The organism is Humibacter ginsengisoli (genome assembly GCF_054780095.1).
In genome coordinates this window covers 230,279-285,090 of sequence record NZ_BAAGWZ010000003.1, presented here as the reverse complement: position 1 = coordinate 285,090, position 54,812 = coordinate 230,279, and the positions used below count along the sequence as shown (strand labels likewise).

Here is a 54,812-nt window from a genome sequence, read left to right as displayed (position 1 = left end):
ACCCGGACCGCCTTGTCACCCGGGAGGCGATCCTCACCGAGGTGTGGGGACCGCACCACACCTCGGACTCCGGCTATCTCCGCCTGTACCTGGCCCAGCTGCGCAAGAAGCTGGAGCCCGAGCCGTCTCGCCCGCGTTTCCTGATCACCGAGGCGGGGATGGGCTATCGGTTCGTGCCGGCCGGTCAGCAGGAGTAGACGCCGAACCGATCCGGGTCCAGACTCGTACCCTGGAAGCACCGAGACCCGATCGGAGGTGCACGATGGCCGAAGGTGACGGCAGCGGGCGCGCCGATGCCCGGCCGCGGACGATCGCGCGGGGTGTCGCGAAGGCTTCTATGACGCTCGACGAGGCGCTGCGCATCGAGCAGCAGCTCGAACGCGGGTCGCTCGACCTCTCGCTTCCCGGCACGAGCGACATCGTCGCCGAGGCGCACCGGGTGCGGCTGAAGGCCGAGCTGTGGGGAGCGGATCGCACCGACGACCGACGTCGTCAGGCCAAGGGAACGGTCCTCGTGGTCTGCGCCTTCGTCGTGATCACGATCGTCGGCCTGGTCGCCTGCCTCGCGGTCGCCGTCTGATACCGGGGGTGTGCGAGCGCGCGATCACCTCAGATCGCCGAGGCGTGCGGAGCCGATTCCCGAACTCAGCTTCGCATCGTTTCGATCCAGCACGGCTAACAGGGCTGTGATTCCCACCAGCTGGTACATCCCGACAGTGATGGCCACCCCCAGCGGTAGGAAGATCGCCGCTCCCGGGTTGTCGCCGTTCGCCGTGCGCACGATGACGAGCACGATGTGCACGATCGGCAGCACCACACCGCGCATGACCAGGCGGATGTCTTCGCCCATTCCCGGTAGACATGCCTGTAACGATCCGTCGACACGAGCCGCCCGCTAAGGGACCGGCTTCAGCTGTCCACCAACGGTCAATTGATCGACCTCTGGTTCCCTCTCGATCGATCTTGTATCATCACGATGACACAACATGGGAGAGATGATGATCGCGATCCTGATGTTCGGTGAAGAGATTGCTGTGCTCGCGATCGCGCTCGTTACGGTGGGGATCGCTGCGCATCAGAGTCGTCGAGGAATTCGGAGAGGACGCACCTCAGCAATCGCGATAGCGACGTCTGTCTTCGCCATTGCAGGTGTGGTGACCTTCTACGGACTTCAGCTCTCGAATCCTCCGATGCAACCGGTCGGCTGGCACTACGCAGTCGCCCTCGCTTCGGCAGCCGTAGCGCTCGCGCTCCTCGCAGTGACTACTAGATCGGCGAGGCCGGTAACGGCAGGAGCGATTCTCAATTTCGCGGCCGTGGATCTCACTCCCCGCCGGGCCTGGTCATACGGCAAGAGATGGTGGATGGCCACCTGGCTGGTTCTAGCTCTGCTACTCCTTGCGACTGTTGTAGTTGCCGGTCTGGCCGCGGCTCGCGATGACTCCGGACGGTCGGCTGTAATCACGATCGTGACGGGCACAATGACGGCGAGTACCGATTTTCCTGGCTGGTTCTACGGCGTGCCGGTGCTTATCGCCTTCGCCCTGGTCATCGCATCCACCCTCTTCGCAATGTCTCGGGTGACCGGCCTTCTGGCGCGATCCACTGACACCGGATATGCCCTCGCCTCACGGCAGGTAACGGTGCGTCGCATCATGAGTCTCAGCACCGGGTCAATCGCATTCAGCCTCGGATCACTGTGGCTGTTCATCGCTCGCTCGAGTTCCCTCGCCACCCAATTCCCGACGGCGGAAGGGAGAGTCGACGTCGTGACGTCGTTTGCTGCCCTGCAGATCCCGCTCAGCGGCCTCGGGTTGATTCTCTGCGGTGTGGGCGTCGGTATGATGGCGGCGTCTGGGATATCGAAGACGCCGCGGGCCGAGAACGAAGACGCCCGGCTCGAGCAGCGCCGGCGCACCAATGTCCATTGATCTCACAGGGGCAGCGCCGCCGTCCGACCAGATCTACCAGCACCTGCGCGGGCAAATCCTGTCCGGCCGACTCGTACCCGGTGAACGTCTCGCGACGGTGAGACAGCTTGCCCGTGACCTCGGAGTGGCGCCGGGAACGGTGGCGCGCGCCTACAAACAACTTGAAGTAGACCAGCTCATCATCACGAAATCCGCTGCCGGCACGCGCGTCAGCGAGCGCGCAACAGCGATTCCTGCCGACGTGCTTTACGCGGCGCGTGCGCTCCACGAGCGCGCGACACAAGCCGGGCTCACCTACGACCAAACCACTGCAGCGCTCCGCACACTCTGGAACGCGCCGGAGTAGCCGGTCTACACCAAGGCTCAGGATTCGACGTTCAGGGCAAGGCCTTGGATCGAGTACCGGCGTTCGAGGTCAGCAGTTGCGCGGCCCCATGCACTGCCCGCGACGCGTGTCTGATGAGCCTTGAAGGCGCTCTCACTGTCGAACCGTTCCTCGACCTGCCAGACCAATGGATCGTCTGTTGGCGTGACCGCGAACGATAGGCATCCGGGCTCCATCCGCGTCATGGATACGTGCTCGGGAAGGAGCTCTGCGACCTGCCGCGCTTGGATGGCATCCGCACAGATGAGTTGACCGCTCAAGCGCACATCATTCACCGGCCGATTCTAGGTCAGCGCGCCGGGGGAGCGGTCGCTGCTCCTTCGGGGGCAGGATGAGGCCCGAGATCGTCGTTAGGTTTCTGGTATGTCTGCTGACGCGTTCGACACGGTCTGGATCAATGGCAGCGTGGGCGCGGGTAAGTCGACCACCGCCGCCCAGCTTGGTGAGGAACTGAAGCGGCGCGGAGTACCCGGCGCCGTTATCGATGTCGACGAACTGCGTCGGTCGTGGCCGTCCCCCGACGGTGATCCCTTCGGCACGGAGGTCGCGCTCGTAAACCTTGAAGCCGTGGCCGGCAACTACCGGATGCGCGGAGCTCAGTTAGTCGTGATCGCCGGCGTGATCGAGAGTCGTGAGGAGCTGACTCGTAGCGCCGATGTGGTGGGAACCCGCCGCATGCTGCACGTTCGGCTCACGATCGAACGTGACTGTGCCATCGACAGGTTGCGTACTCGGCATGATCACGACGCGTCCGGGCTGGAGTGGCACGAGCGCCGTCATCCGGAACTGGCGCAGATCCTTGATCGTGCCGGCTTCGAGAACGATGTCGTTTTCGACACTTCGACAACGACGGCCGCGGAGGTCGCTCGGAAGATCGCCGACGTGCTGTTGCCCGCCGGCCGAGAATAGACGCTCCCGCAAGAGGATGCGCGTGCGGGCAGGCGCACGCGCATCTTTTGCCGATGGCCTCCGGCGGATGTGAAGCATTCGTTGAGTGCGGTGTCATCACGGGGCCGACGCTGGCAACGGCACTCGTTACTGAGGGAGTGAGCGCCAGCCGACTCAACGCCGCCTACCGACGCGATGGCGGACCCGTCCCCTGGTAGAGACGACATCGCCCCGTACGACGGAGCACTTTGCCCAGGTGCACTCCCACAGCGCCGGCGTCGTGTCGGCGACCGGCTCAGAGCGCCCCTAACTGGTCGAATGCGGCGTCTGCCTCGGCGCCGAGCTGGTCGGGACTCGTCGCCCGGCGGCGGGCTATCTGGTAGCAGGCCAGCGCAATGTGGCCTGCGAACACTGCCGTCGGCTCACTCGTGCCACGACCTACGAGAAGTTCAGCAAATCGATCGGCGATCAGCTGCGTTTTCAGGGCATCGTGTGCGCGTAGTTCAAGGTGCTTCTCGACCAGCTCGTAGTGCAGCGCATAACCGTCGATGTTGTCGCTTGCGTAAGCACAAAGCGCGACGACGATAGCCCGCAGTTGCGCGACTGCCTCCGCGGCGGTGCGGGCTGGCGCCACGGCCTCGGCCGCCGCGAATTGGGTGATCCGCTCGAGAATGTCCTCTTCGTGTGCGAACACCACCTCGGCCTTGTCTCCGAAATACCGGAAGAACGTGGTGCGTCCCACGTCGGCGTGGGCCGCGATGTCGGTCACGGAGACACTGTCGTAGCCGTTCGCGGCGAAGAGCTCGTCCGCGGCTTGGATGATGCGCTGGCGGACGAGACGTCGCTTGCGCTCCCTGAGGGACTCGCCATTGGGCATGGTTTGCGACACGGTCCGAGACTACACGAAAACGGTACGCGGAACCATTCGGAACTGCGTATGTTACGGTACTGAGTACCAATTGAGCGGATGCCTGCCGCCTGCACAGTAGAGGAACCGTCATGACCGAGTCGCTCGCGATCACCCGCGTCACCCACAGCTGCCACCTGATCGAGATCGGAGAACTGACGGTGCTCACAGACCCGTGGTTCTCGCAGAAGACCTTCTACCACCCCGGCGAGCCCATCGCTTTTCAACCGGAGGAGCTGCCACACCTCGATGCTGTCGTGATCAGCCACGAGCATTACGACCATTGCGACCTCGACGCGTTCAAGCGATACCCGGACAAGGGCGTACCGATGATCGTCGCCGGCCCGGTTGTCGAGAAGGCGCGGAAGGCAGGCTTCACGAACGTCACTCCACTCGAGGCGTGGGAGAACACGAACGTCGGTGACCTGACTTTCCATGCAGCGCCGGGTGAGCACGGGGTCTACGAAGTCACATATGTGATCGCAGGCGGCGGCCGCAGCGTCTACTTCGCCGGCGACACCCTCTTCACGCCGGAACTGCGCACCTTGCCCGACCGTTTCGGTCCCCTCGACGTCACCCTGCTCCCGGTCAACGGTCTCCACATACGGATGGCGGAAAACAAGCAGGTCGTCATGAACGCCGAAGAAGCCGCCGAGCTCACGTCCGTTCTGCGCCCCAAGATGGCAATCCCGCAGCACTACGCGTTCACGGCCGGCCCCATCGGCGATCGCCTCATCCTCAAGAGCGACAAAGACCCGGCGCTCTACGTCGATGCCGCCCGTCGTCTGGTCCCGGACGTTCCCGTAACAGTGATCAAGCCGGGAGAACGCCTGGTTGTTCCGGAGTGAAGTAGTGGCGAGATAGGCGCACTCGCGTCTTCTGTCGACGGCCCGCGCCGAGGTGAAGCATCCGTTGAGCGCGGTGTCATCATGAGAGACGATGCGAAATGAACGGCTGATCCCCAGGCGCACTCCCGAATCGCGCGCCGTGGTCGAGAGGGTCCAGCTTGTCATGGACCTGACCTCGCGTCTGAACGTGCTGCGTCACAACGACATCGAGGGGCGCACGGCTGTTCTCAGCGAGATCCTCGGCCGGCCCGTACCCGAGACGCTCACTGTCTACCCGCCGTTCTACTGCGACTACGGACTGGGCCTCGAGTTCGGCGATCACGTGTTCGTGAACCAGAACTGCGCGTTCTACGACCTCGGCGGAATCACCATCGGCGACCGCTCCATGATCGGCCCGGGCGTCACGCTCAGCACCGCGGGGCACCCTGTTGAGCCGGGGGAGCGGTTCGATGGCATCACCGTCGCGCCCATCGTGATCGAATCCAACGTCTGGATCGGGGCGAACGTGACCGTGACCCCCGGGGTGCGCATCGGTTCCGGGTCGGTCATCGCAGCGGGCGCCGTCATTGCGAAAGACGTCCCAGCCAACTGCGTCGTCAGCAGCAACGGATACGTCAAGCGCCGAGACCTCACACCGTCGCCTTAGCCGACGTCCGCAGCGCTAGCCGGACGCGAGCGCATCTCCAGCGAAAGCGAGTTGGGCGGGAGCGAGGCGACGCCAGAACCCGGGGTCGTGGCCGCCGGCCTCGAAACCGCCCGCGGGATGCGCGGAAAAGCCGGCGACATAGTCGCGGACGTTCGGATAGAAGCCGTCGCCCGTACCACAATCAATGCGGACGGCAACGCCCGCCAAGTCGGACTGGCGGCCGAAGACGGTGTTGCGCGCGAAGTCCGCGGCGTCGTCGAAGGCGCCCTTGGCCGCCTGGGAGAACGTGTGCCACAGTGCGGGGCTCTCAACCGCGACGGCGGCGACTCGCGAGTTTCCGAGTACGCCGCCCAAGCGGAGCGCTCCGTAGCCTCCCATCGACCAGCCCATGAACGCGATGCGATCAGCGGGTCTGGTGCGCAGGCCCCGCGCCGCAAGCTGAGGAAGCAACTCGTCGACGACCATGGCACCGGCATCCGTTCCGTCTTCCCGCGGATGCCAGTAGCCGTTTCCTCCGGCGACCGACGCGAGCGCGAACGGCTTGCGGGACTGCACAGCTTGCGCAAGATAGGCGTCGAAACGCATCGAGGTAGAGAACGCGGCCCGTTGGTCGTCGCCATATCCGTGCAGAACGACAGCGACGGGCAGTTCAGCTCCGGGCTTCGTGCCCGGCGGGTAGGCGATCTCGTATCCGACCCGCCGACCGCCCATGTGCGCAGACACGAACGACCCGGCGACCACCGGACCCGCCGTAATACTCGGCACCACACCGTCCGGGCCGTCAAGGCCGAGTGCGCGGTACATGGTGGAGCGACCAGGTAGCAGATTCTCATTCACGGCGATGCCGGCGCCGGTGAGCACAGCCGCCGCGGCAATGCCGATTCCCGTTCCGAGCGCGACGCGGCGGGTAACAGGGCGCGCGGTCATGGCCACATTGTGACAGCGTTCGGCCGCCCGCCGGCTCGGACATACCCACGTGGTCCGCGGATGCCGCGCCCCATATCGTGGACCCGTGGCTCAGAACGATGTACCCGGCGTGCTTGCGTCGGTGCGCGATGACTTTCCGCGCTGGTATCAGGACGTACTGGAGAAAGCGCAGCTCGCCGACAACGGGCCGGTGCGTGGCACCATGGTCATCCGACCGTACGCGTACGCCATCTGGGAGCGGATGCAGGCCGATGTGGATGCCCGCATCAAGGCGACCGGCGCCGAGAACGTCTACCTACCGCTGTTCATCCCGCAGTCGTATCTAGAGCGCGAGGCCGAGCACGTCGAGGGTTTCAGCCCCGAACTCGCCGTCGTCACTCACGCCGGCGGCAAGGAGCTGACGGAACCGGTCGTCGTGCGGCCCACGAGCGAGACGGTGTTCGGCGAGCTCATGTCCAAGTGGGTTCAATCGCATCGCGACCTGCCGATGCTGCTGAACCAGTGGTCGAACGTCGTGCGGTGGGAACTGCGTCCGCGCCTGTTCCTGCGCACCACCGAGTTCCTGTGGCAGGAGGGGCACACGGCGCACGCGACTGCGGAGGACGCTGCCGCGTACGCGCGGCGCATCCATCTCGGCGTGTACCGTGACTTCCTCCAGAACACCCTCGCGATCCCCGTGCTGGTCGGCGTGAAGAGCCCGAGGGAGCGCTTCGCCGGAGCGATTAACACGATGACCTGCGAGGCGATGATGGGCGACGGCAAGGCGCTCCAGATGGCGACGAGCCACGAACTGGGCCAGAACTTCGCGCGGGCCTTCGACATCCGGTACACGGATGCTTCCGGCCACGTTCAGACATGCTGGACGACCTCATGGGGTTCCAGCACGCGCATGATGGGCGGTCTGATCATGTCGTACGGTGACCAGGCCGGCCTCCGTGTTCCGCCGAGCATCGCGCCCATCCAGGCCGTGGTGGTCGCGGTGAAAGACGATGAGCGCACGGTGACCGCAGCGTCCGCCGTCGCCGACGAACTGGCGGATGCCGGCGTGCGCGTGCGCCTGGATGCCCGCAGCACGCCGGGTTTCGGCCGCCGGGTCGTCGAGTGGGAACTCAAGGGCGTTCCGGTGCGCATCGAGATCGGCCCGCGCGATGTGGACGCACAACAGGCGACGATCGCTCGTCGGGATACGCGCGGCAAGAGTACGTGTCCGCTCGATCGCCTGAGCTCCTCCGTTCCTGCGCTGCTCGGCGCCATGCAGGCGGAGCTGTTCGAACAGGCGGCGAACCGACTCGCCGACAACACCGTTGACGTCCGCACCGTCTCGGATGCCATCGCCGCCGCCGCGACCGGGTTCGCACGGATTCCATACTCCGTGCTCGGCGAGGCCGGCGAAGACGAATTGGCCGACAACGCGATCACCGTGCGCTGCCTGCAGACCGAGCAAGGCGGCCTTCCGGAAGCCCACACCGACGAGAACCTCTTCGCCGTCGTGGCAAGGAGTTACTGAGTAGCCCGAGTCATCGACCCGTACCGGTCAGCCTCCTGCGAACTCCTCGACCGCCCGCCGCCCGGCATCCGCGGTGCGCTGCAGAAAGCCGGCGATGAGTTCGAGCTCGGCGGGGGAGTATTCGGCGCACACGGCATCCATCTGCGCGTTCATGCCCTCGTAGTGGCTGAAGACCTCACCGATCGCGTCCGGTCGAACGGAGACCACGACGCCTCGGCGGTCGCTCGCGTCGCGTTCGCGGCTGATCCACCCGCCCCTCTCGAGCCGGTCGATCACGCCCGTCATGGTCGCCGGATGCACACCGGCACGGCGTGCCAGGGCGCTCGGGCTCGTGGCCCCGTGCTGGGCGAGGTAGTCGAGGCAGTCCAGGTCGATGTCGCGCAGCTCGACGCGGGATGAGACGTGGTGCGAGAGCAGCGCGATCTGATTGTTCACCTCGCGGAAGCGTCTCTTCAGCTCGGCGGTGAGCCGCCGGTGCTCGCGTGCGTCGCTCGAACCTCTAGGCATTCTCGTCTCCATACAGTATGGTTCTCATATTATCTGAATCACCGGTCTAAGGAGAATCTAGTGAAGATAGTGGTGTTCGGCGCGAATGGTCCGACGGGTCGCCTCGTCACACGCCTCGCCCTGGAACGAGGTGTCTCGGTGGTCGCGGCGACGCGCTCGCCGCGGGCGTTCCCGTTCGCTCACGAGAACCTCGTCGTCGAGCATGCAGATGTCTTCGACAGCGCTTCGGTGAGCCGCGCAGTGGGTGGAGCGGATGCCGTGCTGTCGGCGCTCGGGGTTCCGTACAGCCGGCGGGAGATTACGACATACTCCGCAGGCACGGCCGCCATGCTCGACGCGATGGCGCAACACAAGGTGCAGCGGCTTGTCTGCGTGAGCTCCAGCGCCGTCGATCCCGAGGCGGGCCCGCACGGCGGCTTCCTCTTCGAGCGCGTGCTGCAGCCGTTCGTCGCCGGCGTTCTCGGCAAGACGCTCTACGACGACATGAAACGCATGGAGGCGATGCTGAGCGAGAGCGACGTCGGCTGGACGGTCATGCGGCCATCCGGTCTCTTCGACTCCGAGGCCGTCAGCGACTATCGCGTCGCCGAGCGCTACCTTCCACAGAAGTTCACGGCTCGTATCGACCTCGCGGATGCGATGCTGCGTCAACTCGACGACCACCGGTTCGAGTGCGCCACCGCCGCGGTCGGCACGGTGAGCGGAACGCCGTCTGTGGCTCAGCTCATGATGCGTGAGGCCTTCAAGAGACCGCCGAGGCAAGCACCGCTCGGCTCTTGACCGACCACTCCTGCGCGCCTAACATACAACCAAATGGTTGTAGATAAGCGGATGTCCGACATCCTCACCGAAGACGACATCGACCGGATCTTCCACGCGCTCGCCGACGCCACCCGGCGTGACATCGTGGCGCGCACGCTGGGAGGCGATCGATCCATCTCGGGTCTGGCGCAGAGCTACCTGATGAGTTTCGCCGCCGTGCAGAAGCACGTGAGCGTGCTCGAGCGGGCGGGTCTGGTGACGAAGGAGCGCCGGGGGAGGGAGCAGCTGGTGCGCGCGGTGCCGGAGACGATCAGGCGTGCGAACGAGCTGCTCGCCCGCTACGAGGCGCTGTGGCGCGAGAGGGCGGCGGCGATCGAGAACATCCTCACCGAAGAGATGACGAAGGGACACGACAGATGACCGTGATCAGCACCGTGAGGGATGCCGAGCACCTCACGCTCACGTTCGTGGCGGAGTTCGCTGCGCCGCCGGAGCGCGTCTGGCAGGTGTGGGAAGACGCCCGCCAGCTGGAGCGCTGGTGGGGTCCGCCGACCTGGCCGGCGACGTTCGACGAACACGACCTGAGCGTCGGCAGCAGAAGCGCCTATTACATGACGGGGCCGGAGGGTGACAAGGCGCACGGCTGGTGGGAGATCGTCGCCGTCGATCCGCCGCGCGGTCTCGCGTTCGACGAGGGGTTGTCCGATGACGACGGCAAGCCGACCGCCGACCTGCCCGCACGTGTCGAGGTGACGCTCGAACCGGTCTCGCTCGACGGAGACGCAGAGGGCACTCGCATGACCACCGTCAACCGATTCGTCAGCGTGGAGCAGTTGGAGCAGATGATGCAGATGGGTATGGAGGAGGGCATGCGCCTGGCCATGGGCCAGATCGATGCGATCTTGATTTCGGAAGGGGTGAAGCGATGAGCAGCGTCGCGGCCATCCAGCCGTGCCTGTGGTTCAACGACCAGGCGCGGGAGGCGATGGAGTACTACGTGAGCGTCTTCCCGGACTCGCGCATCGTCTCGATCGACGAGTATCCCGACGAGAAGCTCGATGAGCACTTCTCCGGGATGTCCGGCAAGGTGCTGAACGGACGCTTCACCCTGAACGGTGTGGACTTCGTCTGCCTCGACGGCGGTCCGATGTTCACCTTCAATGAGGCGATCTCGTTCGTCGTCACCTGCGCCGATCAGGCGGAGATCGACCGGTACTGGTCCAAGCTGTCGCACGTGCCGGAGTCCGAGCAGTGCGGGTGGTGCAAGGACCGGTTCGGCGTGAGCTGGCAGATCATCCCGCAGAACATGGGCGAACTGACTCGACGCCCGGAACAGGTTCAGGCGATGATGCGGCAGAAGAAGATCGTGATCGACGCGCTCGCGAACGCCTGACCGTTCCGAGGAGGCTAGTGAGCGATAGCGGCGGCGTCGATGGTGCGGTCCACGACGCCGGAAGCGACGGCCCTCAGCTGCAGGTTCCGTGAGCGCGCGTATCTGCGCAGCGCCGTGAAGGCGTCGTCCATGCTCAGGTCGGCCGACTGCGCGAGCACACCCTTGGCCTGCTCGATCAGGATCCTGCTGTCCAGCGCGTGCTGCAACTGAGCGACGACCAGGTTCGACTGGCTGGCGATGCGCTCGTGCACGATGCCGATGGTCGCCACATCGGCGAGCGCTTGCGCCACGTCGGCGTCGCGGTGCGGGAACGCGCCGAGGCGGGTGCGGAACAGGTTCATGGTGCCGATCACCTCGCTGCGCAGCCGCATCGGCGTGGCGTGGAGCGACAGGAAGCCGTGTTGCAGCGCGATCGAGGCGAATTCGGGCCACGAGGCGGCAGCGGCCTCGATGTCGGGCACATCGATGGCACGACCGGTCCGGAACGAGTCGAGGCAGGGGCCGGTACCCGCGCTCAACTGCATGAGTTCGACGAGTTCGACGCTCTCGCTCGTCGAGGCCACCAGATGCAGTCCCGAGCCGGGCTCGGCGAGGAGCAATCCGCCAGCTTGCACGCCGAGGATCTCGGTGCACTCGGTGACCAGGGTGTGCAACAGCTCCACAACGTCGTAGTCGGCGGTCAGCGTGTCCGCGACGGCGACGAACGCCGCGCTCAGCTTCGACTCTCGTGAGGCATCCGCCATGTTCTGCTCCCCTGAATGGTCTCGCATCTCAAGTATCGATCTCGCGGTCGGGGAGCGAGCCGAAATCGAGCCGCCCCCCGACCACATCGAGCGCGACATCGTGCACCGAACGCCCCGCGGCGAACGCGTGCGCACGCAAGCGGGCGAAGGCATCGGTGGCCGGAACGTCGAGTTGCACGATTATCATCCCAATGGCCTGATGCACCTCCCGGCGCAGGGCAGGTGCGCCGCCGGGTTCCGCCTGCTCCGACTCGCGGGCGGAGCGGATTGCGAGCCCGGCGGCCGCCATCGTCGCGGCCTCTGCCAGCACTTGCGCGGTCTCGACCGAGGGCCGATCCAGCTCACCCGGTCGCATCCGGTAGAGGTCGACCGTGCCGATGACGACCGCTCCGAGCCGGAGCGGGAACGAGAAGACGGCACGGGCGCCGGCGCGCACGGCGGCGGGCGTGAACACCGGCCACGCATCGCCGTCCGAGGAGTCGAGATCGGCAGCGAGTACCGCGCGGTTCTCGGCGATCGCCTGCCAGTGCGGGCCTTCGGCCAGGTCGAACTGCAGTTCTTCAAGCCGTGTGGCGAGGGAATCGCTGGCCGCGATCGTCGTCTGGCGTCCTGCCGTCCCCATCACCGAGATCGACGCACCGTCGACCGGAAGCGAAGACAGGAACGGTGCGCAGATCGTTGCGCCGACATCGTCTGCTCGCTGCCCGGGGTCGCCGAGTCCGCGGGATCCGCTCCCGTCATGGAGACGACCATCGTTCACGTGCGCTCGCAGACTTCTGGCGCTTATGCGCTGAGTTCACCGTACGCCCGATCCGAAAGCGGGCACGACGCGTACGCTGGAGACAGGTTGTCCCAGACCCTGGCCGCCTGACGATCGAAGATGTCGCGGATGCCGCGGCGCAGGCCAGGAGGATGTCATGACAACCGCCAATCTGCCCCAGGGTGCCGGTGCGCTGCGTTCCACCGTTCCGCGTCCGGAACGGCCCAACGACTACACCCAGCTGGCTGCGGAGATCCGCGGGTCGGGTCTTCTGCGCCGCAGGTATGGGTACTACTGGACGAAGCTGATCGCGGTTCCGTTGGCCTACGCAGGCTGCTTCGTGCTCTTTCTCTGGGTGGGGAACTCGTGGTGGCAACTGGCCGTCGCCGCGGTGGTCGCGTTCGTGTTCACGCAGACCGCGTTCCTGGGGCATGACGCCGCCCACCGGCAGATCTTCCGCTCGGGCCGCTGGAACGACTGGATCAGTCTCATCCTGGGCGGCCTCTTCATCGGCATGAGCTACGGCTGGTGGCAGCACAAGCACACGAGGCACCACGCGAATCCGAATCGCGAGGGCTACGACCCCGACATCGAACTGCCGGTCATCTCCTTCACCCCGGAGCAGGCGAGCCGCCGCCGGCCGTGGCCGCTTCCGTGGGTGCTCTCACACCAGGGTACGTTCTTCTTCCCGATCCTCTTCCTCGAAGGCATCTCGCTGCACGCCTCGAGCGTGCGCCGCGTCTTCGGGCGGGAGCCTGTCGCCAGGAGACCGGTGGAGATCGTGTTCCTGATGGTGAGGCTGCTCGGATATCTGGGCATCCTCTTCCTCATGCTGCCGCCAGGCAAGGCGGGAGCGTTCCTGGGCCTCCAGCTGGGCCTCTTCGGGTTCTACATGGGCATGTCGTTCGCGCCGAATCACAAGGGGATGCCCCTTGTGCCGAAGGATATGCGGCTGGACTTCCTGCGCAGGCAGGTGATGATGAGCCGGAACATCCGGGGAAGCTGGATGCTCGACTTCGCGATGGGCGGTCTCAACTACCAGATCGAACACCATCTGTTCCCGTCGATGCCGAGGCCGCATCTGCGCCGCGCCGCGCCGATGGTGCGCGACTACTGCGTCGCACGTGATGTGCCATACATCGAGACCGGCCTGCTTCAGTCCTACGGCATCGTGTTCCGGTACATCAACCGGGTCGGCCTGGGCGAGAAGGATCCCTTCGCGTGCCCGATGCTGGAGCGGAGACAGAGCATCTGACGGATTGCGCACGCCACACGCGTTGACCGCCGATCACGCGATTCACCGTGCCATGCGCGTCCGAGGCACGAGCTGCGGAAAGGCGGCCAGGACCATCTCGGCGAGCTCGCGGGGCGGGCTGGTGAGGGGATCAGCGGCCGGCAGGCCCGTCTCGTGCTCGAGAGCGGCGATTGCGGGCCGGATCTCCTCGGGGCGCATGTCTTCGTGGTTCATCGTGACGCCGATCACCCTGGTGCCCGCGAACGACTCGATGAGCGAGATCTCGCTCGCTGCGCTCGGCACCGGCATCATCGGGAAGTCTCCGAGCGCCTTCCGCTTCGGGGCGTGCTGCACGATGACCGCCTCGGCACGACTTCCGCGCAAAATGTGCGCGCTGGTCATGTACGCGGGATGGCTGAGGGCTCCCTGCCCTTCGACCACGATCACGTCGGGATCCTCGCCGAGCCACGCGGCCACCACTTGATCCTCCACCTCGCCTGAGCAGAACTGAGGCACGATGGCGTCGAGCGCGACCCCGTACTTTCCGCCCTGCATGATCGAGGTCTGGCCCGTGCCGACCATGACGGCTTTGACGCCCCGGTCGTTCAGCGCCTTCACGAGGAGGGTCGACGTGGTGCGTTTGCCGACCGCGCCGTCCGTGCCGAGCACCGCGATGCGCGGGCATGTGACGTCGAAGATGCGTCCGGAGAACAGGTGGAGGTCCTGCTTCTCCTTCGGCTTGCGCACGTCCGTGATCGTCACCTGGTGCAGCAGAGCCGCTGCCGCGAACTCGGCGTCATCGTTCAAGAATTCGTGCAGCCCGTTGACGATGTGCATGCCGTTCGCGATGCCGTCGAGCAGTACGGTGCGGTGCGCCCGGGTGAGCAGGCCGTCCGCTGGTGCGATACCCAAGATCAGATAGTCGGGCACGCTCCCGGCCCGTCTGATCGCATCGCGCAAGGAGGCGACGATCCGGATGCCGTTGGGTGCGCCGTCGAGCTGGCTTCCGGCATCCGCTCCCTCCAGCGTGCTGTCGATCACGCTCAGAATGCGATAGCGCTCGGAGAACCGCACAAGCCCGTTCGCGGTCTTGCCGTCCTGCGCCCCGAATTCGCCCTCGCAGTAGACGACGGCGGTGGCGCCGGACGGAAGGGCGGGTTCAGCGGCAGCGGTTGCCTGGGGAACCGCGACGCTTGACAGCGGCGCGGAGAAACGGGTGATCTGCGACATGGCGCTCCTCTGATTGACTCAGAGGAGGTGTCTGTCCTGCCTCGCGTGGCGGCCGTGATCTTCCCTGACGCCGGCAGTTGCCGGCTCGCAACGGTACCAGCCGCTCCTTCGCCGCACCTGAACGGTGCCTCACATACGCCGGGAAGTCTTCACGTTCGGTCGGCGGGCGCGAGTGGTTGACTCATCGTGTGAACCCCTGGCGAGTGGATCGGGGAGTCACTCCCGTCGCGACGGCGGAGTGGGAGGGGCGCGTCTCGGCCGCGCGCGTGATCCGACTGGTCGTTGTCGTCGCCCTTGCAGCCCTGCTCGTCGTCTTCGTGGTAATGCCTCAATGGCGGGACGCCGTGCATGCCATCGGCGTCGTTTCGAACGTTTCCGCCCCGCTGCTGCTCGTCGGGCTCGGCCTCGAGCTTCTCTCGCTCTGCGCCTATGCCCGCCTGACCTCGACCGCACTCGACCCATCCTCGCGACCTCGTTTCTGGCGCGTCGCCCGCATCGACGTCGCAGGCGTGGGCATCAGCAACTCGATGCCAGGTGGTGGGCCCGCATCGCTTGCTCTGCGCTTTCACTTGCTCACCCGTTCAGGTACGCCAGGCAGCGCGGCTGTGGGAGGCATCACCGCGGAAGTGGTGCTCTCGAACCTCGCGCTCGGAGCTCTGTTCGGGACGGGCCTGCTCAGTTCGGTCGCAGCCCTGCCGTCCGCTCCGTACTATCGGCTCGCCGGTGCATTCATGGTCGGCGTCTTCGGCACCGCAGTCGGCGGGCTCGCCTTCGCCCTGGCTCGTCCGGCGATCACACTGCGCGCGGTGCACCGGGTGGCGAAACGGCTACCCGGGGATCGTGCCGGATACGTGACACGTGCGTTCGCGCAGACCATCCGCGCCGTTCGCGCACTGGCAGGGAATCCACGTCGCTTCGCCGCCGCCGTCTTCTGGGCTGCGACGAACTGGGCGCTCGACGTCGCCTCACTGTGGGTCATGTTCGCGGCGTTCGGCACCATCGCTCCGCTTGCGCCGCTGGTGCTGGTCTACGCGTTGGCCGCCATCCTCGCGCTTCTGCCCATCACGCCTGGCGGCGTCGGGATCGTCGAAGGGGTGATGGTGCCTGCGTTCGCGGCGATGGGAACGCCACATGGAGTCGCGGTACTGGGCGTCACGGCCTGGCGACTGGTGCAGTACTGGATGCCGATGCCGCTTGGTGCGTTCGCCGGCGCCAGCCTGATGACCCACCGGGCCGATGGTCAGGGGGTGCTGCGCAGCAGGCGGAACTGGCGTGGGCTGCTTCGGGGCATCCGCACCTCGCCGCTGACACGAAAACCGAGCCGTTCGTAGAACGCGAGGTTGCCGCTCGTCGTCTCCAGGTAGGCGAGCATGCGTTCCGCATCGACCCGGTCGAGGCCCGTGACCATCAGCGCGGTGCCGACGCCTTGTCTCTGCACGACAGGATCGACGGCGAGCAGCTGCAAATACCAGTGCGGCTGTGCGGGGTAGGCGGCGAACACCCGTCTTCCCATCGTGACCATGCGCGGAATGCTCGGGCCCAGCGCCCACCCCGCCGCCAGGGCGAACGGCACAGCGTGCCGGCCGATCAGCCGCCTGCCGGGTGGTCGCCACACCGCGGCGCCGACCACCGCGCCTTCGCTCACGGCCGCATCGGTGGCGCCGAACGGCACTCCCTCGTGTTGCACGATTGCCCTGTACACACCGGCCAGCCGGCGGGGCCGGGATTCGGCGCGCGGAACCGCCCAGCGCATGACCGGATCGGCGTCGAACGCTCTAGCCATCATGGCGGCGATCTGAGGGATGTTCTCTTCGGTCGCCGCGCGAACGACGGTGTCCACGAATTCAGCGTAGGCACGCGGCCGGGCTGCAGACACGACGAGGCCGTGGGGGATTCCCACGGCCTCGTCGTTCAGACAAGTCCTAGGCGGCCACAGGCATCCGCCGCTCGGCCGTCACGTGCAACTCATCGCCTGACGCGTCCACACGCACGGACCCGCCGTCGTCGACGGAGCCGTTCACGAGCAGGTCGGCGATGCGATCGTCCACCTCGCGCTGGATGACCCGGCGCAGCGGCCGCGCGCCGAACTCCGGCTCGTAGCCGTGCTCGGCGATCCACTCGACGGCGGCATCCGTCACCGTCAGCGAGATCTCGCGCGTGCCCAGCCGCGACTGGGTGGCGGTCAGGAGCAGGTGCACGATGTCGCGCAGCTGCTGCTTGTCGAGCTTGCGGAACAGCACGATCTCATCGATGCGGTTGATGAACTCCGGCCGGATGTTCTCACGGAGCTTGCCCATCACCCGGTCGCGCAGAGCCTTCTCGTCACCGAATCCGTCGGCGCCCGGTGCCACGAAGCCCAGCGCACCGCTCTTGGAGGCCAGGAACTCGCTGCCCAGGTTCGAGGTCATGATGACCACCGTGTTGCGGAAGTCGACCGTGCGGCCCTGACCGTCGGTGAGCCGCCCGTCGTCCAGAACCTGCAGCAGCAGGTTGAAGATGTCCGGGTGCGCCTTCTCGATCTCGTCGAACAGCAGCACCGAGTACGGGTTGCGGCGCACGCGCTCGGTGAGCTGCCCTGCCTCGTCGTAGCCGACGTAGCCGGGAGGGGCGCCGATCAGCCGAGCGGCAGTGTGCCGTTCGCCGAACTCGCTCATGTCGAAGCGGATCATGGAGCGCTCCGAGCCGAACAACGACGCCGCAAGGGCCTTCGCCAGCTCGGTCTTTCCCACGCCGGTCGGCCCGAGGAAAAGGAAGCTGCCGACCGGCCGGTGCTCGTCGCCCATGCCCGTGCGGCTGCGGCGCACCGACTTCGCGACCGCGGTCACCGCGTCGTCCTGTCCGATCACACGCTCGTGCAGCTCGCTCTCCAGCTTGGCCAGACGCTCGCGGTCGGCCTCGCCGATCCGGGCGACCGGGATGCCGGTCGCGCGTGAGATCACCGCGGCGATCTGCGCCTCGTCGATGACGGCATCCGCCCCGATACGTGCACCAGCAGCGGATGCCTCCGCCAGCCTGGACTCGACGCCCGCGATCTCATCGCGCAGCCTCGACGCCTCCTCGTAGTGCTCCGCCGAGACCGCTGCGTTCTTCTCCGCCTCCAGGTCGGCCAACCGCTGCATCAGATCGGATGCGTCTGCCTGCTTGCCGAGCCGCAGCCGCAGTCGCGCGCCGGCCTGGTCGATCAGGTCGATCGCCTTGTCGGGCAGGTAGCGGTCGGAGACGTAGCGGGCGCTGAGCTCGACGGCCGCGCGGATCGCCTCGTCGGTGTACTCGACTCCGTGGTGCTCCTCGTACGCGTGACGCAGGCCGGAGAGGATCGCGACAGAGTCCTCGATCGACGGCTCGGCGACGGTCACCGGCTGGAAGCGGCGCTCCAGTGCCGGGTCCTTCTCGATCTGCCGGTACTCCTTGAGCGTCGTCGCGCCCACCAGGTGCAGCTCGCCCTTCGCGAGACGCGGCTTCAGGATGTTGCCGGCATCCATTCCGCCGTCGCCGCCGGCGCCCGCACCCATCACCGTGTGGACCTCGTCGATGAAGACGATGAGCTCGCCCTTACGTTGCGAGATCTCGTCCATGAGCTTCGTCAGGCGCTCCTCGAAGTCGCCGCGGTAACGTGTCCCGGCCAGCATGCCGGGCAGATCGAGGGAGATCACGCGCTTGTCGCGCAGCTGCTCCGGAACGACGCCGTCGACGATCGCCTGAGCGAGCCCCTCGACGATCGCGGTCTTGCCCACACCGGCCTCGCCGACCAGCACCGGGTTGTTCTTGGTGCGTCGGGAGAGGATCTCCACGGTCTGCTCGATCTCGTCGACCCGGCCGATCACCGGGTCGAGCCTGCCTTCGCGGGCTTCGAGCGTGAGATCGGTGCCGAACCGGTCGAGCATGGGCGTCTCGGATGCCTGCCCCTCGGCATCCGCATCACCTCCAGCGCCCACGGTCGCGGCCTCGCGCATGGCACCCGCGAGCGCCTCGGGCGTCACGCCTGCCGACTGCAGCACCTGGCCGGCGGGGGAGTCCTGCGCGATCACGAGTGCGTAGAAGAGGTGCTCGGGATCGATGTAGGTGGAGCCGGATGCGCGCGCCACCTGGTACGCGTGGAACAGCGTGCGCTGCGCCGGCGGCGTCAGGGCAGGCGCGTCCGTCGTCGCCTCGCCGGTCTGCGGCAGGCGCTGGTCCGCGGCGCGCACGATACGCGTGGGGTCGACGCCGATGCGACGCATCGCGTCGGCGGCCGGGTCCTCGTCGGCCATCACGCGAAGAATGTGCAGCGCGTCCAGCTCGTTGTGCCCGTGCTCGAGCGCGAACCGCCCAGCACGCTGCAGCACCTCTTGGGTGCGTCGGCTGAGGAAGCGGCTGATGTCGATCGAGCGGGCCGCGCGAGCGCGCTCGCCCGCGAGATAACGCGCGAGGAAGTCGTCGAACGAGTTGCCCTCGCCGTTCGCCTCGGCGCCACCGGGGATGAAGTTCTCAGGCACTGAATCTCCTGTAGTTTCCGGGTTGTCTTCCGTTGAACGACCCGAACTTGAGCCGGGTGTTATCAACTTCAACATCTATCACGCAGGGATATTCCCGGTGCAACTCCTGGAATCGCGCGCATACGGCGAAGGGCGCCGACAGTGGCCGGCGCCCTTCGTTCCGATGCGTTTACGGCAGCTTCGCGATGAGGTTCAGCACGCGTGTGGTCTGTGACGCACTGAAGTTGTCGTCACTGATCAGGGCGATGCCCGCGAGATGGAACGGTCCGGTCGTGAACGTCACCGCCATGCCCTCGAAGTTGTCGAGCAGCGGATTCGCCTGCGCCTCCTTGGCGCTCGCTCCCAGCGTCGGACACTGCACGACGTCGGCGACGAGCGTCTTGTGCAGCGCCAAGGAGCCGGACGCCGCAGAACCAGCCGGCAGAGAGAGATTCGAGACGCCGCTCACGTCGTGGGCCTTCCGCAGCCCAGTCACCGCGTACAGCTTCACCGAGTTTCCGATGGCCGGCGACCAGGCCGCCTCCTCCACGACGAGCGAGTCGTTGCCATACGCGGCCACCTCGGGGATGCGCATGCCCGGCTCCGCCCGGTATTCCACCTGCTTCGACAGGGCCCAGGTGCCGTGCCTGGCCTGTGTGTACACGAGCAGATGGTGCGCGGTGGCGTCGCCGTCGGTCGAGACGTCGCCCGACAGCGCGCCCTCCATGGCTGCCACGATCGTCTTACCGTCCGGCGTGATCGTGAGGCCTTCCAACGTGGCGTTCGCGGTCGCCTGGCCGGCGGCGGTCGTGCCGGTCACGGCGAAGCGATCGGGCACGGGGAGCGACGCCTTCTGGATGCCGTCCCTTCCGAACACGCGGATCGACGGCTCCGTCTCGCTGCTGACGACGAAGTCCCCGTTCGGCAGCACGGCGAGTCCCTCGTTGTCGCTGTCCGTTCCGTTGTATGGCGTGCCGTCCGGCCGTCTCAGCACGAGCGGGTCCCGCGTGATCCGGGGGTGCGTCACTCCGGAGAGGAACCAGATGCGCGCCGGGTCGGATCCGTGATTGTCGACGGCGGCGACGTAGCCGCCGCTGCGCGGGTCGCGCGCGAGCGATGACAGACCGCCCACCTGCACGCCGTTGTAGGTGACCTTGTCGAGGGCATCCGAGTAGTCGGTGGCGACCGCCGAGGGCTCGCAGCGGCGGGACTCGAGGCCTGGCAGCGCCCATGGGCGCGCGCCGGCGGTCAGCGCCACCTCCTGCGGGTCATGGTCGCTGACCTGGTTCGCGAACTCCGAGTTGACGTGCACGACCTGGTAGTCCGGCTTGCCGACGCCCGCGGTGACGAGGATGTGGTCGAGCACCTGCGAGATCCCGTCGTACACGTAGGTGTACTGCTGGTCCTTCGGCAGGGTGGTGATGAGATCCCGCAGGATCGGGGTGCCGGATGCCGCGCCGGTGAGCGTCTGCAGTGCGGGGCTGAACTGGTAGTCGTTCAGGTCCCCCGCGACGACCACCTTCGCCTTCTTGTCGGCCTTCAACAGCGATGCCACGAAGTCGTGCACCTGGATAGCCTGCTTCTGCCGCTGCACAGCGGATGACTGCTGGGGGTATTGGTAGCGCCCGTCGGCGTTCTGGTCGCCGAGCTTCGAGTCGAAGTGGTTGCCGATCACGAAGACGTTCTCGCCGCGGAACAGGAACTCGCCGACCAGGGGCTTGCGGCTGTCCTTCCACGCGTCGTCGGCCGGGTCTATGCGGCCGGGGGAGAGCGTGAGGTCCGGCTTGCCGTGAACCTTCACGACCGACGTAGCCGTTGTCGAGCGGTCGACGTTCGCCCCGCCACGGTCGACGAAGGCGACGCGGGTCGGGTCGAACAGGAACGCGACTCGGATATTGCCGCCGGGCTGTCCGCCGTCCTCGTCGTTCACCGGGTCGATCTCGCGCCAGTCGTACAGCGGGCCGCCTGCCGAGTGGATGGCCTGGGTCAACCTGGTCAGCGTCTGGTCGGCGGCCACGGTTCCGGAGTCCGTCGCGCCGTCGTTGTCCTGCACCTCCTCGAGCGCCACGATGTCTGGCGAGGCCAGGTTGGTGACCACTCCCGCCGCAAGGCGGCTGTACTTGCCGGCCGAGTCGCCTGGCGCGAGGTTCTCGACGTTGTAGGTGGCGACCGAGAGCCGATCATCCGATGCCCTCTTCGCCACGACCGGCTGCAGTCCACCGGACTTCACCTGCCCGAGCTCGGTTGCCGCGATGAGGTACCCGCCGTACAGCGAGTAGTCGATCGGCCCGACGGTAGCGCCGGCGAAGACGTCGCCGACGGTGACGTTCGGGTTCGACCCGTCGGCCGGCACCACCTCGAGGCGGCCCGACGGCGTCTCGTTCTCGCCGGGCAGGTAGGTGCCACCGCGGTAGGTGACGTTCTGGTCCGGCTTCGTGGTGATGTACTGCTCGCCGTACTTGTCGCTGGGGCCGACCACGCGTGCGTCATCCACCTGCACTCGCATCCCCTCGACCGACTCGTAGAAGTCGAGTGCAGAGCGGGTCGGCGTGATCGGGGTCGTCTCGATGTTGCCGCCGCCGAGGTTCGGCGCATAGGCATCCGGCACCGTCGTCGGGCTCAGCACCACGGGTGCGGGCAGGGGGTTGCCGTGCGAGACGGTGTAGACCTGCGGGTTCTGCAGCTCGGTGATCGAGAGGTTCGATGTCGTCGACGGCGAGTCCCCGCCGGCCAGCGGGTAGTAATCCTTCACGGTCGCCGAGACGAGCACCGAGTCTCCCGGCGCCGCAGAGGGCGCGGAGCCCGTATACACGAAGACGCCCTCGCTCGTCGCGGAGTTCGTGTCGGCGTCAGGGTCCTGCATCCAGAAGCCGCGGCTGGAACCGGATGCCCGCACTCCCGTCACAATGCCGGGCACGTTCGTCACCTTCTGGCCGTTCAAGGGGGAGACGAAGCTCGAGCCCTGGATGTCGTGGATGCGCGTCGTTCCCGGTGTCGGCGGGGTCGAGCCGCCGTCGTCGCCGGACGTGTCTGCAGCGCCGGGCGTCGGCGCCGCAGCGGAGAAGTCTGTTGCGTTGTTGTCGGTGTCCGCCGCGCTCGTGCGCTGCTCCGACGCGGTGTTCGAGGCACCGGCGGCCGGTGACCCCTCCGCGATCGCCGCTGTCCCGAAGCCGAGCAGGTCGACGGATGCCGTACCGCACGATGCGCTGTCGGCGCACGTCAGCGGCGTGCTGCCCGACACCAACGCCACGGTGCCGTCGGTGGCCGACATGGCGATCGAGCCCGCGACATCCTGCTGCGGCAGCGGCGTGGTGCCGCCGTTGCCCTTCGCCTCGGCGACCACGTAGAACGCACCGGGAGCGATGCTGCCGCTCAAGTCGGTGACCTGCCAGGTGCCGGTCGCAGACTTCGAGTGGTACTGAACGGACCATCCGGTGAGGTCGACCGCAGCCGACCCGCGGTTCGTCAGCTCGATGAAGTCGTTCGTGTAGGTCGAGCCCGCGTTGCCGCCGCCGCCGTACACCTCGTTGATCACGATGCCGGTCGACGGCGCCGCCTGCGCCGCGGTCGCCGTCAACGTGCCCGCGAGCATCCCGAGTGCCGCCGCCGCGACCGCGGCGCCTCTTCCCACGCGCGTGAGCTTGCCGTTCTGTATGACTTGGCTGCGCATACCCGATTCCCCTTCGACGCCTGCCACCCGATCAGGTGCCAGTGAACCCTGTGTGAAGTCACAGCGAAAGGTCGTCGACGTGGTTCGCTCATCCGTGCACGCCGCCGCACTCGCTACGGTGAAGTCACCGTCACGAAGGAGCACGAATGAGCGCAGCAGCCCGTCGTCCGGCAGGGGTGACCCTGATCGCCGTCCTCGCCTGGATCGAAGGCGCGCTCAACATCGTGGCAGGCGTGCTGCTGCTGGTGTTCCAGCACGAGCCGACCGTGCGCAGCGCGTGGTCGAGCAGCGCGTCGCTGATCACCTCGGCCATACTGTCGATCTTGTTCGGCGTGGTGGTCGTGCTCATCGCCGGGGGACTGCTGCGCGGTTCCGGTGGCGCCCGAATCATCGTCACGATCGTGCAGCTGCTCGCCATCGCCGCCGATGCCTTCACCGCCTGGGCGTTCCCCGGTCAGTTCGCGTGGGCCGCGATCAGTGCACTGATCTCGCTGATCATCATCATCCTGCTCTGGACGGGACGGGCGTCCGACTTCTTCCGTTCCCACTGAGACGGCGCGACGCCTGCCGTGCGTGTGCTTGACCCTGCCCCTGGGGTCAGCGTTTAGCGTGAATCGGGACGACAGGAGGCCCCATGAGGATCGGTGAGGTCGCTCGCCGCGCCGGCGTGAGCGTGAAGACCGTGCGGCACTACGAGTCGCTCGGGCTGATCGGCTCTTCCCGGCTGCCGAACGGCTACCGGGACTACGCGGATGATGCGCCGCGGCTGGTCCAAGAGGCGCACGAGCTCGGAACCGCGGGCCTGCGTCTCGAGCAGACCAGACCTTTTCTCGACTGCCTGGCCGGGGGCAGCGCGAACTCCGACGACTGCCTCGCAACGCGTCCCGCCTACCGCGCAGCCATCGACGACCTGACCCGGCGGATCGACGAGCTCCAGCGACGCCGGGAAGCGCTCGAGACGTTGCTCTCCGCCGCGGAGGAACGAGGGCGGGCGGAACTGGAGAATCCGGGTTGCGCACTCATGGGCACACCAGAGGCAGTCGTTTCTGAAGAGAGGAAAACTTCATGATCATCGCCGATGAGCGGACGTTCGCGTCTGCGCTCGAGCACGCGGAGACACCGGTGCTCGTCTACTTCTGGGCCACCTGGTGCGGTCCGTGCCGGGTGCTGGGCCCGTTGCTCGAGAGCATCGAGTCCGACCACCCCGAGGCGTTCACCATCGTCAAGGTGAACGCCGACGACAGCCCTCGCCTCGCGGCGCAGTACGGCGTCATGGCCGTGCCGAGCCTCAAGCTGCTCGTGGATGGCGCTGTCGTGCGCACGATCGTGGGCTCGAAGCCGCGCGCCGCTCTCGAGGCTGAGCTCGCCCCCGTGCTCGCGCGATAGCGCCCGCCTCAGGGGTGACGCCCGCCCGTCGCGCGGGTAGCGTGTGCTCAAACGGCGTCAGAATCGAGGCAAGGTCATGTCCGTCGTTCTCAATCCCTATCTGGGCTTCCGCGACAACGCACGCGAGGCCATGGAGTTCTACCAGTCCGTCTTCGGCGGCGATCTCACCGTGAGCACGTTCCGCGACTTCCACATGGAGGAAGACGAGAGCGAACTCGACAAGGTCATGCACTCGCAGCTGAACGCCCCAGGCGGCATCGTGCTGATGGGCGCGGACACCCCCAACCGCATGGAGTACACGCCCGGCGGCTCCATCACCGTGTCGCTGAGCGGCGACGACGAGCCGAGCCTGCGCGGCTACTGGGACGGCCTGTCGCAGGATGCCACTATCGTCGAGCCGCTGGAGAAGGCTCCGTGGGGCGACTGGTTCGGCATGCTGGTCGACAGGTTCGGTGTGAACTGGATGGTGAACATCTCCGGGCAGGGCTGATCCGGCGAGCCTGGCCGGCGGCCGACCCGATCCCTGCACGACTGACGACGAGGAACGCATGGCAGACGAGACGACGCTCGAGGTTCAGGGGCCGGAAGGCGCGCGCGCGGTGCGCATCAGCCATCCGGACCGGGTCGTGTTCCCGGAGCCGGGCATCACCAAACTCGATCTCGCGCGCTACATCGAAGCGGTAGCCGACCCGTTCCTGATGGCCAACGGCGACCGGCCGATCTCGCTGCAGCGCTTTCGCGAGACGATCGACGGCGAGCAGTTCTTCTCCAAGAACCCTCCGCGGGGTGCGCCCGCGTACATCCGCGACATCAAGGTCGTGTACCCGAGTGCGAGGTCGCATCCACAGCTCGTGCTCGACGAACCCGCCTCGGCCATCTGGGCCGTGCAGATGGGCACGGTGGTCTTCCACCCGTGGGCGTCGCGCGCGGAGAACTCGGACAACCCCGACCAACTGCGCATCGACCTCGACCCGCAACCGGGAACCGACTTCGACGACGCCGTCCCGGCGGCGATCGAGTTGCGCGCCGTGCTCGCCGAGGCGGGACTGGATGCCTTTGTCAAGACCTCCGGGAACCGTGGTCTGCACGTGTTCGCTCCGATCCGGCCGGAGCACGAGTTCCTCGACGTGCGGCACGCGGTGATCGCTGCGGCACGCGAGCTGGAGAGGCGCATGCCGGATGCCGTGACCACCGCCTGGTGGAAGGAGGAGCGCGGACGCCGAGTGTTCGTAGACTTCAATCAGGCGAACCGCGACCGCACGATGGCCGGCGCCTACAGCCCGCGCGCGCTTCCGCACGCATCAGTATCGTGCCCCGTGACGTGGGACGAGCTGGAGTCGGTGGACCCCCGATCCTTCACCGTGCTGACCGTGCCCGACCGGCTCGCCGACGTCGGCGACCCGTGGGAGAACTTCGGCGAGCGGCCCGGGAGCATCGAGGTGCTGCTGTCGTGGTGGCAGCGCGACCTCGCGGACGGCCTCGGCGAGTTGCCATTTCCTCCGGACTTTCCGAAGATGCCTGGCGAGCCGCCCCGCGTGCAGCCCAGCAAGAAGGTCGCCGAGAACTGGGATCACGAGGGCAACCGGATCGACGCCGACTGATCAGGAGATGGCGCGGATCAGGAGATGACGCCCGACAGGTCGTACGCCACCGGCCGGTCCAGCTGATCGAACGTGCAGGAACGCGGTTCCCGGTCGTCGCGCCAGCGGTCGAACTGAACGGTGTGCCGGAACCGCATTCCCTCGAGCTGGTCGTACCGCACCTCGAGCACGCGCTCCGGGCGCAGCCTGACGAACGAGACATCCTTGCTGCCGGAGAACCTGCTGCGGTCGGTCTCACCCTTGACCATCTCGCCGTTCTCGTCCCGTTCCACGAGCGGCTCCAGCTCGTCGACCAGCTCGAGTCTGCGCGCGTTGCTGAATGCGGATGCGCCGCCCACGTTCCGCAGCACGCCCTGGTCGTCGTAGAGGCCGAGCAGCAGCGACCCCACCCCGTGACCGCTGGAGTGCACCCGGTAGCCGATGAGAACGACGTCGGCCGTGCGATGGTGCTTCACCTTGAGCATCGTGCGCTTGCCGGGGGAGTACGGCGCGGTCAGCGGCTTCGCCACGACGCCGTCGAGACCGGCCCCCTCGAACTCGACAAGCCAGCGGCGGGCGAGGGAGACGTCCGTCGTCGTCTGGCAGAGGTACAGCGGATGCTCCCACTCGGTTGCGAGCTTCTCCAGCGCCGCCCGGCGCTCGGCGAACGGATGCTCCATGAGATCGTCGCCGTCGAGGGCGAGCAGGTCGAAGGCGACGAACATCGCCGGTGTGGTCTCGGAGAGCATAGTGATGCGGCTGGCGGCGGGATGGATGCGCTGCGACAGAGCCTCCCAGTCGAGCCGCTCGGACCCGGGCTTCCCGGTGCGAACGACGATCTCGCCGTCCACGATGCAACGCGGCAGTTGCCGTGCGAACGCGGTCACCAGTTCGGGGAAGTACCGGGTGAGCGGCTTCGCGCCTCGGCTGCCGATCTCGACGTCCGCGATCCCCTCGGCGGCGCGCTCGACGCCCACGATGCCGCGGAACCCGTCCCACTTCGGTTCGTACGACAGCCCGCCCTCCACCGAGTCCGGCTCGGGTACGGCGTCGACGGCGCGGGCGAGCATGGGAGCGGGAAGCGATGCGGCCATCCTCCGATCATGCCGTCTTTCGCCGGTCCGACGACAGTGCGGAGTTCACACGCCACGCGGGAGCGCGGCGGTCGAGCCGATCGCGTCAGCGGTCCAGAGGTGCATGGTGGCGTACGCGCGCCACGGCCGCCATCGCTCGCCGAGCCCTAGCGCCTCGGCCGGCGACACGCCCCCCAGCGCCCGGCACAGCACGAGATCGCCGACCGGGAAGGCATCCGGATCCCGCAACACGCGCAGAGCGAGGTAATCGACGGTCCACGGGCCGATACCGGGCAGCGCGAGCAGGTCGGCGCGAACGTCCATGTGGTCCGCATCGCGTGCGACTCTGAGTCCGGAAGCGAACGCCTCGGCCACCGCGATAACGGTTCTAGCGCGAGCGACCGGGATGCCGACCGCGGCGCGCAACTCCTCCAGCTCGGCCGATGCGACCACCTCGGCCGAGGGAAAGGCGATGAGTCCATCGTCGTCGGGGTCTCCGTCGGCGCCGACGGCGAGCTCGCAACGAGTCCCGTACGCGGCCGCGAGGCGTCCGGTGAACGTGCGGCACGCCGCCAGTGAGACCTGCTGGCCGAGCACGGTCTGCGCGGCCGCCTCGAAGGCATCCGGATGCCCGATCACCCGCAACGCGGGCCTGTCGTCAACCAGAGGCCCCAGCAGGGGGTCGTCGCCGAAGGCATCCACCACGGCGTCGACGTCGGTGTCGAGGTCGAACCATTCGCGCACTGCCGCGAGCACGTCGGGTGACACGCACCCGTGAACTTCGACCCCGTCGTCGCGCACAGCGACGGTCACGGGTACCGGACACGCGGCGGATGCCCCGCTGATCAACCGGGTGACGGTTCCGTTCCCGAGATTCACGCGTTCGACGCCCGGCACGCTGTGCCGCACGAGCGAGTCGAGCACCACGTCGCGTTCCAGGCGCCCGGCGAGGAACGCGCTCTCCGTCACGCGGCCGCCTCCAGCGCGAGCAGGGCACGCTTCGCGTCGAGCCCGCCCGCGTAGCCGCCGAGCGACCCGTCCCCGCGCAGAACGCGGTGGCACGGCACGACGACCGGCAGCGGATTCGTGGCGCACGCCGTTCCCACGGCCCGGAACGCACGTGGCCGGCCGGCCGCATTCGCGAGCTGGGCATAGCTCGTCGTGTGCCCGTACGCGATCGTGGGAAGCAGTCGTTGCACCTCGCCACGAAATCCGCGGCTGAGCGCGAAGTCCAGCGGCACGTCGAACCTGGTGCGACGCTTCGCGAAGTACTCGTCGAGCTCGGTCGCCGCACGATCGAGTCGGGCAGGCGCCTCCAGCACGCGCGGGCTGACCCGGTCGGCGAGCGTTTGCAGCACGGCGTCGAACCCTTCGCGTTCGAACGCTATGCGAACGATGCCCTGCTCGGTCGAGGCCACGAGAAGCCTTCCTACCGGACTGTCGACGATGCGATAGCCCACATCGATCAGCCCACGCTCCTCGGCCTCTCGCGCCAGCCGGGCGTGAAGATTGCCCAGCTCCATGCCTGGCAGCTCGTTCTTCGTCTCGTTCATCGCTCAGCTCCCATCGTGCGTCTCAGAGTGCGGATGCCGTCGGCCGCCGCCCGTCGCGCCGCCTCCGTCGTTCCGCCGATGATCTCCGACACCTCCCGGTAGCCGAGCCCGCCCAAGTAGTGGTACGTCACGGCCTGCCGCTGCCGATGCGGAAGCACGGCGACGGCCTGCGCCACCGCATCCGCCTCCGCCCGGGCTTCCACCGCATCCTCGGGAATGCCGAGCGTTCCCTGTTCCTCCGGCATGCGATCGAGGGTCATCGCACGGCGGCCCTGCGCACGAAGCAGGTCGATGCACTTGCGCCGCGCGATCGTGACCAGCCATGCCTCGACGTTCGCGTCGGCGGGCAGCCGCGGGTAGGCATCCATCGCGGCCAGAAACGTCTCCGACCACGCGTCGTCGGCGTCGTGAACAGCAAGCATCGAACGGCACACACGCAGCACGACCTCGCCGTGCCTCCGCACGACCGACTCGAAGGGCAGGAGCATCATCACACCGTAGACGCTGCCGCCGACGAGAACGTGAGGTCTATGCGGCGGCGTCGAGCAGGTCGCGCACCATCGGGACCACCTTCGTGCCGTAGAGCTCTATGGAGTGCTCGAGCAACTCGTGCGGCATCGGACCGTTCGCATATTTGAGGTCGAACCGGTCGACGCCGAGCGCTCGGATCGCTTCCGCGATCCGCTTCGCCACGGTCTCCGGCGAGCCCACGTACAGCGAGCCGTGCCGCACCTCGCTGATGTACTGCTCCTTGCTCTGCGGCGCCCAGCCACGCTCGGCGCCGATGCGGTCCATGGTCGCCTTCTGATACGGATAGAGCTGCTCCATCGCCAGCTCATCGGTGTCGGCCACGAAGCCGGGGGAGTGCATGGCCAGGGGCATGGGCTCGCGACCGAACTGCTCTTGAGCACGCTTGTACAGGTCGACGTACGGGGCGAAGCGTCCTGCGTTTCCGCCGATGATGGCCAGCGCCATCGGGATGCCGTACCGAACGGAGCGGATCACGCTCTCCGGGCTGCCCCCGACGCCCACCCATGCCTTCAGCCGTCCGGACTCGGTCTTCGGGTACACCTGCTGGTCGGTCAGGGGAGCGCGCACCGTTCCGTTCCACGTGACGGGCCCCTCCTCCAGCAGCAGGCTGAACAGTTCGAGCTTCTCCTCGAAGAGCTTCTCGTACTGCGTCAGGTCGAAGCCGAACAACGGGAACGATTCCGTGAAGGAGCCGCGACCGAGCGTGACCTCGGCGCGACCGTTCGAGACGGCATCCAGCGTCGCGAACCGTTCGTACACCCGCACCGGATCGTCTGAGCTGAGCACCGTGACGGCGGTTCCCACGGTGATGTTCTTCGTGCGTGCGGCGATCGCCGAAAGCACGATGTCGGGTGCGCTGACCGCAAAGTCCGCCCTGTGGTGCTCGCCGATCCCGAACGCGTCGATGCCGAGCTCATCGGCGAGCACGGCCTGCTCCACCACTTCCCGAATTGTGCGGGCACCGGATCCCTGCGTGCCGTCCGGCTGCAGCGGAACATCACCGAACGTATCCAAACCGAACTGAACGGCCACGGGCCCTCCTTGTGTCTATGCGTATGCATGTATGGCGAACGCGACGGCCCGTTCCATCATTCCTTGCGTCCGCGCAAGGGGGTGGGCCAGGGACGGCGTTCCGTCGTACCGTGACGGTCATGGATGCGCTCGATCTGGCGAAGAAGCACACGAAGCAGGCGGCGAAACGCACGCGTAAGCTCGTCGAGTTCCAGCTCGAGCACGAGCGCAGGCCGCCGTCGCCCGCCGAGCAGAAGTTGCGGGAGCGCGAGGCGAAGGCCGCGGCATCCACCCGATACGGGCACATGCCGATCAAGTACGTGCTCGGGCGCACGCTGCGTGAGTACGGCAGGGACGGATGCTCCAACCTCGCCGCCTCTCTCACCTACTTCTCCGTCCTGTCGGCGCTGCCCGCGCTCCTGGCCCTCGTCTCGGTGCTGGGCCTGCTGGGGGCGGGGCGTTCCGGGTCGAAGACGATGCTTCAACTGGTCGACACCTTCGCGCCCGGGCAGGTGCGGCCGGCGCTGTCCGGGCTGCTCTCGCAGCTGACCTCGTCGACGGCCGCAGGCATCGGGCTCGCCATCGGCATCATCGGCGCGATCTGGTCGGCGTCGGGCTACGTGGGGGCGTTCACGCGTGCGGTCAACAGCATCTACGGCGTGCGCGAGGGGCGCAGCGCCATCGTCTTGCGGTCCCAGCAGGTGCTGATCACCATCGTCGTGCTGGCGCTTGCGGTGCTCGTCGTTCTGTCGCTCGTGCTCAGCGGACCCTTCGCGCGCAGCATCGGGCAGACGATCGGAGCGGGAGACGCGCTGTTCACCACCTGGGAGATCGTGAAGTGGCCGGTGATCGGTGTCGCCGTCATCGTTGCCGTCGCTGTGCTCTTCTTCGGAACGCCGAATCTCCGCAGGCTTCGCATCCGTTATGTCGCGTGCGGTGCGGCGGTCGCCGTCATCATCATGGTGCTCGGCTCGCTCGCCTTCGGCTTCTATGTGTCGAACTTCGCGAGCTACAACCGGGTCTACGGCGCTGTGGGCGGTCTGCTGGTCGCGCTTCTCTGGGTGTGGCTGGTGAACCTCGCGCTCGTCGTCGGAGCCGAACTCGGCTCCGAGCTCGAACGCGGACATGAGCTCTCGATCGGTGAGGCCGCCGAGAAGGAGGTGCGGTTGCGGGTGCGCGGCGACACAGCGTACGAGAAGGCGGACGAGAAGCTGCGTGCCGATGAACGCGTCGGGGCGGCGATCCGGCGAGCTGCGGCCACGGCTGCGCCCGCGCGGGGTTAGCCTGACAGCGTTCCTCCTGCAAGGATTCAGCGACCACAAGGCCGGGCGATCCGGCCACACGACAGGGAGACACACGATGATCGCGTCCATCCTCGAGAACGACAACGTGCACTTCGAGCACCGGGGCGGCGGTTACGTCGTGCACCGGCTCGGTCCGGCTGACTGGGTCGTGCGCGGGGACGACGGCCGCACGATCGGTGCTCTCACCGTCATCGCACCGGAGGGCGAGGAGCACGAGCCCGTGTACGGGGGCCTTCTTCCCGGCCAGACGGAGACCGACTACGAGGGCTCCGACTGGGAGTCGATCGTGCGCGGCCTGGTCAACGAAGACCTCGATGCCGACACGGAGTTCACCGGACTGCCGAGCCCGGCCGCTCCCTGATCGGCGCTGAACGCTCTCAGCTCTCGCGTACTACGTCCTTAGGGTCCTTGTCCGGCCGCCAGCCCCGCCACGACGGCTGTCGCAGCCTTCCGCCGCGCGTCCACTCGGCGAACTCCACCTCGCCCACCAGGGTGGGTTTCACCCAGCGCACACCACGGGCATCCGTCTTCGGAATGTCGTCGAACGGGTCGGAACCCGCCTCGAGGTCCGCCAGCCGCCTGCCGATCTCGTCGAGGTCGGCGTCGCCGAAACCGGTGCCCACCTTGCCCACATATGCGAGCTTCTTGCCGTTCGGGATGCCCAGCAGCAGCGATCCGATCCCGTTGGCGCGGCGCCCTTCGCCGGGCTTCCAGCCGCCGACCACGACCTCCTGGGTACCGTGGTGCTTCACCTTGATCCACGCGGTGGAGCGCTTGCCGGACGAGTACGTCGACTCCCGGTCCTTCGCCACGATGCCCTCGAACCCCGCCTTCCGGCTTGCCGCCATGGCCGTCTCGATCGGCCCGTCGACGACGTCCGGAACCTGCAGCACGCCGCGTCGCCGGTCGGCGACGACGTGCTCGAGAGCGGCACGGCGCACCTCGTATTCCTCGTCAGTGATGTCGTGTCCCTCGAGCTCCAGGATGTCGAACGCGTAATACCGAACGGGCACGCGCGAGGCCATATGCGAGATCTCGGTCTCGTTCTGCAGGTTCATCCGCTGCTGCAGCAGCCCGAAGTCCGGATGCCCGTCGTTCAGCGCGACGATCTCGCCGTCGAGCACAGCGGGGGAGCGCAGGCTGTCGGCGATCGCCGTCAGCTCCGGATACTGTGCCGTCACGTCGTGCCCGTTTCGTGTCATCAGGCGAACCGTGCCGTCTTGCACGTAGGCGAGCGCGCGGATGCCGTCCCACTTGTTCTCGAAGACCCACCGCTCGTCGTCGTGTTCGAGCTGGGATTCCGCGCCGAGCGTGGCGAGCATGGGGGAGTAGTCCTTGTGCCGCGTCTCGATGGCCATCCGATGGATCAGCCAGTTCTTCTCGTCGGCGGCGCTCGAACCGCCCGAGCCGCCACGCGTCGAGTGGCCGGTGTGGATGAGCGCCACCTTCACCGGCCGCCCGCCCAGGCCGCCTTCCGCTGAGGGATGCAGCGTGACGATGACCTCCTCGCCGTCGCGCCACTTCTCCAGGTCGTAGACCCCGGAGTCCCAGATGTCCACGTGGCCCGCGCCGTATTCCCCGCGCGGAATGTCTCCTTCGAACCCGCCGTAGTCGAGCGGGTGGTCCTCGGTGTGCACGGCGAGGTGGTTCTCCTTCGGGTCCGTCGGAACCCCCTTCGGCAGCGCCCAGCTGACCAGCACCCCGTCGCGCTCGAGGCGGAAGTCGTAGTGCAGCCGCCTCGCCGCGTGTTTCTGGATCACGAACGAGCGGCCGTTGGTGGTCTTCGGGGTGCCCTTCGGCACAGGTTCCGGAGTCTTGGCGGCATCCCGTTTGCTGCGATAGACGGTGAGGCGGTCCGCCTCGCCGACGGTGCCCGGCGTGGTCTCCATGAGCGGGTCATCCTTCTTCGCCATGCGTTTCAGCACCTCTTCGTACCCCAGCTGGGTCAGCTTCGACGAGGCGAGTTCCCGCCACGTGCGGGGTACGGCGACCATGGGATGCGACCTGCCGCGCAGCGAGTACGGCGCGATCGTCGTCTTGTTGGCGTTGTTCTGACTCCAGTCGATGAACACCTTGCCCGCGCGATCCGCACGCTTCATCGTGCTGATCACCTCGTCCTTGTGATCGGCCTCCAGAGCCCGGGCGAGCTCGTGCGCGACCTGCGAGACCTGGTCGGAGGTCTGTGCCCCGTCGAGCCGTGCGTACAAGTGGATGCCCTTGCTGCCGCTGGTCACGGGCACGGGCTCCAGTCCCATGCCCGTGAGGATGTCTCTGGCCCAGAACGCCACCTCGGCACACTCGGCAAGGCCGACGCCCTCACCCGGGTCGAGGTCGAGCACGAGCCGGTCCGGATTGCGCCGGGCACCGCGCGGTCCCGCCTTCCATTGCGGAACGTGGATCTCCAGGGCGCCGATCTGGCCGAGCCACGCAAGAACCGCCGCATCGTTCACCAGCGGATACACGTTTTCGTGGTCGCTGTGCTGGATCGTCACCCGCGGCACCCACGCCGGCGTTCCTTCTCCGAGGTTCTTCTGGAAGAACGGGGGTTCCGGATGCTCCGCCGTGCCCACACCGTTCGGCCAGCGCTTGCGGGTCGCCGGTCGTCCGTGCGCGTGTTCGATCAGATGCGGCGCGATCTGCGCGTAATACCCGACCACGTCGCCCTTCGTCGTACCGGTCTCGGGGTAGAGCACCTTGTCGAGGTTGGTCAGCTTGAGCCGGTGCCCGTCGATCTCGACGATCTGCGAGCCGCTCGATCCTGCCGCCCTCGCAGTCGTCCTCTTGGTCGCCATGCCCCGACGTTACGCCGTGCCCGTCGCCGCGCTCCTCCCCTTGCCCTTCTGCCTGTGGGGCTGTGCAATAGACGGTATGCGAGCCATCGGAAAGCGGGTGATCGCCTTCGGCCTGGTGAATGTGCCGGTCAAGATCTACAGCGCGACGGAAGACCACGACGTGTCGTTGCACCAGGTGCACGACAAAGACGGAGGTCGCATCCGTTACAAGCGCACGTGTGAGATCGACGGCAAGGTCATTCCCTACGAGCACATCGCGAAGGCGTACGAAGCGGGCGATCAGACGGTCATCCTCACCGACGAGGACCTCTCCTCGCTGCCGGAGGAGCGCAGCAACGAGATCGAGGTCGTCGAGTTCGTTCCCGACGATCAGGTGGATCCGCTGATGTTCGAGCGCAGCTACTACCTCGAGCCCGACTCCAAGTCGGCCAAGGCATACGTGCTGCTGCGTGAGACGCTGGAAGCGACGAACCGCACCGCCATCGTGCAGTTCGCGCTTCGTCAGAAGACCCGTCTGGGCGCCCTCCGCGTGCGCGACGGCGTGCTCGTGCTTCAGGGGCTGCTCTGGGCCGACGAGGTGCGCAAGCCGGAGTTCCCGAGCCTTTCCGAGAACGTGCGCGTCACCGACAAGGAACTCGACATGTCGGCGAAGCTCGTGGCCAGTTACGAGAGCGACTTCACACCGGAGAAGTTCGAGGACGACTACCAGATCCAGCTCAGGAAGCTCATCGACGCCAAGCTCGAACAGGGCGAGACCATCGACACGGAGGCCACCTTCGGCGAGGAGGCCGAGGGAGAGAAGGGCGAGGTGCTCGACCTCATGGAGGCCCTGCGACGCAGCGTGGAGAAGAACCGCGGATCCAAGAAGGGCAAGTCGAGCGGTACGAAGGACCAGGAGAGCGGCAGCCGAACGCGCAAGAAGGCGGGCTGAGACGCGTCGTCGTGCGTCCCGTGCCGGCACTGGGCCGCTGCCATGAAGGTCAAGGGGACGACGAGCAAGCATCCGTGCTGCGATGATGGGCAGATGGGATACCTCATCTACGGCTCTGGTGCCGAGTACGAGATCGACGATCGCACTCTGGCCCATCTCAAGATCGCGATCATCGTCAAGCTGCGGCTGCAGGAGAGCTTCCTGATCAACTGGACCGTTCCGGCCGAGGAAGGATCCGGACGCGTCAGCCTCTGGGTGTCCCCGGCGATCCCGCTTCAGTTCCGTTTCTCGGGGTCTCGCCCGCCGGAGCTCAACCGCGTATGGCTCGAGGCCATGGCGCTGTCGTCGCACGGTACCCGCGGCATGGTGGTCATGCCAGAGGCGGAGGCCGAGGCGTTCGTCGCTTCCGCACCGAGCGCCGGTTAGGTGTCCACGTCGCCGAGCGGAAGCGACGGCCCTGCGCCGCTGAAGCGTCGTCCGCATGGTAGCGGCGACGCGTGGGTCGAGGGCCCGGATGGCCGCAGGTTCTGGGGCACATTCGGTGCGGCCGGGCTGCTGGTGGCAAGGCACGACGACGGCGTGCTGCTCCAGCACAGGGCCGAGTGGAGTCACTTCGGCGGCACCTGGGGCTTGCCCGGGGGTGCGCGCCATCGCGGCGAGAGCGCCAGGGACGGCGCCGTCCGCGAGGCCACGGAGGAGGCCGGTGTTCCGGCTGAGAACGTCCGGCCGAGATTCCTGTCGTTGCTCGACCTCGGCTGGTGGTCTTACTCCACGGTGGTGGCCGGTGCCGACGCGCCATTCACTCCGGTGATCGGGGATGCCGAGAGCATCGAGGTGCGCTGGGTTCCGGTCGCCGAGGTCGCCACGCTTCCGCTCCATCCCGGGTTCGCCGAGCGTTGGCCATCGCTGCGCGACGACCTGTTCCGCGATCCCGTCGTCATCGTCGACGCGGCGAACGTCGTGGGCTCGCGTCCGGACGGCTGGTGGCGCGACCGGCCGGCCGCCGCGTTCCGCCTCGTCGAGCACCTCGTCGCGCTCGGAGAGGCGGGCTGGCCGGCGGAGGCGCTGGGCCTTCCGCACGAGAGGTGGTGGCCGCGCGTGGTCGTCGTGCTGGAGGGCGAGGCGAAACGGATGCCCGACCCGGCACACCCGCAGGCGCTCGACATCGAGCGGGCGAGCGCAGACGGCGATTCCGCCATCGTGGCCCGCGTGCGGTCGCTTCCCGATCCCGCACAGTCGATCGTCGTCACCGCTGACCGCGGCCTCACCGACCGCATCACCGCGCTCGGCGCCTCCACATCATCGCCCGCGGCGCTCTGGCGAGCGATCGACGCCGTCTAGGACGCTGCCGGCTCTGCCGCGAGCGTCGCCTTCCACCTCACGAGCGAGCGCACGATCGGGCTCGGGTCCTCGGCCAGCCGTGCCATGGCATCCTCTGGCACGAAGTAGTTCGCGGCGACCCAGCCGCGAACGAGCTCGGAGCGATCGCCGGCGAGCTCGCGCAGCACATCGCACGGCGTGGCCTCGTTCCGTGCGACGCAGGCGCGCACGCCTTCCGCGGGGTCATGCGCCAACACCTCGAACAGGTCGGCGGGAGTGTTGTAGCTGCTGGCGACGCTCTCCCTGATCTTCGGGTTGGCATCCGTTGCCAGGAGGCGCAATCGTCTGATCTTGCTTTCGGTGACCGGCGGTGCCGGATGCAGTGCAGCGGCTTCCTCAGCCGTCAGCATCGCGGGTGCTGCACGACGCATCGCCTCGCGCTGGGCAGGGGTGTTGAACCGAATGCACGACATGCCTCCAGGCTAACGAGGACCTCTGTCACGCAGTGGCGACTCGGCGTCGCCGAGGAAACCACGGCACGATAGGCGACGTCTCGGCCTGGTACTCGACGTACTCCGGGTAGCGGCTGCGTGAGATGGACTCGGTGAAGATGGTGGAGCCGATGAAGAGCACTGTCAGTAATACAGCGCCGAGCACGGTCCACTGCAGCACCGAACCCGCCGCGATCGCCCCGAAGAAGAAGATCACCCACCACTGGCCCAGTTCGAAGAAGAAGTTGGGGTGACGCGAGAAGCGGAAGAGTCCGGAACGCAGGAAGCGCGGATGCGGCTCGCGGCCCGCGGCGGTCTCCGCCGCCTTCCACCGCTGGAAATCCCACTGCTGCTGATCGGCGACGGTCTCGCCGATCAGGAACGTGAGGAACACGACGACGGCGACCACGTCCAGCACCGTGAACGGGCCCTGGTGCTGATACGCCGTCCACGCGGGGAGCGTGAACAAGAAGATCAGCACGTTCTGGTAGAGCACGATGAACAAAAGGTTGAAGAGGAACCACTTCCAGCCCGCGATCCGCGACCGCAGGAACGCCCAGCGGTAGTCCTCGCCGCCCGGAGCGTATCCGCCCTTCCTCGCGAAGTTGAACGTCAGCCTGGCGCCCCAGAGCGTGACGAGGGCCGCCATCACATCCAGCCGTGCGTCCGCGAGGCCCGCCGCGATCGCGTACACCCACACGTACACCACCGGAACGATCGACCAGATGCGGTCCACCCAGGAGTACTCCTTCGTGAGGAAGGAAAGCACCCACGTCACCACGCAGACGGCCGCGAGAATCAACAGACAGACGATCACAGGGGGCATGTACCGAAGTCTATGGTCGCGATGGTGCACGAGCGTCGTATCCTCCGGGTGGAGCCCATAGGATTCCAGGCGTGGAACAGGCATCCGGAGCGGTCTCGTCTCGGGTGCTCACCGTCCCCAATCTGCTGAGCTTCTTCCGGCTCGCGCTGGTGCCGATCTTCCTGTGGTTCGTCATCGTCGGATGGGATGCCTGGGCGCTCCTCGTGCTCATCGTCGCGAGCATCACCGACTTCTTCGACGGCTTCCTCGCCAGGCGCCTGCGTCAGGTCTCGCGGCTCGGTCAGCTGCTGGATCCCGCAGCCGACCGGCTCTACATCTTCGCCGCCCTCATCGGGCTGGCCTGGCGCGAGCTGCTGCCATGGTGGCTCGTCGCTGCGATCATCGCCCGCGACGTGATGCTCCTGGTGCTCGGCATCGTGCTGGCGAACCACGGCCACGGTCCGCTCCCGGTGCACCATCTCGGCAAGATCGCCACGTTCGCGCTCCTCGTCGCGCTGCCCGTGCTCATGCTCGGCGAGGCGTTCCCGGTCATCTCGTGGGCCTCTCAGCCGGTCGGCTGGGCCATCGCCATCTGGGGCGCGTTCCTGTACTGGTGGGCGGGCATCCTCTACATCCGGGAAACCCGTCGTGTGGTTCGCGGCACGGCTGTCGGCGGGGGCGCAGCATCCGATACGCTTTCTGGAGAGGAGGTCGACGGTGGCTGAGCAGAACGATCCGAACCGCGAGCGGAACCCGGACCGCCAAGCACATTCCTCGGGAGACGACACGACCGCCGGTTTCGGTGAGGACTTCGCCGCGGCTATGAACGCCCAGGCGGCAGGCGTGACGCCGGAGGAGCGTGAGGCGATCAGCGCCCTGCCCAGCCGGTCGGCGCTGCTGATCGTTCGACGCGGACCGAACACCGGAGCGCGCTTCCTTCTCGATGCCGACGTGACCACAGCGGGCAGGCATCCGGATGCCGACATCTTCCTCGACGACGTCACCGTGTCTCGCCGGCATGCCGAGTTCATCCGCCACGGCACGGCTTTCGAAGTGAAAGACCTCGGGTCGCTGAACGGCACATACTTCGACGGTGTGCGCGTTGAGAGCGCCATCCTCACCGACGGAGCGGAGGTGCAGGTCGGCAAGTTCCGGCTCACCTTCTACGCCGCCCGCCCCGACCTGGACGCGTCGGCGTCGGCCTGATGGTGCGCGAGTCGCAGGCGAGCGGTTCCGGCCTCGCCCGTCGGCCCGCATTGCTGAGCATCGGTCAGGTGCTGGCGCAGCTGACGCCGGAGTTCCCCGATCTCGCTCCGTCGAAGCTGCGATTCCTCGAGGAACAGGGACTCGTCACCCCGGCGCGCACGGCCTCCGGCTATCGCAAGTTCGACGCGCACGACGTGGAGCGCCTGCGCACCATCCTCACCCTGCAGCGCGACCACTACCTGCCGCTGAAGGTCATCCGCTCCTATCTGGCCGACCAGGATGCCGGCCGCACTCCGATCCTCCCCGGCACCGGTCCCGCGCGCCCCACCATGCTCTCCACCGGCAGACGATTCAGCCGCGACGAGCTGTTGAAAGAATCCGGTGCCTCGCAGGCACTCCTGCAGGAGGCGATCGCCGCGTCGCTGATCGTGCCCGCCGAGGTGTACGGCGACGACCAGCTCACGGTGCTCGCCGCACTCGTCGAACTGCACCGGGCGGGAATCGAGCCGCGCCATCTTCGCGGATTGCGGGCATCCGCAGAGCGCGACATCGGCCTCATCGAGACCGCGCTCGCCCCGGTGCTGCGGCGCAGCGACGCCAGCGCACGGTCCCGGGCCGGGGAGCTCGGGCGGGAGCTCGCCGACGATCTCGAGACGGTGCGATCGAGCATTGTGCGCGCGGCGATCGCGCGCCTGGCGCCATGACCACGACCGAGGTCACGACACGCCGCACCGTTCGGGCGGATGTCGTTGATCGCCTCACCGGGCACGGTTACCGTGGAAGGTACGTCCCGCGTGAGCGAGGCGCCTGGGGTGAGAGGGAACGCGCATGACGGAAGTTCGTCGGAATGACGACGCTCGCTACGACCTCGGGTTCCTGTTCACCGATGGCCTGCCGGAGATGGACGACGTCTCGGGCTACCGCGGAGCCGTCGCCGCACGAGCAGCGGGCATCAGCTACCGCCAACTGGACTACTGGGCGCGCACCGGACTCGTCGAGCCCACTGTGCGTGGCGCGGCGGGCAGCGGGTCGCAGCGCCTCTACGGGTTCCGCGACATCCTGGTGCTCAAGCTCGTGAAGCGACTGCTCGACACCGGAATCTCCCTCCAGCAGATCCGCACCGCAGTCGAGCAGCTGCGCAAGGAGGGCGTGAACGACCTGGCCCAGACCACGCTGATGAGCGATGGCGCCAGCGTCTACCTGTGCACCTCCGACGACGAGGTCATCGACCTGGTCGGACGCGGACAAGGAGTGTTCGGCATCGCGGTCGGCAAGGTGCTGCGCGAGGTCGAGACGAGCCTCGTCGAACTGGATGTGCAGACATCCGACCCCATGGACGAACTCGCCGTCCGCCGGGCCGCGAAGAAGATCAGCTAGTTCTGTTCCGCGTACTCGCCGATGCGGGCGGTGCGCAGCACTCGCTCCAGCAGCTGATCGAAGTTGTGCGCCATCTCCTGCGCGCTTTCGCCCGGCCACACGTGCAGCGGCTTGGCCGCGCCCTGGGCCTGCTGCAGGGAGGTGCGCTCCGGCAGCTGGGGCGAGAGTACGAGCGGGCCGAACATGTCGCGCAGCTCTTTGATGCGGAACTGGTGCTCCAGCGATTGCACGCGGGCGCGGTTGACGATGATGCCGAGCGGCTGAAGGCGGGGGGAGAGGCCGCGCCTGATCTCCTCGATGGCGCGCAGAGCGCGGTCCGCGGCCGCTACGGAGAACAGGCCGGGCTCCGTCACGACCGATACCCGGTCGCTGGCGGCCCACGCGGTGCGGGTGAGCGCGTTCAGCGAGGGCGCACAGTCGATGAGCACGAGATCGTAATCGTGCTCGACGTTGGCGAGGGCCTCTTCGAGCTTCCAGATGTCACGGATCGACGGGTGCGGGCCGTCGAAGTTGATCGCCGAAGGGCTGCCGATCATGACGTCGACCTTGCCGGGGCGCCCGCGGGTCCACCCGCTCGGCGCGATGGCGGCGCGCACCACCTTCTCCTTCGGAGACGCGAGCACGTCGGCCACGTTGAGGTGCCCGGCGATCGTGATGTCCATGCCTGTCGAGACGTCCGACTGGGGGTCGAGATCGACCACCAGCGTGCGAAGTCCCTTGGCGAAGGCTGCGGAGGCGAGACCCAACGTCACCGTGGTCTTGCCGACACCGCCCTTGAGGGAGCTGACGCTGAGCACATGCACAAGAGGCAACGTTACCGTCAGTAGTCTTGGAGAACCTAACCGTTCGCTGAGCGGCGCGTGCCCCGCCAGAGAGGCCCTGATGTTCACGAAGATCCTGGTCGCCAACCGCGGGGAGATCGCCATTCGGGCGTTCCGCGCCGCCTACGAGCTCGGTGCTCAGACGGTCGCGGTGTTCCCCTACGAGGACCGCAACTCGATGCATCGGTTGAAGGCCGACGAGGCGTACGAGATCGGCGAGCCGGGGCATCCGGTGCGGGCGTACCTCGACGTCGACGAGATCATCCGGGTGGCACAGCAGGCCGGAGCGGATGCCATCTACCCCGGCTACGGCTTCCTCTCGGAGAACCCGCAGCTCGCCGAAGCTGCGGCCGCGGCGGGCATAACGTTCATCGGTCCGAACGCCGACGTGCTGCGCATGGCGGGCAATAAGGTCACGGCCAAGGAACACGCGATCGCCGCAGGCGTGCCGGTGCTGAAGTCCACTCCGCCGTCGCGCGACATCGACGAACTGCTGGCCGGCGCCGACGAGATCGGGTTCCCCATCTTCGCCAAGGCGGTCGCCGGCGGTGGGGGCCGTGGCATGCGGCGGGTGAACAGCCGGGCGGAGCTGCGCCAAGCGCTCGAAGAGGCCATGCGCGAGGCCGACAGTGCCTTCGGCGATCCGACCATGTTTCTCGAGCAGGCGGTGCTGCGACCGCGCCATATCGAGGTGCAGGTGCTCGCGGATGCGACCGGACACACGGTGCACCTGTTCGAACGCGACTGCTCCGTGCAGCGCCGTCACCAGAAGGTGCTCGAGATCGCACCGGCGCCGAACCTGTCCGACGACGTCCGTCAGGCGCTGTACCGGGATGCCATCGCGTTCGCGTCGTCGATAGGCTACGTGAACGCCGGGACCGTCGAGTTCCTGCTCGACACAGCGGGCGAGCGCGTCGGTCAGCACGTGTTCATCGAGATGAACCCGCGCATCCAGGTCGAGCACACGGTCACCGAGGAGGTCACCGACGTCGACCTGGTGCAGTCGCAGATGCGCATCGCGGCGGGGGAGACGCTGGCCGATCTCGGGCTGCACCAGGAACGCATCCAGCTGCACGGCGCGGCCATCCAGTGCCGCATCACGACCGAGGATCCGACGCAGGGCTTCCGCCCGGACACGGGAACGATCACGACGTACCGGTCGCCCGGCGGCGGCGGCATCCGGCTCGACGGCGGCACGGTCGCCGCCGGCGCGCAGATCAGCCCGCACTTCGACTCGATGCTCTCCAAGCTGACCTGCCGCGGACGCGACTTCGGTGCTGCCGTGCTGCGGGCCAGGCGAGCGCTGGCCGAGTTCCGCATCCGCGGAGTGGCCACGAACATCCCGTTCCTGCAGGCGGTGCTCGACGACACGTCGTTCGTCTCCGGCGACCTCAGCACCTCGTTCATAGAGGAGCGGCCCCAGCTGCTGCGCGGCCGCGTGTCGAAGGACCGAGGCACCAAGCTGCTCAACTGGCTGGTCGACGTGACGGTGAACCAGCCGAACGGTCCGAGGCCGCACGTGGCGGACCCGGTCACCAAGTTGCCTGACGTCGATATCGCCGCACCGGCGCCGGACGGATCCCGTCAGCGGCTGCTCGCACTCGGGCCGGCCGGTTTCGCGGCGGAGCTTCGGGCGCAGGGCGCGCTTGCGGTCACCGAGACCACCTTCCGCGACGCCCACCAGTCGCTGCTCGCGACCCGGGTGCGCACGAAGGATCTGCTCGCCGTCGCGCCTTACGTCGCACGGATGACTCCGCAGCTCCTCTCGGTCGAGGCGTGGGGCGGTGCCACCTATGATGTCGCGCTCCGGTTCCTCGGAGAGGACCCGTGGGAGCGGCTCGCAGCGTTGCGCGGGGTGCTGCCGAACATCAACATCCAGATGCTGCTGCGCGGCCGCAACACGGTGGGCTACACTCCGTACCCCACCGAGGTGACGGATGCCTTCGTGCGCGAGGCTGCGGCCACCGGCGTCGACATCTTCCGCATCTTCGATGCCCTCAACGACGTCAGCCAGATGCGTCCGGCCATCGATGCCGTGCTGCAGACGGGCACGGCAGTCGCGGAGGTGGCCGTCTGCTACACGGCCGACGTGCTCGACCCGGCCGAGAAGCTGTACACGCTCGACTACTACCTGCGGCTGGCAGAGAGCATCGTGGCCTCCGGCGCTCACGTGCTCGCCATCAAAGACATGGCAGGCTTGCTCCGGCCGGGCGCCGCTGAGCTGCTCGTGCGCTCGTTCCGTGAGCGGTTCGACCTTCCGGTGCACGTGCACACGCACGACACGGCGGGCGGCCAGCTCGCCACGCTGCTGGCGGCGAGCGCGGCGGGGGCGGATGCCGTCGACGTCGCCAGCGCACCCATGTCGGGCACGACGAGCCAGCCATCGGCATCCGCGCTCGTTGCGGCGCTCGCGCACACCTCGCGCGACACGGGAATCCCGCTGCGGAACGTGACCGACCTCGAGCCGTACTGGGCGGCCGTGCGCGGGCTCTACGGCCCGTTCGAGTCCGGGCTTCCCGGCCCGACCGGGCGTGTGTACACCCACGAGATCCCCGGTGGACAGCTGTCGAACCTGAGGCAGCAGGCGAAGGCGCTCGGACTGGCAGAGGACTTCGAACTGATCGAGGACATGTATGCGGCGGCGAACCGCATCCTCGGCCGCATCCCGAAGGTGACGCCCTCGTCGAAGGTGGTCGGCGACCTCGCACTGCATCTGGCGGCCGTTCACGCCGACCCGGACGACTTCGAACAGAACCCGCAGAAGTACGACGTGCCCGACTCGGTCGTCGGTTTCATGGCCGGCGAACTCGGCGACCTTCCCGGAGGATGGCCCGAACCGTTCCGCAGCAGGGTGCTCGAGGGCAAGAACGTTCGAGTCGCCGTTGCCGACCTGGCCGCCGAGGATCGCCAGGGTCTCGAATCGGACTCCGCGACGCGACGGGCCACGCTGAACCGGCTCTTGTTCCCAGGACCTGCGCGACAGTTCGAGCAGGTGCGCGAGCTGTTCGGCGATGTCTCGGTGCTCGACACCGACGACTACCTCTACGGCCTGACGCCGGGGCGCGAGCACGTCATCCACCTCGGACCCGGGGTGCGGCTGTACGCGGGACTCGAGGCGGTCGGCGAGGCCGACGACAAGGGCATCCGCACCGTCATGACGACGCTGAACGGGCAGCTGCGCCCGGTGTTCGTGCGCGATCGCTCCATCACGGTGGAGACGAAGGCCGCGGAGAAGGCGGATGTCTCGGTGCCCGGGCACATCGCGGCACCGTTCTCCGGTGTGATCACGCTGCAGGTCGAGGTGGGCGACCGCGTCGTGGCAGGCACTCCGGTGGCATCGATCGAGGCGATGAAGATGGAGGCCGCCATCGCCTCGCCGGTCTCGGGAACGGTCACGCGCCTCGCCGTGCCGAAGACGCAACAGGTGGATGCCGGCGATCTGCTCGTGGTCGTGAACCCGGAGTGACGCCTGTACCGAGCGCAGGCATCCCGCCCTTATAAAATGAGCGGATGCCTGACCGCCCGATCCGTCTCTTTGGCGACCCCGTGCTCACCACCGTTTCCGACCCGATAGCCGCGGTCGACGACGGTGTCCGCTCGCTGGTCGCCGACCTCGTCGACAGTGTCAAGGTCGAGGGACGTGCAGGAGTCGCCGCGTGCCAGATCGGTGTCGGCCTGCGCGCGTTCAGCTACAACGTCGAGGGCGAGGTGGGCTACCTCATCAACCCCGAGATCGTCGAGCTCGGCGACGACGTCGAGGAGATCGACGAAGGATGCCTCTCGGTCCCCGGGCTCTGGTTCCCGACGCCCCGGCACACCTACGCGAAGGCGAGGGGCACCGATCTGGACGGCAACGAGGTGGTCGTCGAGGGCACAGGGGTTCTTGCGCAGGCGCTGCAGCACGAGACGGACCACCTCGACGGCATCGTGTACCTCAAGCGCCTCGCTCCTGAGCGACGCCGCGAGGCCATGCGCAAGGTGCGCGAGTCGAGCTGGTTCTGAACCGCTTTCAGCGCAGGCTGAAGCCCTCTGTCGACGGGGAGTTGGCGTAGAGCGACTCGATTTCGCCGGCGAAGTCCTTCAGGATCTCGTTGCGCTTGATGCTGAGTTTCGGCGTGAGGTGCCCGCTCTGCTCCGTGAACTCCGTCGGCAGCACCACGAACTTGCGGATCGACTCGGCGCGCGAGACCTGGGCGTTCGCAGCGTCGACCGCCTTCTGCAGTTCGGCCAGCACGGCCGGATGCTTCGCGGCTACCTCGAGCGGCATCGCGGCGTCCTCGCCGTTGTTGTGCAACCACACCGGGAGCATCTCGGTGTCCAGTGTGATCAGGCAACCGATGAACGGCTTCTGGTCGCCGACCACGACGACCTGACCCACCAGGGGATTCGCGCGGATCGGGTCCTCGAGCACTGCGGGTGCGACGTTCTTGCCACCTGCGGTGACGATGATCTCCTTCTTGCGTCCCGTGATGGTGAGGAAGCCGTCGTCGTCCAGACTGCCGAGGTCACCGGTCTTGAACCAGCCGTCCTCGAACGCGTCGGCCGTCTGCTGCGGGTTCTTCCAGTACTCCTTGAAGACATCCACGCCCTTGACGAGGATCTCGCCGTCGTCGGCGATGCGGATCGCGACACCGGGCAGCGGAACACCCACCGTGCCGATCTTGGAGCGTTGAGGAAGGTTCACGGTCGCCGGTGCAGTGGTCTCGGTCAGTCCGTAGCCCTCGAGCACCTTGATGCCCATGCTGTGGAAGAAGTGCCCGAGGCGGGCGCCGAGCGGTGCGGAGCCCGACACCGCGTAGCGAACGTTGCCGCCCATCGCAGCCCGCAGCCTGGCGAACACCAGCCGGTTGTAGAGCGCGAATTGCAGGCGCAGGCCGAGCGGAATGGATCCACCGGCTTCCTGCGCCTTCGAGTACTCGACGGCGACCTGCGCCGCCTTGCGGAAGATGCCGCCCTTGCCGCCGGACTCGGCGTTCTGCTCGGCCGAGTTGTAGACCTTCTCGAACACCCGCGGAACGGCCAGCAGGAAGCTGGGTTTGAAGGTGCCGAGCGAGGGCAGGAGGCTGCGGGTGTCGGGCTGGTGCCCGACGCGCACGCCGCCGTGCACGCACAGCACCGAGATGAACCGGGCGAACACGTGCGCGAGCGGGATGAACAGCAGAGTGGATGCCCCGCGCGGGTCGTCGACGAGCTCGGCGAGCGCGACGGCGGAGTTGCGTGACAGCTCGACGAAGTTCGAGTGCGTGATGACGCACCCCTTGGGGCGGCCCATGGATCCGGAGGTGTAGATGATGGTGGCGAGGTCGTCCTCGTTCGCCAGCCGACGGCGACGCGCTATCTCTTCGTCGGGCACGTCTTTGCCGGCCGCGACGAGCTTCGCGAGGTCTCCGAGCTCCACCTGCCACACGTTGCGGATCTGCGGAAGGTCGGCGGCGACCTCGTCGAACCGCGCGAAGTGGTCGGCGGTCTCGAGGAACAGGCCGCTGGCTTCGGAGTCGCTGAGGTTCCACTGCACCTGGGCGGGCGAGCTGGTGTCGTAGATGGGCACGAGCACCGCACCGGCGTACCAGGTGGCGAAGTCGATCAGCGTCCACTCGTACCGGGTGCGGCACATGATGCCGATCTTGTCCTCGGGCTGCACGCCTGCGGCGACCAGGCCCTTGGCGAGTGCGACCACCTCCGCCTCGAACTGCGCCGCCGTGACGTCCTGCCATCCATCGCCCGCCGGCTTGCCGAAGAGCACCTTGTCGGGCGTCTCCGCGACACGGTCGACCAACAGGTCCGCAGCGTTCGCGTGCGGATCGGCGGGCACTGCTGCGGGCGTTTCGGCATGGTTCACGGGTAGCTCCTTCGGCACCGATACAACCACTACACTCTATGCTTTATCGGCTGCCGGCCCGGACGGCCCGAACCCTCCGACGAAAGGCGAGACGCAGCGTGCACGCGATCGGAATCGACATCGGAGGCACGAAGATCGCCGGCGCCCTCGTCGACGAACTCGGTGTGATCATCCGTGAAGACCGCGTGCCGACGCCGAAAGACACCAGGGGCATCGAAGACGCGGTGGTCGAGATGATCGATCGGCTCTCTGCGGACGCCGATCCCGTGGGAGCCGGGGTCGCAGCGGCGGGCTTCGTCGACGCCGCACGCTCCACGGTCTATTACGCACCCAACATCGCCTGGCGGAACGAGCCGTTGCGCCAGAAGATCGAGGCGCGGGTGGATGTCCCGGTCGTCATCGAGAACGACGCGAACGCCGCCGGGTGGGCCGAGTTCCGGTTCGGTGCCGGGCGTCTCGTCAGCGACATGGTCATCCTCACCATCGGGACCGGTGTCGGGGGTGCGATCGTCAGCGAGGACCGGCTCTTCCGCGGCGGCTTCGGCGCCGGCGCCGAGGTCGGCCACATGCGAGTCGTGCCCGGCGGTCTGCTCTGCGGCTGCGGCGCGCGGGGATGCATCGAGCAGTACGGATCCGGCCGAGCCCTGCAGCGGTACGCCAACGAGCTCGCCGATCAGGGTGGCATCGGCCAGGCCCTCGCCGACGTGCGCACCAGGACCGGAAGGCTGTCCGGATCCGACATCGGCGACCTCATCCAACAGGACGACCCCGGAGCGCTGGCGGCACTGCGCCAGCTCGGCGACTGGCTCGGCCAGGCCAGCGCCAGCCTCGCCGCCGTTCTCGACCCGCAGATGTTCGTGTTCGGCGGGGGAGTGGCGCAGGCCGGCGACCGGCTTCTGGAACCGATTCGCAGCGCCTACCTGGAGAACCTCCCCGCGCGCGGCTACCACCCGGAGCCGGAGTTCCGCATCGCCGAGCTCGTCAACGACGCGGGCGTGGTCGGTGCGGCAGACCTCGCTCGTCTGCATGCCGTGAGCCGCTGAGCGGTAACCTCACCAGCCGTTAAGCTTCATCTGCACGCTACGAAAGGGTTGCGCGAGAAGTGTTCTACTGGCTGTTGAAGTACATCGTCGCGGGCCCCGCGCTTCGCGCGATCTTCCGGCCGTGGGTCATCGGGCTCGAGAAGGTGCCGAAGAACGGCGCCGTCATCCTCGCCAGCAACCATCTGTCGTTCATCGACTCGCTCTTCCTCCCTCTCGTCGTCGGCAGGCATGTCTCGTTCCTCGCCAAGATCGACTACTTCACCCGGCGTGGCGTCATGGGCTGGCTCACGAAGACGTTCATGAAGGCGACGGGGCAGCTTCCCATCGACCGCGGGGGCGGGCCCGCCTCCGAGGCATCCCTCAACACCGGGCTCGGGGTACTGGCCAGGGGCGAGATCCTCGGCATCTACCCGGAAGGCACCCGCAGCCCGGACGGGCGCCTCTATCGGGGCCGCACCGGAGTGGCGCGCATGATCCTCGAGGGACACGTGCCGGTCGTGCCGGTCGTGATGATCGGAACGCAGGCGGTCATGCCGATCGGGTCCAAGCTGCCACGCATCCGCCGGATCGGCGTCGTCTTCGGAGACCCGCTCGACTTCTCCCGCTTCGAGGGTCTCGAGGGCGACCGCTTCATTCTCCGGTCGATCACCGACGAGATCGTCTACTCGCTGCACGGCCTCGGCCAGCAGGAATACGTGGATGTCTACGCCTCGACGGTGAAAGAGCGCCGGCCCAGTCTCGCCCGCTAGGCTTGCTCACCGTGCTGCTCGACCACACCGCCCCTGCCATCCCTGCCGACGAATCCGTTCTCGCGGGCCTCGACCACTGGCGCACCCTCGAAGCCAAGCAGCAACCCACCTGGCCGAGTGCGGATGCCGCGCGCGTGGCATCCGAGGAGCTTGCGACGTTGCCCCCGCTCGTCTTCGCCGGCGAGGTTGACCATCTGCGCACCCGCATCGCGGCGGCCGCGGAGGGTCGCGCCTTTCTGCTGCAGGGCGGCGACTGCGCCGAGACCTTCACGGGCGCCACCGCCGATCAGATCCGAGCCCGGGTCATGACGGTGCTGCAGATGGCCGTTGTGCTCACGTACGGCGCCTCAGTGCCGGTCATCAAGATGGGCCGCATGGCCGGCCAGTTCGCCAAGCCGCGCTCGAGCGACACCGAGACCCGCGGCGACGTCACGCTTCCCGCCTACCGGGGTGACATGGTCAACGGCTACGACTTCACCGCCGAGTCGCGCACCGCCGACCCCCGTCGTCTCGTGCAGGGCTACCACACGGCGGCATCCACGCTTAACCTGATCCGCGCGTTCACCCAGGGCGGCTTCGCCGACCTCCGTCAGGTGCACAGCTGGAACAGAGGCTTCGCTGCGAACCCGGCCAACCAGCGCTACGAGGGTCTGGCCCGTGAGATCGACAGGGCGATCAAGTTCATGGAGGCGGCCGGCGCAGACTTCGACGAGATCAAGCGCGTCGAGTTCTACTCCAGCCACGAAGCGCTTCTGATGGACTACGAGCGGCCCATGACGCGCATCGACTCGCGCACCGGCACGCCGTACAACACGTCGGCGCATTTCGTCTGGATCGGTGAGCGCACGCGGCAGATCGATGGCGCGCACGTGGACTTCCTGAGCCGGGTGCGCAACCCGATCGGCGTGAAGCTCGGTCCGACGACGTCGGCCGACGACATGTTCCGGTTGATCGACAAGCTCGATCCAACTCGCGAACCGGGCCGGCTCACGTTCATCACGCGCATGGGCGCCGGAAAGATCCGGGATGCCCTCCCGCCGTTGCTCGACGCGATCAAGCGGCATGGCGCCACCCCGCTGTGGGTGAGCGACCCGATGCACGGCAACGGGCTGACGACGCCATCCGGCTACAAGACGCGTCGATTCGACGATGTGGTCGACGAGGTCAAGGGATTCTTCGACGCGCACCGCGACGCCGGGACGGTGCCGGGCGGCATCCACGTGGAGCTTACCGGCGACGACGTGACGGAGTGCCTCGGCGGCTCAGAGCACATCGACGAGGCGACGCTCGCGACCCGCTACGAGTCGCTGTGCGACCCGCGGCTGAACCACATGCAGTCGCTCGAGCTGGCCTTCCTGGTCGCTGAGGAACTCGGCGCACGCTGAAGCTCGGCAAGCCGGTTCGGGCCGATCAGCCTCCGGCGACGATCCCGAGGTTGACCTTCGTGCCCTTGGGCTGCTGTGTCGAGGAGTCCGGCGACTGCGACTGCACCTTCGTGAGGCCGTCCGGCACTGCATCCCAGAACGACGAGTATTCGGGAACGAACCCCGCGTCCGTGAGCGCCTTCTTCGCCTGATCCCTCGTCATTCCGACCACGTTCGGAACAGGGAAGAGCTGCGGACCTTTGGAGATGTCCAGCACGATCGTGTCACCCTTGCGCACAGGTCCCGCGTTCTGCGGCGCCTGGGAGATGACATCGCCGGAGGGAACGTCGTTGCTGTACTCGTTCTTTCCCGTAGCTGAGGTCAGGCCGACTGCGGTCAGCGCCGCTTGGGCGTCGGAGAGGCTCTTGCCCGTCACGTCGGGCACCGCCCCGAGTGAGACGACCAGGTTCACCTTCAGGCCTTTGAAGTAGCCTCCGCCCTTCGACAGATCGGCCTTGTCGCCCTCGGCCTGCGCTGCAGAAATGACCACGCCCTTGGGGACATCGCCGTTGAACTGCTCGTCTACGGTCCCGAGGAGGGCTCCTGCGTCGGTGATCGCCTTCTGGGCCTGTGCCTTGCTGAGCCCGGCCAGCACCGGAATCGTGATCGGCTGTCTGCCCTTGGAGACATGCAGCTTCACGGTGGAGCCGCTCGTGGCCTTCGTTCCCTGTTCTGGAGTGGACGACACGACCGAACCGGCGGGTACCGCCGAGGAGTACACGTCGTCGGTCGCGATCTTGAAGCCGGCCTTCGTCAGTGCCGTCTTGGCCGCATCGAGGCCCATCCCGTTCACCGTGGGAACTGTCACCTGCGAACCGGGACCGCCGCCGAAGTACCAGCCTGTCCCACCCGCGACCGCCGCGAGCACGAGCACCAATGCGAGCAGCCACCAGCCTCGGGCCTGCCGGCCGTGCGCGGTCTTCGCGAGGGCGGCCACGGCATCCGTTGCCGACGCCTCCGGCCTCACCTGTGCAGCCGGCCCGATGAGCTGTGTGTCGGAGTCGGATGCCTCGAAGCCGCCGCCCGCGAGCACTAGCGTCGGCTGCGGGCCGGTATCCGAACCGGGAGTATGGAGTTCTCGTTCGACCTGCAGAAGGCGCTCGAGCATCACGCCGGCGTCCGCGGGACGTGCTACCGGATCCTTCGCCGTCGCCCAGAGCACGAGTTCGTCCAGCTGTGGCGGCACCTCGGGATTCAGCCGACTCGGTCGCGGAACCGCGTCGTTCGCGTGCTGGTACGCGACCTGCATCGGCTGCTCGCCTTTGAACGGCTGCTCGCCGGTGAGCATCTCGAACATCATGATGCCGAGCGCGTAGATATCGCTGCGCGCGTCGGCGACGCCCCTGGTGACGAGTTCGGGGGAGAGGTAGGCGATGGTGCCGAGCAGCGCCTGGCCGGTGCCTGTGCTGTTGGTGACCGCCCGAGCCAGTCCGAAGTCGCCGATCTTGATGCGTCCGTCGTCGGCGAGCAGCACGTTCTCCGGCTTGAGGTCGCGGTGCACGATGCCCGCCCGGTGTGCGGCGGCGAGACCGGAGAGCACGGCATCTGTGATGTCGATGGTCTGCTCGGGCGTGAGCCTGCCGTAGTCGCGCAGCAGATCCCGCAGCGTGATGCCGGGAAGGTACTCCATCACCAGGTACGCCATGTCGGCGTCCTGACCCTGGTCGAACACGCTCACCACGTTCGGATGCGCGAGCCGCGCCGCCGAGCGCGCCTCCTGTACGAAGCGGTTCTTGAACTGGGCATCATCAGCGAGATGCCCGTGCATCACCTTGATCGCCACGCGCCGCTCGAGGCGAAGATCGGTCGCCAGATACACGGTCGCCATGCCGCCGCGCGCGATCCGCGAGCGCACCTGATACCGGCCGTCGATGAGACGGCCGAGCATCGGATCGGGCTGACTCGCGGTCACCCGACGAGTCTACGGACGACATGCTGAAGCATCCGGGTAGAACACGGTAACGAATAGGGCTCACAGGGCCTGCACAAAATGCCCGGTTCATGACACCCTTGTTCAGTGGCGAAACCCAGTTCCGCATCCGCGCAGTCTCAGGAAACCCGAACCGAAGCAGAGCGCACCTGGCTGACCGTGCCCGAGCTCGTCGATGTGCTCGGCGTAGGTGTCGGGCGCGTCCACCGATTGCTCGAAGACAAGCATCTGCTGGCGACCCGCGTCGACGGTGTGCTGAAGGTGCCATCGGACTTCATCGCAGGCGACGAGCCGCTGAGCGAGCTGCGAGGCACCCTTATCGTGCTCGCTGATGCCGGCTTCAGCGACAGCGATGCCATGTCGTGGCTGCTGCAGCCGGAGGACAGCCTGGGCGTCGCTCCCATCGACGCCTTGCGCGCCGGGCGCAAGGCGGAGGTGCGTCGCATCGCTCAGGCGCTGGGTTAGGGCGTGCCTGAGACTTCCCAGGGCCCGTCGGTCATGCGACGCGATCGCTGACCGACTCGATGAGGTCCCGCAGCTGACCCACCGCGACGTCCGCCAGCGGTGCGCCGTCGAGGGCGCGCCTTGCGCGATCGACGTTCCCCAGGATCATCCGCTCCACCTCGGCGGTGGCGCCCGATGAGTTGATCGTGCTCTGCAGCATACGAATCTGCTCGTCGCCGAGGTCGGGGTCCCCGAGGAGCTCATCCAGCACGCGCCTCGCGGATGCCGGAAGAGCCTTGCGGGTCAGCGCGACGAGCACGGTGCGCTTGCCCTCCCGCAAATCGTCTCCGCTCGGCTTGCCGGTCACGTGTGCATCGCCGAAGACGCCGAGGAGGTCGTCGCGCAACTGGAAGGCGATGCCGAGCGGCAGGCCGAACTCGCGCAGGGCATCCAGCTGCTCGAGCGTGCCGCCGGCGAGCATGCCGCCGATGACGAGCGGCGCCTGCACGCTGTACTTCGCCGACTTGTAGACGATCACCCGTTCGGCACGCGGGAGGAGCTCGTCATCGGTGCCGGTTCGCCACGATCGCTCCTCGAGGATGTCCAGATACTGACCGGCGATCACCTCGGCTCGCATGCGCCCGAACTCCCGGCGCACCTCCTTCGCCCGGTCGGCAGGAACGTCGTCGGCGAGCGCCTCCGCGAGCAGGTCGTCGCTGAAGCCCAGCAGGAGGTCGCCGAGCAGCACAGCGGCGCCGTCTCCGAAATCGGCGGCCGAGCCGTCCCAGCCGCTCTCCCGGTGCAGCGACTCGAACCGGCGATGCGCCGACGGCGCGCCGCGCCGGGTGTCGGATCGGTCGATGATGTCGTCGTGCACGAGGGCGGCCGCATGGAACAGTTCGAGGGCTGCGGCGGAGCCGATCACGGGGTCGAGCCGCTCCGGTTCGCTCGCGTCCCGCGTGTCGTTCACCGCGCGATAGCCCCAGTAGCAGAACAGGGCCCGGAATCTCTTGCCGCCACTGAGAAACTGCCGGGAGATCGCCGCCAGCGGCCCCATCTCCGGGGCGATGGACAACAAAATGGAATCGCGCGTCTGAAGGAAGTGTCCGATACGGTCGTCGATGAGATCGATCAATCGCGAGCTTTCGGGCACGCGCCTAGCCTAGCTGCGGCAGCGAGACTAGAATAAGAAGTCACCACATCGTCATTCTCGTTAGCCTGAGGGGGACAAGGATGCCGCTTTCGGAGCACGAGCAGCGCCTCCTCGATGAGATGGAGCGCAGCCTCTATCAGAATGACGCCGACTTCGTCGCGAAGGTCGGTGGAACCCGAGTCCGTCCCACCTACCGCGCCGTCGTCCTCGGCATTCTTCTGGCCGTGGTGGGTGTCGCCGTTCTGTTGACCGGGGTGTTCATCCAGGTCATCGTGGTGGGCATCCTGGGCTTTGCTCTCATGCTTGTCGGTGTGCTCGTGGCGATCACGCCCAGCCGCGCCAAGCGAGCCGCTGCGATCGCCGACGAGCAGTCGGAGACGCCTGCCGCCAAACCTGCACAACCCGGTTTCATGGACAAACTCAACGAGCGCTGGGACAAGCGCCAAGAGGGAGACCACTGAGGCACCGGCTCGCGTGCGCTCCAGTCCGCCGACGAGCCACCATCTGAAGAACCATCGCGCGCCGAAAGGCGCGCGATTCGTGTTTAAGGGATAGCTCCCCCCGGGCTTACCTACCGATGCTCAGCAACGCGTTTCCGTGTGCCGCCCTTCAGCGTGCGGTCTGAGTGCCCAAGATCCTCCACCGTCCTCCACCATGGACTTTCCTTGTCTTTTCACGGCTTTCGGGGCGGCCTATGCTGTGAATCCGTCATCTTTCCGCGATTCGTGGAAGGATGTGGAGTAAAGTGGAGGATGTCGCAGGCTCGCGGCGCAGATCAACCGGGGGAGGGCCGATGTTCCTTGGCACCTACGCCCCGAAGCTCGACGAGAAAGGGCGCATCATCCTCCCGGCCAAGTTCCGCGAAGAGTTCGAATCAGGACTCGTCATGACCCGCGGCCAGGAGCGATGCGTCTACGTCTTTCCGCGCCGCGAGTTCGAGTCGCTGAACGAGAAGATCCGGCAGGCACCGGTCACGAGCAAGCAGGCCCGTGACTACCTGCGCGTGTTCCTCTCGGGCGCCAGTGACGAGATCCCCGACAAGCAGCACCGCGTGACGATCCCACCGCTTCTGCGGACGTACGCCGGACTGCAGCGGGATCTCACCGTGATCGGTGCAGGCAACCGTGCGGAGATCTGGGACTCCGCCGCGTGGGATGCCTACCTCACCGCGAACGAGGCGTCGTTCGCGGAGACGGCCGAGGAGGTGATCCCGGGGCTGTTCTAGCGCCTGGCGCCGGACTCCCAGCCACACATCGC

Annotated in this window: 59 protein-coding genes (1 of these 59 cut by a window edge); 36 read left to right on the top strand and 23 right to left on the bottom strand. The window is 67.3% G+C overall.

The features are described from left to right. Positions 1-197, top strand: the final stretch of a protein-coding gene (locus tag ACYVI5_RS06085) for a response regulator transcription factor KdpE (protein ID WP_460579402.1). The gene continues 490 nt to the left of window position 1, outside the view; the window shows 197 of its 687 coding nt (coding positions 491-687); its start codon lies beyond the left edge, outside the window; its stop codon occupies positions 195-197. Between the two features lie 65 nt (positions 198-262). After that, a complete protein-coding gene (locus tag ACYVI5_RS06080; protein WP_460533710.1) occupies positions 263-580 on the top strand; it encodes a hypothetical protein in 318 nt (105 codons plus the stop codon). Between the two features lie 24 nt (positions 581-604). Here the strand turns inward: ACYVI5_RS06080 and ACYVI5_RS06075 are convergent, their stop codons facing one another. Next, a complete protein-coding gene (locus ACYVI5_RS06075; RefSeq protein ID WP_460579401.1) occupies positions 605-850 on the bottom strand; it encodes a hypothetical protein in 246 nt (81 codons plus the stop codon). 145 nt (positions 851-995) lie between these two features. Between ACYVI5_RS06075 and ACYVI5_RS06070 the strand changes: the two genes are divergently transcribed. Both ACYVI5_RS06070 and ACYVI5_RS06065 read left to right on the top strand, forming a co-directional pair. Beyond that, complete coding sequence (locus ACYVI5_RS06070; RefSeq protein WP_460579400.1) at positions 996-1,931, top strand: hypothetical protein; 936 nt, start codon at positions 996-998, stop codon at positions 1,929-1,931. Beyond that, positions 1,921-2,277: a GntR family transcriptional regulator gene (locus ACYVI5_RS06065; protein WP_460579399.1), complete on the top strand. Its 357-nt coding sequence runs from the start codon at positions 1,921-1,923 to the stop codon at positions 2,275-2,277. The genes ACYVI5_RS06070 and ACYVI5_RS06065 overlap by 11 nt, the downstream gene beginning before the upstream one ends. Positions 2,278-2,294: 17 nt before the next feature. On the opposite strand, the gene ACYVI5_RS06060 is transcribed toward ACYVI5_RS06065, so the two are convergent. Continuing rightward, a complete protein-coding gene (locus tag ACYVI5_RS06060; RefSeq protein WP_460579398.1) occupies positions 2,295-2,591 on the bottom strand; it encodes a putative quinol monooxygenase in 297 nt (98 codons plus the stop codon). A gap of 88 nt (positions 2,592-2,679) precedes the next feature. Between ACYVI5_RS06060 and ACYVI5_RS06055 the strand changes: the two genes are divergently transcribed. Next, the gene (locus ACYVI5_RS06055) at positions 2,680-3,225 is read left to right on the top strand and encodes a P-loop NTPase family protein (RefSeq protein ID WP_460579397.1); all 546 of its coding nucleotides are present in this window, start codon (positions 2,680-2,682) and stop codon (positions 3,223-3,225) included. Between the two features lie 274 nt (positions 3,226-3,499). On the opposite strand, the gene ACYVI5_RS06050 is transcribed toward ACYVI5_RS06055, so the two are convergent. Beyond that, positions 3,500-4,081, bottom strand: a complete 582-nt coding sequence (locus ACYVI5_RS06050) for a TetR/AcrR family transcriptional regulator (protein WP_460579502.1) — start codon at positions 4,079-4,081, stop codon at positions 3,500-3,502. 122 nt (positions 4,082-4,203) lie between these two features. On the opposite strand from ACYVI5_RS06050, the gene ACYVI5_RS06045 reads away from it, so the two are divergent. Then, a complete protein-coding gene (locus tag ACYVI5_RS06045; protein WP_460579396.1) occupies positions 4,204-4,959 on the top strand; it encodes an MBL fold metallo-hydrolase in 756 nt (251 codons plus the stop codon). Between the two features lie 163 nt (positions 4,960-5,122). Then, complete coding sequence (locus ACYVI5_RS06040; protein ID WP_460579395.1) at positions 5,123-5,605, top strand: sugar O-acetyltransferase; 483 nt, start codon at positions 5,123-5,125, stop codon at positions 5,603-5,605. Between the two features lie 15 nt (positions 5,606-5,620). Here ACYVI5_RS06040 and ACYVI5_RS06035 read toward each other — a convergent pair whose 3' ends face one another. Beyond that, positions 5,621-6,532, bottom strand: coding sequence for an alpha/beta hydrolase (locus ACYVI5_RS06035; RefSeq protein WP_460579394.1), 912 nt, complete (start codon positions 6,530-6,532; stop codon positions 5,621-5,623). A gap of 85 nt (positions 6,533-6,617) precedes the next feature. Between ACYVI5_RS06035 and proS the strand changes: the two genes are divergently transcribed. Then, positions 6,618-8,039: a proline--tRNA ligase gene (gene proS, locus ACYVI5_RS06030; protein WP_460579393.1), complete on the top strand. Its 1,422-nt coding sequence runs from the start codon at positions 6,618-6,620 to the stop codon at positions 8,037-8,039. Positions 8,040-8,066: 27 nt separating this feature from the next. On the opposite strand, the gene ACYVI5_RS06025 is transcribed toward proS, so the two are convergent. Then, positions 8,067-8,546 (bottom strand): MarR family transcriptional regulator, encoded by a 480-nt coding sequence (locus ACYVI5_RS06025; protein ID WP_460579392.1) that lies wholly within the window; start codon positions 8,544-8,546, stop codon positions 8,067-8,069. Between the two features lie 60 nt (positions 8,547-8,606). Here ACYVI5_RS06025 and ACYVI5_RS06020 point away from each other — a divergent pair, with 60 nt between their 5' ends. Genes ACYVI5_RS06020 through ACYVI5_RS06005 form a run of 4 tightly spaced genes read left to right on the top strand, consistent with a single transcriptional unit; the run spans position 8,607 to position 10,701 of the window. After that, entirely contained in the window at positions 8,607-9,326 is a 720-nt protein-coding gene (locus ACYVI5_RS06020; RefSeq protein WP_460579391.1) for an NAD(P)-dependent oxidoreductase, read from the top strand. Positions 9,327-9,377: 51 nt separating this feature from the next. Further along, complete coding sequence (locus ACYVI5_RS06015) at positions 9,378-9,728, top strand: ArsR/SmtB family transcription factor (RefSeq protein ID WP_460579390.1); 351 nt, start codon at positions 9,378-9,380, stop codon at positions 9,726-9,728. After that, positions 9,725-10,237, top strand: coding sequence for an SRPBCC family protein (locus ACYVI5_RS06010; protein ID WP_460579389.1), 513 nt, complete (start codon positions 9,725-9,727; stop codon positions 10,235-10,237). The genes ACYVI5_RS06015 and ACYVI5_RS06010 overlap by 4 nt, the downstream gene beginning before the upstream one ends. Next, positions 10,234-10,701: a VOC family protein gene (locus ACYVI5_RS06005; RefSeq protein WP_460579388.1), complete on the top strand. Its 468-nt coding sequence runs from the start codon at positions 10,234-10,236 to the stop codon at positions 10,699-10,701. Before ACYVI5_RS06010 ends, ACYVI5_RS06005 begins: the two co-directional genes overlap by 4 nt. 14 nt (positions 10,702-10,715) lie before the next feature. Here the strand turns inward: ACYVI5_RS06005 and ACYVI5_RS06000 are convergent, their stop codons facing one another. Beyond that, positions 10,716-11,471 carry a GAF and ANTAR domain-containing protein gene (locus ACYVI5_RS06000; protein ID WP_460579387.1) on the bottom strand — a complete coding sequence of 252 codons (756 nt, stop codon included), beginning with the start codon at positions 11,469-11,471 and terminating at the stop codon, positions 10,716-10,718. A gap of 1 nt (position 11,472) precedes the next feature. Further along, on the bottom strand, positions 11,473-12,204 hold the full coding sequence (locus ACYVI5_RS05995) for a GAF and ANTAR domain-containing protein (RefSeq protein WP_460579386.1): 732 nt from the start codon (positions 12,202-12,204) through the stop codon (positions 11,473-11,475). A 157-nt stretch (positions 12,205-12,361) separates the two neighbouring features. On the opposite strand from ACYVI5_RS05995, the gene ACYVI5_RS05990 reads away from it, so the two are divergent. Continuing rightward, entirely contained in the window at positions 12,362-13,459 is a 1,098-nt protein-coding gene (locus tag ACYVI5_RS05990) for a fatty acid desaturase family protein (protein WP_460579385.1), read from the top strand. A gap of 42 nt (positions 13,460-13,501) precedes the next feature. Here the strand turns inward: ACYVI5_RS05990 and ACYVI5_RS05985 are convergent, their stop codons facing one another. Next, a complete protein-coding gene (locus tag ACYVI5_RS05985; protein ID WP_460579384.1) occupies positions 13,502-14,668 on the bottom strand; it encodes a DUF1611 domain-containing protein in 1,167 nt (388 codons plus the stop codon). A 188-nt stretch (positions 14,669-14,856) separates the two neighbouring features. Between ACYVI5_RS05985 and ACYVI5_RS05980 the strand changes: the two genes are divergently transcribed. After that, a complete protein-coding gene (locus ACYVI5_RS05980) occupies positions 14,857-15,999 on the top strand; it encodes a lysylphosphatidylglycerol synthase transmembrane domain-containing protein (protein ID WP_460579383.1) in 1,143 nt (380 codons plus the stop codon). On the opposite strand, the gene ACYVI5_RS05975 is transcribed toward ACYVI5_RS05980, so the two are convergent. The 3 genes from ACYVI5_RS05975 to ACYVI5_RS05965 form a co-directional block, all read right to left on the bottom strand. Continuing rightward, entirely contained in the window at positions 15,909-16,508 is a 600-nt protein-coding gene (locus tag ACYVI5_RS05975) for a GNAT family N-acetyltransferase (RefSeq protein ID WP_460579382.1), read from the bottom strand. The two genes, ACYVI5_RS05980 and ACYVI5_RS05975, sit on opposite strands and share 91 nt — an antisense overlap. 82 nt (positions 16,509-16,590) lie before the next feature. Beyond that, positions 16,591-19,143, bottom strand: a complete 2,553-nt coding sequence (locus ACYVI5_RS05970) for an ATP-dependent Clp protease ATP-binding subunit (RefSeq protein ID WP_460579381.1) — start codon at positions 19,141-19,143, stop codon at positions 16,591-16,593. Positions 19,144-19,312: 169 nt separating this feature from the next. After that, positions 19,313-22,792 carry an esterase-like activity of phytase family protein gene (locus tag ACYVI5_RS05965; RefSeq protein ID WP_460579380.1) on the bottom strand — a complete coding sequence of 1,160 codons (3,480 nt, stop codon included), beginning with the start codon at positions 22,790-22,792 and terminating at the stop codon, positions 19,313-19,315. A 146-nt stretch (positions 22,793-22,938) separates the two neighbouring features. Here ACYVI5_RS05965 and ACYVI5_RS05960 point away from each other — a divergent pair, with 146 nt between their 5' ends. The 5 genes from ACYVI5_RS05960 to ligD all read left to right on the top strand — a co-directional run bounded on the left by ACYVI5_RS05960 (position 22,939) and on the right by ligD (position 25,779). Beyond that, positions 22,939-23,343, top strand: a complete 405-nt coding sequence (locus ACYVI5_RS05960; RefSeq protein ID WP_460533759.1) for a DUF7144 family membrane protein — start codon at positions 22,939-22,941, stop codon at positions 23,341-23,343. A gap of 83 nt (positions 23,344-23,426) precedes the next feature. Beyond that, entirely contained in the window at positions 23,427-23,861 is a 435-nt protein-coding gene (locus ACYVI5_RS05955; RefSeq protein ID WP_460579379.1) for a MerR family transcriptional regulator, read from the top strand. Continuing rightward, a complete protein-coding gene (locus ACYVI5_RS05950) occupies positions 23,858-24,178 on the top strand; it encodes a thioredoxin family protein (RefSeq protein ID WP_460579378.1) in 321 nt (106 codons plus the stop codon). Before ACYVI5_RS05955 ends, ACYVI5_RS05950 begins: the two co-directional genes overlap by 4 nt. A 76-nt stretch (positions 24,179-24,254) precedes the next feature. Next, the gene (locus ACYVI5_RS05945; protein ID WP_460533765.1) at positions 24,255-24,668 is read left to right on the top strand and encodes a VOC family protein; all 414 of its coding nucleotides are present in this window, start codon (positions 24,255-24,257) and stop codon (positions 24,666-24,668) included. Between the two features lie 58 nt (positions 24,669-24,726). Next, positions 24,727-25,779: a DNA polymerase domain-containing protein gene (gene ligD / locus ACYVI5_RS05940; protein ID WP_460579377.1), complete on the top strand. Its 1,053-nt coding sequence runs from the start codon at positions 24,727-24,729 to the stop codon at positions 25,777-25,779. Between the two features lie 17 nt (positions 25,780-25,796). Here the strand turns inward: ligD and ACYVI5_RS05935 are convergent, their stop codons facing one another. Genes ACYVI5_RS05935 through ACYVI5_RS05915 form a run of 5 tightly spaced genes read right to left on the bottom strand, consistent with a single transcriptional unit; the run spans position 25,797 to position 29,947 of the window. Beyond that, the gene (locus ACYVI5_RS05935; RefSeq protein ID WP_460579376.1) at positions 25,797-26,852 is read right to left on the bottom strand and encodes an ATP-dependent DNA ligase; all 1,056 of its coding nucleotides are present in this window, start codon (positions 26,850-26,852) and stop codon (positions 25,797-25,799) included. A gap of 45 nt (positions 26,853-26,897) precedes the next feature. Then, positions 26,898-27,800, bottom strand: coding sequence for a DNA-3-methyladenine glycosylase family protein (locus ACYVI5_RS05930; protein ID WP_460579375.1), 903 nt, complete (start codon positions 27,798-27,800; stop codon positions 26,898-26,900). Continuing rightward, the gene (locus ACYVI5_RS05925; protein WP_460579374.1) at positions 27,797-28,384 is read right to left on the bottom strand and encodes a methylated-DNA--[protein]-cysteine S-methyltransferase; all 588 of its coding nucleotides are present in this window, start codon (positions 28,382-28,384) and stop codon (positions 27,797-27,799) included. The genes ACYVI5_RS05930 and ACYVI5_RS05925 overlap by 4 nt, the downstream gene beginning before the upstream one ends. Further along, on the bottom strand, positions 28,381-28,872 hold the full coding sequence (locus ACYVI5_RS05920; protein ID WP_460579373.1) for an RNA polymerase sigma factor: 492 nt from the start codon (positions 28,870-28,872) through the stop codon (positions 28,381-28,383). Before ACYVI5_RS05920 ends, ACYVI5_RS05925 begins: the two co-directional genes overlap by 4 nt. A 40-nt stretch (positions 28,873-28,912) precedes the next feature. Continuing rightward, the gene (locus tag ACYVI5_RS05915) at positions 28,913-29,947 is read right to left on the bottom strand and encodes an LLM class flavin-dependent oxidoreductase (protein WP_460579372.1); all 1,035 of its coding nucleotides are present in this window, start codon (positions 29,945-29,947) and stop codon (positions 28,913-28,915) included. A gap of 119 nt (positions 29,948-30,066) precedes the next feature. Between ACYVI5_RS05915 and ACYVI5_RS05910 the strand changes: the two genes are divergently transcribed. Together ACYVI5_RS05910 and ACYVI5_RS05905 are read left to right on the top strand one after the other, a co-directional pair. Continuing rightward, entirely contained in the window at positions 30,067-31,209 is a 1,143-nt protein-coding gene (locus ACYVI5_RS05910; protein WP_460579371.1) for a YihY/virulence factor BrkB family protein, read from the top strand. A gap of 76 nt (positions 31,210-31,285) precedes the next feature. Beyond that, complete coding sequence (locus tag ACYVI5_RS05905; protein ID WP_460533781.1) at positions 31,286-31,591, top strand: hypothetical protein; 306 nt, start codon at positions 31,286-31,288, stop codon at positions 31,589-31,591. A 16-nt stretch (positions 31,592-31,607) separates the two neighbouring features. Here the strand turns inward: ACYVI5_RS05905 and ACYVI5_RS05900 are convergent, their stop codons facing one another. Continuing rightward, the gene (locus ACYVI5_RS05900; protein WP_460579370.1) at positions 31,608-34,022 is read right to left on the bottom strand and encodes a multifunctional non-homologous end joining DNA repair protein LigD; all 2,415 of its coding nucleotides are present in this window, start codon (positions 34,020-34,022) and stop codon (positions 31,608-31,610) included. 76 nt (positions 34,023-34,098) lie between these two features. Here ACYVI5_RS05900 and ku point away from each other — a divergent pair, with 76 nt between their 5' ends. From ku to ACYVI5_RS05885, 3 genes are all read left to right on the top strand, one after another. Next, positions 34,099-34,953 (top strand): Ku protein, encoded by an 855-nt coding sequence (gene ku, locus ACYVI5_RS05895; RefSeq protein WP_460579369.1) that lies wholly within the window; start codon positions 34,099-34,101, stop codon positions 34,951-34,953. Positions 34,954-35,046: 93 nt separating this feature from the next. Beyond that, complete coding sequence (locus tag ACYVI5_RS05890) at positions 35,047-35,379, top strand: DUF7882 family protein (protein ID WP_460579368.1); 333 nt, start codon at positions 35,047-35,049, stop codon at positions 35,377-35,379. Beyond that, on the top strand, positions 35,380-36,294 hold the full coding sequence (locus ACYVI5_RS05885) for an NUDIX hydrolase (RefSeq protein WP_460579367.1): 915 nt from the start codon (positions 35,380-35,382) through the stop codon (positions 36,292-36,294). It begins immediately after the preceding gene. Here ACYVI5_RS05885 and ACYVI5_RS05880 read toward each other — a convergent pair. Next, entirely contained in the window at positions 36,291-36,746 is a 456-nt protein-coding gene (locus ACYVI5_RS05880) for a hypothetical protein (protein ID WP_460579366.1), read from the bottom strand. The two genes, ACYVI5_RS05885 and ACYVI5_RS05880, sit on opposite strands and share 4 nt — an antisense overlap. A gap of 25 nt (positions 36,747-36,771) precedes the next feature. Further along, the gene (locus tag ACYVI5_RS05875; protein WP_460579365.1) at positions 36,772-37,590 is read right to left on the bottom strand and encodes a DUF1295 domain-containing protein; all 819 of its coding nucleotides are present in this window, start codon (positions 37,588-37,590) and stop codon (positions 36,772-36,774) included. Positions 37,591-37,661: 71 nt separating this feature from the next. Here ACYVI5_RS05875 and ACYVI5_RS05870 point away from each other — a divergent pair, with 71 nt between their 5' ends. The 4 genes from ACYVI5_RS05870 (at position 37,662) to ACYVI5_RS05855 (ending at position 40,152) form a co-directional block, all read left to right on the top strand. After that, positions 37,662-38,294, top strand: coding sequence for a CDP-alcohol phosphatidyltransferase family protein (locus ACYVI5_RS05870; protein ID WP_460533795.1), 633 nt, complete (start codon positions 37,662-37,664; stop codon positions 38,292-38,294). Beyond that, positions 38,287-38,775 (top strand): FHA domain-containing protein, encoded by a 489-nt coding sequence (locus ACYVI5_RS05865; protein WP_460533797.1) that lies wholly within the window; start codon positions 38,287-38,289, stop codon positions 38,773-38,775. Before ACYVI5_RS05870 ends, ACYVI5_RS05865 begins: the two co-directional genes overlap by 8 nt. Further along, positions 38,775-39,479 carry a MerR family transcriptional regulator gene (gene ftsR, locus ACYVI5_RS05860; protein WP_460533799.1) on the top strand — a complete coding sequence of 235 codons (705 nt, stop codon included), beginning with the start codon at positions 38,775-38,777 and terminating at the stop codon, positions 39,477-39,479. The genes ACYVI5_RS05865 and ftsR overlap by 1 nt, the downstream gene beginning before the upstream one ends. A 124-nt stretch (positions 39,480-39,603) precedes the next feature. Beyond that, on the top strand, positions 39,604-40,152 hold the full coding sequence (locus tag ACYVI5_RS05855; RefSeq protein ID WP_460579364.1) for a MerR family transcriptional regulator: 549 nt from the start codon (positions 39,604-39,606) through the stop codon (positions 40,150-40,152). Here the strand turns inward: ACYVI5_RS05855 and ACYVI5_RS05850 are convergent. Next, positions 40,149-40,955: a ParA family protein gene (locus tag ACYVI5_RS05850; protein WP_440295304.1), complete on the bottom strand. Its 807-nt coding sequence runs from the start codon at positions 40,953-40,955 to the stop codon at positions 40,149-40,151. The two genes, ACYVI5_RS05855 and ACYVI5_RS05850, sit on opposite strands and share 4 nt — an antisense overlap. A 79-nt stretch (positions 40,956-41,034) precedes the next feature. Here ACYVI5_RS05850 and ACYVI5_RS05845 point away from each other — a divergent pair, with 79 nt between their 5' ends. Together ACYVI5_RS05845 and ACYVI5_RS05840 are read left to right on the top strand one after the other, a co-directional pair. Next, on the top strand, positions 41,035-44,439 hold the full coding sequence (locus ACYVI5_RS05845) for a pyruvate carboxylase (RefSeq protein WP_460579363.1): 3,405 nt from the start codon (positions 41,035-41,037) through the stop codon (positions 44,437-44,439). A gap of 44 nt (positions 44,440-44,483) precedes the next feature. Beyond that, positions 44,484-44,975: a peptide deformylase gene (locus ACYVI5_RS05840; protein ID WP_460579362.1), complete on the top strand. Its 492-nt coding sequence runs from the start codon at positions 44,484-44,486 to the stop codon at positions 44,973-44,975. A gap of 7 nt (positions 44,976-44,982) precedes the next feature. On the opposite strand, the gene ACYVI5_RS05835 is transcribed toward ACYVI5_RS05840, so the two are convergent. Then, positions 44,983-46,812, bottom strand: coding sequence for an AMP-dependent synthetase/ligase (locus ACYVI5_RS05835; protein WP_460579361.1), 1,830 nt, complete (start codon positions 46,810-46,812; stop codon positions 44,983-44,985). Between the two features lie 98 nt (positions 46,813-46,910). On the opposite strand from ACYVI5_RS05835, the gene ACYVI5_RS05830 reads away from it, so the two are divergent. The 3 genes from ACYVI5_RS05830 to ACYVI5_RS05820 are packed head-to-tail and all read left to right on the top strand — an operon-like array spanning position 46,911 to position 49,989. Then, positions 46,911-47,855, top strand: a complete 945-nt coding sequence (locus ACYVI5_RS05830) for an ROK family glucokinase (protein ID WP_460579360.1) — start codon at positions 46,911-46,913, stop codon at positions 47,853-47,855. A 59-nt stretch (positions 47,856-47,914) separates the two neighbouring features. After that, on the top strand, positions 47,915-48,604 hold the full coding sequence (locus tag ACYVI5_RS05825; protein WP_460533811.1) for a lysophospholipid acyltransferase family protein: 690 nt from the start codon (positions 47,915-47,917) through the stop codon (positions 48,602-48,604). 14 nt (positions 48,605-48,618) lie between these two features. Further along, on the top strand, positions 48,619-49,989 hold the full coding sequence (locus ACYVI5_RS05820; protein WP_460579501.1) for a class II 3-deoxy-7-phosphoheptulonate synthase: 1,371 nt from the start codon (positions 48,619-48,621) through the stop codon (positions 49,987-49,989). Positions 49,990-50,014: 25 nt separating this feature from the next. Here the strand turns inward: ACYVI5_RS05820 and pknB are convergent, their stop codons facing one another. Beyond that, positions 50,015-51,940, bottom strand: coding sequence for a Stk1 family PASTA domain-containing Ser/Thr kinase (pknB, locus tag ACYVI5_RS05815; protein WP_460579359.1), 1,926 nt, complete (start codon positions 51,938-51,940; stop codon positions 50,015-50,017). A gap of 105 nt (positions 51,941-52,045) precedes the next feature. On the opposite strand from pknB, the gene ACYVI5_RS05810 reads away from it, so the two are divergent. Further along, positions 52,046-52,423 (top strand): Rv2175c family DNA-binding protein, encoded by a 378-nt coding sequence (locus ACYVI5_RS05810; RefSeq protein ID WP_460579358.1) that lies wholly within the window; start codon positions 52,046-52,048, stop codon positions 52,421-52,423. Between the two features lie 31 nt (positions 52,424-52,454). On the opposite strand, the gene ACYVI5_RS05805 is transcribed toward ACYVI5_RS05810, so the two are convergent. Beyond that, positions 52,455-53,555 carry a polyprenyl synthetase family protein gene (locus ACYVI5_RS05805; protein ID WP_460579357.1) on the bottom strand — a complete coding sequence of 367 codons (1,101 nt, stop codon included), beginning with the start codon at positions 53,553-53,555 and terminating at the stop codon, positions 52,455-52,457. A gap of 80 nt (positions 53,556-53,635) precedes the next feature. Between ACYVI5_RS05805 and ACYVI5_RS05800 the strand changes: the two genes are divergently transcribed. Further along, on the top strand, positions 53,636-54,016 hold the full coding sequence (locus ACYVI5_RS05800; protein ID WP_460579356.1) for a DUF3040 domain-containing protein: 381 nt from the start codon (positions 53,636-53,638) through the stop codon (positions 54,014-54,016). A gap of 332 nt (positions 54,017-54,348) precedes the next feature. Continuing rightward, positions 54,349-54,780: a division/cell wall cluster transcriptional repressor MraZ gene (gene mraZ / locus ACYVI5_RS05795; RefSeq protein ID WP_460579355.1), complete on the top strand. Its 432-nt coding sequence runs from the start codon at positions 54,349-54,351 to the stop codon at positions 54,778-54,780. Positions 54,781-54,812: the final 32 nt, after the last annotated feature.

What these genes read in the sequence shown, in the direction of transcription:
- ACYVI5_RS06055 (WP_460579397.1), top strand. Translation starts at nt 2,680, where the DNA reads ATGTCTGCTGACGCGTTCGACACGGTCTGGATCAATGGCAGCGTGGGC.
- ACYVI5_RS06065 (WP_460579399.1), top strand. Translation starts at nt 1,921, where the DNA reads ATGTCCATTGATCTCACAGGGGCAGCGCCGCCGTCCGACCAGATCTAC.
- ftsR (WP_460533799.1), top strand. Translation starts at nt 38,775, where the DNA reads ATGGTGCGCGAGTCGCAGGCGAGCGGTTCCGGCCTCGCCCGTCGGCCC.
- ACYVI5_RS05875 (WP_460579365.1), bottom strand. Translation starts at nt 37,590, where the DNA reads ATGCCCCCTGTGATCGTCTGTCTGTTGATTCTCGCGGCCGTCTGCGTG.
- ACYVI5_RS06040 (WP_460579395.1), top strand. Translation starts at nt 5,123, where the DNA reads ATGGACCTGACCTCGCGTCTGAACGTGCTGCGTCACAACGACATCGAG.
- ACYVI5_RS05990 (WP_460579385.1), top strand. Translation starts at nt 12,362, where the DNA reads ATGACAACCGCCAATCTGCCCCAGGGTGCCGGTGCGCTGCGTTCCACC.
- ACYVI5_RS06070 (WP_460579400.1), top strand. Translation starts at nt 996, where the DNA reads ATGATGATCGCGATCCTGATGTTCGGTGAAGAGATTGCTGTGCTCGCG.
- ACYVI5_RS05900 (WP_460579370.1), bottom strand. Translation starts at nt 34,022, where the DNA reads ATGGCGACCAAGAGGACGACTGCGAGGGCGGCAGGATCGAGCGGCTCG.
- ACYVI5_RS05985 (WP_460579384.1), bottom strand. Translation starts at nt 14,668, where the DNA reads ATGTCGCAGATCACCCGTTTCTCCGCGCCGCTGTCAAGCGTCGCGGTT.
- ligD (WP_460579377.1), top strand. Translation starts at nt 24,727, where the DNA reads ATGGCAGACGAGACGACGCTCGAGGTTCAGGGGCCGGAAGGCGCGCGC.
- ACYVI5_RS05935 (WP_460579376.1), bottom strand. Translation starts at nt 26,852, where the DNA reads ATGGCCGCATCGCTTCCCGCTCCCATGCTCGCCCGCGCCGTCGACGCC.
- ACYVI5_RS06075 (WP_460579401.1), bottom strand. Translation starts at nt 850, where the DNA reads ATGGGCGAAGACATCCGCCTGGTCATGCGCGGTGTGGTGCTGCCGATC.
- ACYVI5_RS05840 (WP_460579362.1), top strand. Translation starts at nt 44,484, where the DNA reads ATGCCTGACCGCCCGATCCGTCTCTTTGGCGACCCCGTGCTCACCACC.
- ACYVI5_RS06015 (WP_460579390.1), top strand. Translation starts at nt 9,378, where the DNA reads ATGTCCGACATCCTCACCGAAGACGACATCGACCGGATCTTCCACGCG.
- ACYVI5_RS05905 (WP_460533781.1), top strand. Translation starts at nt 31,286, where the DNA reads ATGATCGCGTCCATCCTCGAGAACGACAACGTGCACTTCGAGCACCGG.
- ACYVI5_RS05855 (WP_460579364.1), top strand. Translation starts at nt 39,604, where the DNA reads ATGACGGAAGTTCGTCGGAATGACGACGCTCGCTACGACCTCGGGTTC.
- ACYVI5_RS05925 (WP_460579374.1), bottom strand. Translation starts at nt 28,384, where the DNA reads ATGAACGAGACGAAGAACGAGCTGCCAGGCATGGAGCTGGGCAATCTT.
- ACYVI5_RS05890 (WP_460579368.1), top strand. Translation starts at nt 35,047, where the DNA reads ATGGGATACCTCATCTACGGCTCTGGTGCCGAGTACGAGATCGACGAT.
- mraZ (WP_460579355.1), top strand. Translation starts at nt 54,349, where the DNA reads ATGTTCCTTGGCACCTACGCCCCGAAGCTCGACGAGAAAGGGCGCATC.
- ACYVI5_RS05950 (WP_460579378.1), top strand. Translation starts at nt 23,858, where the DNA reads ATGATCATCGCCGATGAGCGGACGTTCGCGTCTGCGCTCGAGCACGCG.
- ACYVI5_RS06035 (WP_460579394.1), bottom strand. Translation starts at nt 6,532, where the DNA reads ATGACCGCGCGCCCTGTTACCCGCCGCGTCGCGCTCGGAACGGGAATC.
- ACYVI5_RS06005 (WP_460579388.1), top strand. Translation starts at nt 10,234, where the DNA reads ATGAGCAGCGTCGCGGCCATCCAGCCGTGCCTGTGGTTCAACGACCAG.
- ACYVI5_RS06045 (WP_460579396.1), top strand. Translation starts at nt 4,204, where the DNA reads ATGACCGAGTCGCTCGCGATCACCCGCGTCACCCACAGCTGCCACCTG.
- ACYVI5_RS05910 (WP_460579371.1), top strand. Translation starts at nt 30,067, where the DNA reads ATGGATGCGCTCGATCTGGCGAAGAAGCACACGAAGCAGGCGGCGAAA.
- ACYVI5_RS05960 (WP_460533759.1), top strand. Translation starts at nt 22,939, where the DNA reads ATGAGCGCAGCAGCCCGTCGTCCGGCAGGGGTGACCCTGATCGCCGTC.
- ACYVI5_RS05800 (WP_460579356.1), top strand. Translation starts at nt 53,636, where the DNA reads ATGCCGCTTTCGGAGCACGAGCAGCGCCTCCTCGATGAGATGGAGCGC.
- ACYVI5_RS06025 (WP_460579392.1), bottom strand. Translation starts at nt 8,546, where the DNA reads ATGCCTAGAGGTTCGAGCGACGCACGCGAGCACCGGCGGCTCACCGCC.
- ACYVI5_RS06000 (WP_460579387.1), bottom strand. Translation starts at nt 11,471, where the DNA reads ATGCGAGACCATTCAGGGGAGCAGAACATGGCGGATGCCTCACGAGAG.
- ACYVI5_RS06050 (WP_460579502.1), bottom strand. Translation starts at nt 4,081, where the DNA reads ATGCCCAATGGCGAGTCCCTCAGGGAGCGCAAGCGACGTCTCGTCCGC.
- ku (WP_460579369.1), top strand. Translation starts at nt 34,099, where the DNA reads ATGCGAGCCATCGGAAAGCGGGTGATCGCCTTCGGCCTGGTGAATGTG.
- ACYVI5_RS05845 (WP_460579363.1), top strand. Translation starts at nt 41,035, where the DNA reads ATGTTCACGAAGATCCTGGTCGCCAACCGCGGGGAGATCGCCATTCGG.
- ACYVI5_RS05920 (WP_460579373.1), bottom strand. Translation starts at nt 28,872, where the DNA reads ATGCTCCTGCCCTTCGAGTCGGTCGTGCGGAGGCACGGCGAGGTCGTG.
- ACYVI5_RS06080 (WP_460533710.1), top strand. Translation starts at nt 263, where the DNA reads ATGGCCGAAGGTGACGGCAGCGGGCGCGCCGATGCCCGGCCGCGGACG.
- ACYVI5_RS05955 (WP_460579379.1), top strand. Translation starts at nt 23,427, where the DNA reads ATGAGGATCGGTGAGGTCGCTCGCCGCGCCGGCGTGAGCGTGAAGACC.
- ACYVI5_RS05945 (WP_460533765.1), top strand. Translation starts at nt 24,255, where the DNA reads ATGTCCGTCGTTCTCAATCCCTATCTGGGCTTCCGCGACAACGCACGC.
- ACYVI5_RS05965 (WP_460579380.1), bottom strand. Translation starts at nt 22,792, where the DNA reads ATGCGCAGCCAAGTCATACAGAACGGCAAGCTCACGCGCGTGGGAAGA.
- ACYVI5_RS06010 (WP_460579389.1), top strand. Translation starts at nt 9,725, where the DNA reads ATGACCGTGATCAGCACCGTGAGGGATGCCGAGCACCTCACGCTCACG.
- ACYVI5_RS05880 (WP_460579366.1), bottom strand. Translation starts at nt 36,746, where the DNA reads ATGTCGTGCATTCGGTTCAACACCCCTGCCCAGCGCGAGGCGATGCGT.